Raw genomic sequence first — 55639 nt, 5'->3', positions numbered from 1 at the left:
GTTTCGGTGGTCTGGATGTTGCGCTTCTGGATGTCGAAGATCGCCAGCGTCGCGGTCAGGTTTTCCGTTTCCAGCTTGGAGCCGATTTCATATCCCTTGGCCAGTTCCGGCGGCAGTTCGCCGATCGGCGTGGCGATCGAGGTATTCGGCTTGAACGATTCGCTGTAGCTGGCATACATCGACCAGTCCGGCGCCAGTTTGTAGACCACGCCGGCGCGCGGCGTCGCCCGTCCGGCGGCGACCTTGCTGCCGACGATGAAGGGACGGCCTTTGCCGGTCAGTTCGTTGAAATATTCGTAGCGGGCGCCGGCCAGCAGGATCCAGCGCTCATCCAGGTGGATGGAATCCTGCAGGAACACGCCGCGCGAGATCAGCTTGTCGGTCTGATCGCTGTCGGCCGGGCTGATCTTGCTGCCGGCCGGCGTCAGCTGGCCGTATGCCGGATCGTAGATGTTGAACTGGGTATTGCTCGGACCGCGGTAAAGATCGCCCAGCACCCGGTAGTTGCGCATGTAGTCGACGCCGCCGACGATATCGTGGCGCACCTCGCCCCAATTGAATTTGCCTTCCAGGTTCAAGGTCAGCGTATGGGCCGACTGCACGCCGTTCTGGGTGGCGTCGACGCGCCGGGTAGCGATGCCGGTGGCATAGTTGACCGACAATACGCGCGCCTGCCAGTCGTTGTAGTAGCTGCGGCTGAAACCGTAGCCGCCGTGCAGGGTCCAGTCAGCATTGAGTTTGTGGTCGAAGCGCAGGTTGGCGGCGTCCGAGCGGCCGGCCGAGACATTGTAGGCTTCGTCGAAACGGCGTTCCTTCGGGACCGCAACCGGATTGCCGCTGCGCGGATCGATGATGGTGCCGCGGTCGATCGGCACCGAGTAATTCATGTGTTCGTAGGCGAACGACAGGGTAGTATCGCGGCCATACCAGGCCAGCGACGGCGCCACCACCGATTGCGTGGTCTCGCCGAAGTTGCGCCAGTAATTGTTGCGCTGGTGATCCGCGATCAGGCGGTAAGCCAGCCCGGAATCGCCGATTGGTCCGGTCAGGTCGATCTGTTCGCTGATGCCGCCGTAGCTGGAGCCGCTGAGCGTGACGGAGCGCTGGTTTTCCAGCAAAGGCTTCTTGCTGATGACGTTGATTACGCCGCCCGGATCCATGCTGCCGTAGAGCATGGACGACGGTCCTTTCAGCACTTCGATGCGCTCCGTCGTCGGCGTGAAATTGCGCGGCTGCACCGACAGCATGCCGTCGCGCAGCATCGAATTGTCGCGGTTGTCGCCGAAGCCGCGCTTGATGATGGCGTCCAGCGTGCCGCCCAGCGTATTGCCCATGCGGATGCCGGAGACCGTATCCAGCGATTCCGCCAGGCTGCTCGGCTGGCGGTCCTGCAGGAACTGGGAGGTGACAACACTGACTGCTTGCGGCACGTCGATCAGGGTGGCGTCGCTGCGGCTGCCGACGGCAGCACGTTTCGCCTGGTAGCCGTTTTCGGCAGGATTGCCGCCATCCCGGCTGGCCTTGACGGAGACCGTGGGCAGCACGTTTTCGGCTGCCGCGGCGCTGTTGTTTGACTGTGTTGGCAGATCCGCTGCGATCGCGCCATGCGTCAGCATGAGCGAACATATCCCTACTAGTTGCTTTTTCAAAATTTCATCCTCACCGAGTTGTTTATATCTGGCTGTATTTTTTATAATTGGCGCCATTATATATAAATGAGAATCATTCGTAATAAATGATGTGGATTTCTTTGTGTTCCGCGCTTGAAACGGATGCTGGCGGGGTGCTCTCAGCAAGGCAGGAAATAGCTCTGTAGAATCGTCCTGCCGGCAAAACAGGATTTTTAAAGAGACTTTCGTTTAAAGGAACTATCAGTCATGAGTTATCACGCATCAAGCAAGCGCTACGACAACATGCAGTACCGTTTCTGTGGCCGTAGCGGCCTCAAGCTGCCGTTGTTGTCGATGGGACTCTGGCACAACTTCGGCGACACCACGTCGCTGGCGCGCCAGCGCGAGATGGTGCATACCGCCTTCGACCTCGGCATCACCCATTTCGACCTGGCCAATAACTACGGGCCGCCGTACGGCAGCGCCGAAACCAATTTTGGCCGCATCCTCAAGGAAGACTTGCGGCCTTACCGCGACGAGCTGATCATTTCGAGCAAGGCGGGCTGGGACATGTGGCCGGGGCCTTACGGACAGGGCGGCGGTTCGCGCAAATATGTGCTGGCCAGCCTGGATCAGAGCCTGCAGCGGCTGGGACTGGACTATGTCGATATTTTCTACTCGCACCGCTTCGATCCGGAGACGCCGCTGGAAGAAACCATGGGCGCGCTGGCCACTGCCGTACAGCAGGGCAAGGCACTGTATGTCGGCGTCTCCTCCTATTCGCCGGCCAAGACTGCGGAAGCGGCACAGCTGCTGCGCGACTGGAAAGTGCCATGTCTGATCCACCAGCCGTCTTACAACATGTTCAATCGCTGGATCGAAGATGGCTTGCTGGATACGCTGGAACAGGAGGGCATGGGTTGCATTACTTTCACCGCCCTGGCGCAAGGGCTGCTGAGCGACAAGTACCTGAACGGCGTGCCGCAGGATTCGCGCATCAACCGCGAGGGTGGCGGTTCGCTGCAGCAAGCCCACCTGAGCCCGGAAAACCTGGCGCGGGTGCGGGCGCTTAACGAGATTGCCAAGACCCGTGGCCAGAGCCTGGCGCAGATGGCGTTGGCTTGGGTATTGCGTGATCCGCGCGTGACCACTACGCTGATCGGCGCTAGCAGCCCGGCCCAGATCCGGGAAAACGTCGCCGCCTTGCAGTGCCTGGATTTTACCAAGGAAGAGCTGGCGGCGATCGATGAGCAGGCCAAAGAAGGCGGCATCAACCTGTGGGAACGTTCCATAAAAGAGCTGGCGCCTTGATGTCAGGCGTTTGAGAATTGCCATCTTGCAGATATAAAAACGGGCGCCTGAGGCGCCCGTTTTTTCTTCTCTCCCTGATACTTCGCCGCTAAACAGGTCTTGCTGAAATGGCAGGCTGACTAATGTCGCAAGCCATGGTAATGCTGCAAATTAGGGTCAGAGTCGAATTTTTGAAAAGGAATAATTCGACTCTGACCCCAATTTAATTTTTCATGCGAATGCAGCCGGGTGCTGGTTCTGCGCTGCGAGAAGCGCTGCCGGTACTGGTGCTTGCTGGCGGCGTTCGGTGCTGGGGGCGACGCTGAAGATTTCGCGGTAGGTTTTGCTGAAGTGGCAGGCGGACTGGAAGCCGCAGGCGACGGTGATGCTGAGGATCGACATGTCGGTCTGGCGCAGCAGTTCCCTGGCCTTGCGCAGGCGCAGGGTCAGGTAGTAGTGGGTGGGCGACATGCCCATGTGTTCCTTGAACATGCGCTGCAGCTGGCGCGGCGAAGAGTTCGACAGCTGCGCCAGTTCGTCCAGCGACAGGGGTTCTTCAATATTGGCTTCCATCAGCGACACCACTTCCACCATGGCCGGCCGGGCGGAGGTCATGCGCACTGTCAGCGGCACGCGTTGCTGGTCCTTGTGGTCGCGTACATGTTCCAGTATGAACTGGTCGGCGATCGCGGCAATCGTGGTTTTTCCGACCTGTCCGGAAATCAGGTTCAGCATCATGTCCAGCGGTGCAATGCCGCCGGTGCAGGTGATACGGTCGCGGTCGACCACAAACAGGTCGGGGGCGAAGGCAATCGCGGGATAGGAGCGCTTCATCGACGACAGGTTTTCCCAGTGCGTGGCGCAGGTGTAGCCATCCAGCAGTCCGGCTTCGGCCAGCGCGAAAGCGCCGGTGCACAGGCTGCCCAGCGTCATCCCTTGTTTTGCCAGGTCTCTCAGCAAGTCCAGCGTGGCGCTGTTGATGGCGCTGGCGATGTGGGTGCCGCCGCAGACGAAGACTGCATCGGCAGCCGCGCACTGGTCGGCGCGCATGGTGGTGACGGCGAGGCCGTTGCTGGCGCTGACGGCGCCGCCTTCGGGACTGATGATGGACCAGCGGTAGAGCGGTTTTCCTTCCAGATAATTTGCCATTCTCAGTACTTCGATGGCATTCGAAAATGCCAGCATCGTAAAGTTATTGAGCGGCATGAAAGCAAAGTGGGTGAAGGAAGTGGAAGTGCTTTTTGACATGACCTGCTCCGTTGGCAAACATCAGCGATGGACAATGTAACGTTGAATTGGCTGAACTAACAAACGCTTTCGGTTGTGCGTCGCAATAAGCATGCCAAGCCGACCAGACGCCGTCTTGCCATCTTCCGTGGGATCAATTAACGCCTGGATTCGCGCCGTATAGGACTATGGCGCCGAGTGTTCCTGGCAGCAGGCGATACAGTTGTTATCTGCCTGCAATCGACAGCAATAATTGTATAAACCACTACATCGGCGATCCCGCTTTTTGTGCACGCGATCCATTTCGGCGCAGGCGGCGTGAAATAGCGTCAAAACCGGCGCCAAAAGAGGCGCTTGGCTAAAAGTGACAGCAATGTCGCAAATTGAAAGGTTCCCGTCAGATCAAGTCAATAGCGGGCAAGGCCTTGGGAGAAGAATGATGTCAAGAGTTAGCCCCCTAGACGAATTTCATTTTCCAGGACCCCACCATGACACTTCCCGCATTTTCCCAATCGCTGGCGGAGCGCGACGCCCCGATCAAGCGCGCCATAGATCTTGAGCTGCAGCGCCAGCAAAACCAGATCGAAATGATCGCCTCGGAAAACATCGTGTCGCGTGCGGTGCTGGAAGCGCAGGGTTCGGTGCTGACCAACAAGTACGCCGAAGGCTATCCGGGCAAGCGCTACTATGGCGGCTGCGAATTCGCTGACCAGGTGGAAACGCTGGCGCTGGAGCGTGTCAAGCAACTGTTCGGCGCCAAATTCGCCAACGTGCAGCCGCATTCCGGCGCCCAGGCCAACGGCGCCGTCATGCTGGCGCTGGTCAAGCCGGGTGAAACGGTGCTGGGCATGTCGCTCGACGCCGGCGGCCACCTGACGCACGGCGCGCGGCCGGCCATGTCGGGCAAATGGTTCAACGCGGTGCAGTACGGCGTCAACCGCGATACTTATCTGATCGACTATGACGAAGTCGAAGCGCTGGCCAAGCAGCACAAGCCGCGCCTGATCATCGCCGGCTATTCGGCCTATCCGCGCCAACTCGACTTCGCCCGCTTCCGCGCCATCGCCGACAGCGTCGACGCGCTGCTGATGGTCGACATGGCGCATATCGCCGGCCTGGTGGCGACCGGTCATCATCCGAGCCCGGTGCCGCATGCGCACGTGGTCACCTCAACCACCCACAAGACCCTGCGCGGTCCGCGCGGCGGCTTTGTGCTGACCAATGATGAAGACATTGCCAAGAAAATCAATTCCGCCGTATTCCCGGGCTTGCAGGGCGGCCCGCTGATGCACGTGATCGCAGGCAAGGCAGTGGCCTTCGGCGAGGCGCTGGAGCCGGAGTTCAAGGAATACATCGGCAAGGTGGTCGCCAACGCCAAGGCGCTGGGCGAAGTGTTGCTGGCCGGCGGCGTCGATCTGGTCACCGGCGGCACCGAAAACCATCTGCTGCTGGTCGATCTGCGCCCCAAGGGCTTGAAGGGCACGCAAGTGGAACATGCGCTGGAACGCGCCGGCATCACCTGCAACAAGAACGGCATTCCCTTCGATACCGAAAAGCCTACCGTTACGTCCGGCATCCGCCTCGGCACGCCGGCCGGCACGGCGCGCGGCTTCGGCGTCGACGAGTTCCACACCATCGGCCGCCTGACGGTGGAGATCTTCGACGCCCTGGCGCGCAAGCCGGAGGGCGATGCCGAGGTCGAACAAAAGGTGCTGGCCGAAGTACAAGCGCTGTGCAAGCGTTTCCCTATCTATTGAGGACAGCGCCATGAGCAACTTGCATCAGCAAAGCCTGGTCATCGATGGCCTGAATATCTCCAGGTGGGAGCGGCCGGTATTCGAAGACATGAAGAAGGGCGGCCTGAGCGCCGTCAACTGCACCATTTCGGTGTGGGAGAATTTCCAGGGCACGGTCGGCAACGTGGTCGACATGAAGAACCTGATCCGCGACAACGCCGACCTGCTGACCCTGGTGCGTGGCGTCGACGACATCAAGCGGGCAAAAAAGGAAGGCCGTACCGGCGTCATTCTCGGTTTCCAGAACGCCCATGCGTTTGAAGACAACCTCGGCTATATCGAAGTGTTCGCCGAACTGGGCGTGCGGGTGGTGCAGCTCTGCTACAACACGCAGAACCTGATAGGCACCGGCTGCTACGAGCGTGACGGCGGTCTGTCCGGTTTCGGCCGCGAAGTGATCGCCGAGATGAACCGGGTCGGCATCATGGTCGATCTATCGCATGTCGGCGGCAATACTTCCACCGAAGCGATCCTGGCTTCCAACAAGCCGGTGTGCTATTCGCACTGCCTGCCGTCCGGCCTCAAGCAGCACCCGCGCAACAAGAGCGACGAGCAACTGAAATTCATCGCCGACCACGGCGGCTTCATCGGCGTCACCATGTTCCCGCCTTTCCTCAAGCGCGGCAGCAGCGCCAATGTCGACGACTACGTGGAAGCCTTCGATTACATCATCAACCTGGTCGGCGACGACTGCGTCGGCATCGGCACCGATTTCACGCAGGGTTACGGCAAGCCCTTCTTCGAATGGCTGACGCACGACAAGGGGCGCCATCGCCGCCTGACGGATTTCGGCACGGTGATCAATCCGGAAGGCTTCCGCACCATCGGCGATTTCCCCAACCTGACCACGGCCATGGAACGCGCCGGTTGGAAGGAAAGCCGCATCCGCAAGGTGCTGGGAGAGAACTGGCTGCGAGTGTTCGGCGAAGTCTGGACGGCTTGATAGCTTTACCTAAATACTAAGGAGTAGTGATGCAACCCCAATTGCCGATTGAAGTCGACGCCGAGACCGGCGTCTGGACTACCGACAAGCTGCCGATGCTGTATGTGCCACGCCATTTTTTCACCAATAACCACACCGCGGTGGAGGCAGCGCTCGGTCGCGACAAGTATGCGCAGATCCTGTATGACGCCGGCCACAAGTCTGCCTACTACTGGTGCGAGAAGGAAGCTCGCCAGCACGACATGTCAGGCCTCGACGTCTACAAACATTATCTGAAACGGCTGTCGCAACGCGGCTGGGGCTTGTTCTCCTTTACCGAGGTCGACGCCGCCAACGCCAGCGCCAGCATCAAGCTGGTCAACTCGTCATTCGTACTGCAGCAGCCTGAAGCGCAAGGCAAGCTGTGCTACATGTTCGCCGGCTGGTTCGCCGGCGCCATGGACTGGGTTTCCGACACCACCGGCAATCCGCGCCGCTCGGTGTGCAGCGAAACCCAGTGCGGCGGCGAGGGCCACGCACATTGCGTATTCACGGTGACACCGCTTTCCGTCTAGGGCCAGATACCGACCATGCGCTATCCCACTTTGTTTTCGCCGTTGACCCTGAACCAGGTAACCCTGCGCAACCGCGTGGTCAGCACCGCACATGCCGAAGTCTATGCCGACGCGGGCGGCTTGCCGGGTGAGCGTTATATCCGCTATTACGAAGAAAAGGCCAAGGGCGGCCTCGGCCTGGCGATTTGCGGCGGTTCCAGCACGGTTTCCATCGACAGCCCGCAAGGCTGGTGGAAATCGGTCAACCTGACCACCGACAAAGTCATCGAACCGCTGGCGCGCCTGGCGGAAGCCATGCACCGGCATGGCGCCAAGATCATGATCCAGGCCACCCACATGGGACGCCGTACGGCCTGGCATGGCGAGAACTGGCCGCATCTGGTCAGTCCCTCGGGGATACGCGAGCCGGTCCATCGCGGCAACGCCAAGATCATCGAGATCGAAGAGATCTGCCGCATCGTCGCCGACTTTGCCGCCGCTGCCAAAAGAGTCCAGCAAGCCGGCATGGACGGCATCGAAATTTCTGCCGCCCACCAGCAGCTGATCGACCAGTTCTGGAGCCCGCGCGTCAACCAGCGCAGTGATGGATACGGCGGCAGCCTGGAAAACCGCATGCGTTTCGGCATTGAGGTGCTGACTGCGGTGCGGGAAGCAGTCGGCAAGGATTTCTGCGTCGGCCTGCGCATGTGCGGCGATGAATTCCATGAAGACGGCGTCGATCACGAAACCGCCAAGCAGATTGCGCAGGCGATGTCGGCCAGCGGCCTGATCGATTTCCTGAGCGTGGTCGGCTCCGGCGCCGATACGCATAACACGCTGGCCAACTGCATGCCGCCTATGGCTTTGCCGCCGGAACCGTTCGTGCATCTGGCGGCCGGCATCAAGGCGGTGTCCAGCGTGCCGGTGATGCATGCGCAAAGCATACGCGACGCCGGCCAGGCGGAACGCATACTGGCGTCCGGCATGGTCGACCTGGTCGGCATGACGCGCGCGCAGATCGCCGATCCGCATATGGTGATCAAGATTCGCGACGGCCGTGAAGACGAGATCAAGCAATGCGTCGGCGCCAACTATTGCATCGACCGCCAGTACAACGGCCTGGACGTGCTATGCGTGCAGAATGCCGCCACCTCACGCGAGCAAAGCATGCCGCACCAGATCGCCAGGAGCCGCGGACCCAAGCGCAAGGTGGTGGTGGTCGGCGCCGGCCCGGCCGGGCTGGAAGCGGCGCGGGTGGTGCGCGAACGTGGCCATGAAGTGGTGCTGTTCGAACGTAGCGAAGCGGTCGGCGGCCAGATCAACCTGGCTGCCAAGGCGCCGCAACGCGAGCAGATGGCTGGCATCGTGCGCTGGTTTGACATGGAAACCAAGCGCCTCGGCGTCGACCGACGGCTGGGCGTGAATGCCGACGAAGCCATGATCATGGCGGAGCGGCCGGATATCGTGGTGCTGGCGACCGGCGGCAGCAATTACACCAGCCAGGTGGCAGCCTGGGGCATCGCCGAGGGTTTGTCGGTCAGTTCCTGGGACATCCTGCAAGGGCGGGTGGCGCCGGGCAAGAACGTGCTGGTGTATGACGGCATCAGCACCCACGCCGGCTTCGGCGTCGCCGATTTCCTGGCCAGCCGCGGCAGCCTGGTGGAAATCGTCACGCCCGACGTCAAGATCGCCGACGATACCGGCGGCACCACCTTCCCGATTTTCTATCGCCGCCTGTATGCCCAAGGCGTGATCCCGACGCCGAATTACTGGCTGGACCGGGTCTATGCCGAAGGCGACAAGAAAGTGGCGGTGCTGCGCAACGAATACACCGAGGTGCAGGAAGAGCGGGTGGTCGATCAGGTGGTGATTGAAAACGGCATCCTGCCCAACGACCAGCTGTACTGGTCGCTCAAGCCGCAATCGCTCAACCGCGGCCAGATCGACGTCAACAAGCTGTTCGCCGCCGAGCCGCAGCCGGCCTTGTCGGAACCGCTGGGTGACGGCCGCTTCCTGCTGTTCCGGGTCGGCGACTGCATCTCCATGCATAACATCCACGCCGCGATCTACGACTCGCTGCGCCTGTGCAAAGACTTCTGACTATGAGCGCGGCAGCTTCTTCCCTTAATCTGTTGATCACGATTTTGTTCTGGCTTTCGGTGGCCGGGCTGACGGTGGGCATGACGCGGCGGGCAGCGCTGTGGCGCGCCGGCCGTGAAGCACCGGTGGCCTGGCTGGGGCTGCTGGCCATTCCCAAGCGCTATTTTGTCGATCTGCACCATGTGGTGGCACGCGATCCGTATATCGCCCGCACCCACGTGGCCACCGCCGGCGGCGCGATTGCCGCCATGGCGCTGGTGGCGCTCAACTATGGCTTGATGCTGTATGCCGCGGCGCTGAATACCGCAATCGGCTTGTGCGCGCTGCTGATGCTGGTTGGCGTGCTGTTTGTCTGGCACCGCCGCCGTACGCCGCCGGCGCGCCTGTCGCGCGGCGCCTGGATGCGGCTGCCGTGGATGCTCGCAGCATTTGCGCTGGGCTTGCTGGCGCTGGGCTTGATTCCGCTGCAGCTCGTTTCCGGTGCGAGCGCGCTGGCGACCGTGTTTTTGCTGGGTCTTGGCGCCTGGACCCTGACCGTCGGCGCCACCCGCGGCGGGCCGATGAAGCATGCGCTGGCTGGCTTGCTGCACCTGGCTTTTCATCCGCGCCCTGAGCGTTTCAAGCAGGCTGCCGGCGGCACTCCGACCACGGCGCTCAAACCTCTGCAGCTGGCGCAAGGTGAGCTGGGGGTGGGCAAACCGATCGAGTTTCGCTGGAATCAATTGCTGAGCTTCGATGCCTGCGTCCAGTGCGGCAAGTGCGAAGCGGCCTGCCCGGCGTTTGCCGCCGGCCAGCCCTTGAATCCGAAGAAACTGATCCAGGACATGGTGACCGGCATGGCGGGCGGCAGCGACGCCGCATTTGCCGGCAGTCCCTATCCTGGCATTCCGCTCGGCGGCCATCAGGGCAGCCCACTGGATGCGATCGTACCGGGCCTGATTTCCAGCGACACGCTCTGGTCCTGCACCACCTGCCGCGCCTGCGTGCAGGAATGCCCGATGCTGATCGAACACGTGGATGCCATCGTCGATCTGCGCCGTCATCAAACCTTGCAGTTCGGTGCGGTGCCGGGCAAAGGACCGGAAGTACTGGCCAATTTGCGCGAAACCGGCAGCGCCGGCGGCTTCGATCTCGGTGTGCGTTACAACTGGGCGCTGGACCTGAATGTCCGCCAGATCAGCGCCGGCCAGGCGGTAGATGTGCTGCTGCTGGTGGGCGAAGGCGGCTTCGACATGCGTTACCAGCGCAGCCTGCGCGCGCTGGTCAAGGTGCTGCAGGCCGCGGATGTCGATTTCGCCGTGCTCGGTTCTCTGGAAAGCGATTGCGGCGATGTCGCCCGCCGCCTTGGCGATGAAGCGACCTTCCAGAACCTGGCGCAGCACATGATTGCGCAGCTGTCGGCATTTACCTTCAAGCACATCGTCACTGCGGATCCGCATGTCATGCATTGCTTGCGCAACGAATATCCGGCGCTCGGGGGCCACTATGAAGTGCTGCATCACACCGGCTTCATGGCGTCGCTGGTCAACCAAGGAAAACTCAAGCCGCGCGCGGCCGTCGATAACGAGCAGCGCTTTACCTATCACGACCCATGTTACCTGGGCCGCTATAACGGCGAAACCGAGGCGCCGCGCGAGTTGTTCAAGCTGCTGGGCCTGCCGCTGCATGAAATGGAACGCCATGGCATGCGCGGCCGCTGCTGCGGCGGTGGCGGCGGCGCGCCGCTGACCGATATCCCCGGTAAGCAGCGCATTCCCGATATCCGTATTCATGATGCTCGCACGGTGCGTGCCGATACCGTGGTGGTGGCCTGTCCGAACTGCACCGCGATGCTGGAAGGCGTAGTGGGGCCGCGTCCCGAGATACGCGATATCGCCGAACTGCTTGCCGCTGCATTGGAGGAATGAATATGGACATGGCGATGGCAATGGCAACAGCGGGCGGCATCAGGCGGATAGATCCGCGCCGCCCGTTCACGCTCAATGCCGAAGGCTTGAAGCGCATTGTGCTGGGACAGGCTGGTAGCACAGGACTTGAACAGCATGCATTGTCGCTTGCGCAGGCGCACCAGTCGATCAAGCCGCAGCGCCTGGCGGTCAACGCTCGGCTGACAAAATGCTTGCTGGCGGTGGCGCACAGCGACCGCGGCGGCCTCGATGAACATACCCGCCAGGCGGTGGCTGCCGCAGCACTGCTGGCGGACGGCGCCACCGAAGTGGTGTTGCTGGTGTTCGGCGAACTGAACGACGATGCCGCTGCCCTTGGCGCCGATCGCTGCATCGTCTTGCCTCAATACGGCAGTCATCTGTTTGCACCGGAAGCGGAGCTGGCGGCCCTGATCGCCTTGCTCGAAGAATTGCTGCCGGCGCATGTCTTCATGGCCGACAGCGGCGTCGCCGACAGCGACCTGGGACGACGCCTGGGCGCGGCCATGAGCGCGGCCAGCATCGCCACGCATGTAGTGGAGATCAAACAGGAAGGGCTGGCGGTCTATCGGCAGCAGGGCAGCCTGATGGCGCGCCGCGAGCTGACGGCAATCGTGTTGCTGGAAGCTGACGCAGTGGATGCGCGCTTGCCATTTCTGGGACGCGGGCAGCGCGACGGGCAAACGGCCGCCGCGCTCGCCGTTGCTGCGGGTGGCGCTTCGGCCGCCGCCTTTGTCGATCTTGGCGTGAAAACCATGGCAGCGTCCCAAGTTGCGCTGGATGAAGCCGATTTCATCGTTTCGGCAGGCAATGGCGTCGGCGATGTCGCCCTGTTCAATGCGCTGGCGCAGGTGCTGGACGCCGCCGTCGGCGCCAGCCGGGTTGCGGTCGACGACGGCAAGTTCGAACGCGACAAGCAGATCGGCGCCACCGGCAAGACAGTCAGCGCCAGCGCCTACCTGGCTTTTGGCATTTCCGGTGCGGTCCAGCATCTGCAGGGCATCAAGGATTGCCGTCATGTGATCGCAGTCAACCTGGATGCCAGCGCGCCCATGATCAAACGCGCCGATCTCAGCATCATCGGCGACGCGCAAGAACTGATGTCAGCCTTGCTGGAACAGGTCCGGCAGGCGCGGGCGGTGGAGGTCACGCCATGAAACAGCCGGCTATCAGGCGGATTGCGGTACTGGTATCGATAGGCCGGCACCCGGTAAGCGGCGTGCCACGCTATAGCCGTAACGACGCTGCTGCTTTAGGCCTGGCCCGCGATCTGGCCCAGGGTAGAAACGTCGCGGCTGACATCAGTATCGATGTCATCCATGCCGGCCACGCAGACAATCCGGCGCTGTCCGAGTATCTGGCGCTGGGCGCAGCCAGGATCAGCGTGATCGAAGCGGCTGCGGAGCAGGACGTGTTGCCAGCCTTGCAGGAACAACTGCAAGGCTACGACCTGGTGCTGTGCGGCAGCCGCGCCGAGAGCGGCGAGGCCAGCGGCATGCTGCCTTATCAACTGGCGGCGCGCCTGCAATTGCCGCTGCTGGCCGGAGCGATTGCGATAACAGCAAGCAGCGGAGCCATCGTCGCCGAGCAATTCTTGCCGAAAGGACGGCGGCGTGAAGTCGCCTTGTCGCTACCGGCCTTGCTGACGGTGCATCCATTGACGCCGTCTCGCTTGCGTTATGCCTACGCCCGCTTGCGCGCCGGCCGGATCAGCAGCCAGGTTTTTCCGGCGGGGATAGAACAAGCCGGCACCGAATGGCGGATCGAAAACGTTAAAGCTCTGCCACGCAAACTGGCGGCGCCGGAAAAGCGTTCCGGCCATGCACGCATGCAGGCCGCCACCGTGGCCGAGAGCCGCGGCGGCAAGGTGCTGCAGGAAGGCAGCGCAGCTGACAAGGCGCAGGCAGTGCTGGCTTATTTGCGCGAGCATCACCTGGTCGACTATTGATTTGCAACTGAATTTGTAAAGCGGCGGTTCCATAAATGCGTCACATGGAGAGTAAATTGAAAGTATCCAAAGAGATTCAAGCACTGATCGCCGAACGCCTGTCAGGCCATAGCCTGGATGCACCGTTTTACCTGAGCCCGGAAATTTTCGAGATGGATATCCGGGAAATTTTCGGCAAGCACTGGATCCATGTCGCGATCGATCCGGATATTCCCGAGCCGGGCGACTATGTCACGGTCGAGATCGGCCTCAATTCCATCGTGGTGGTGCGCGACGACGACATGGCGGTGCGCGCCTATCATAACGTGTGCCGCCACCGCGGTGCGCGCCTGTGCTCTGAGCACAAGGGATCGGTCGGCAACCTGGTCTGCCCCTATCATCAATGGACTTATAACCTGAACGGCGAATTGATCTATGCCGAGCACATGGGTGAAAAATTCGATCGCTGCAAGCACAACCTCAAATCGGTGCATGTGGAAAATCTGGCCGGACTGATCTTCATCTGCCTGGCAGAGCATCCGCCCGAGGATTTTGCGGTGATGCGTGCAGCCATGGCGCCCTATCTGCTGCCGCACGGCCTGCAGGATTGCAAGATCGCCAAACAGGTCGACCTGATCGAAGAGGGCAACTGGAAGCTGACCATGGAAAACAATCGCGAGTGCTATCACTGCGCGACCAACCATCCAGAGCTGACGGCGTCATTGTTCGAATTTGGCTTCGGCTACCAGAGCGCGCCCGGCAACGCCGAACAGATTGGTGAATTCAATCGTCTGGCGGCAGAGCGTTGCGCCGAATGGGAACGCGGCGGCCTGCCGTCGGCTGAGATCGAGCGGCTGGACGAGCTGGTGAGCGGCTTCCGCACGCAGCGCCTGCCGCTGGACCGCGCCGGCGAATCGCAGACACTGGATGGCAAGGTCGCTTGCGGCATGCTGCTGGGACAGTTCGAACGGGCCGACCTGGGCGGCCTGTCGTTCTGGACCCAGCCGAATTCCTGGCATCACTTCATGAGCGACCATATCGTCAGTTTTTCGGTACTGCCCCTGTCGGCGGAACGCACGCTGGTGCGCACCAAATGGCTGGTGCACAAGGATGCGCGCGAAGGCATCGACTATCAGCTGGATAACCTGACGGCGGTATGGAACGCTACCAACGACCAGGACAAGCGGCTGGTCGAGCTGTCGCAGCAGGGTGCGCGCAGCAGCGCCTACCAGCCTGGTCCGTATTCGCCGTTTACCGAAGGGCTGGTGGAAAAATTCTGCACCTGGTACATCGGGCGCCTGCAGGCTGGGCTGGCCGCGCCTGAGACTGCCTCAGTGAGCGTGCTGCGGAGAATGGATTGAAAGCAGAAATATTGCCGGGACCGGACATGGATACGCATAAATTGAATCGCCCGAGTTTCTGGGACGCCATGCCGCCGCTGTGGGACAGCGATCGCGAGGATAGCCTGATGTGTTGCCAGGTGCGGGCAGAGACGCATGACGTGAAGAGTTTTTTCTTCGCTGCACCTGACGGCAGCGGCTTCATCTTCCAGCCCGGCCAGTTCATCACGCTGGAGCTGGAAATCAACGGTGAAGCCGTCAACCGCTGCTACACCGTTTCCTCGTCGCCGGCGCGGCCGCATGCCATTTCGATCACGGTCAAGCGGGTGCCGGGAGGACCGGTGTCCAACTGGCTGCACGACAATCTGAAAGCGGGCGACAAGGTCAAAGTGCTGCAGCCAGCCGGTGAATTCACGTGCGCCATTCATCCGGCGGAAAAATATCTGTTCCTGTCGGCAGGCTCGGGCATCACGCCATTGATGTCGATGACGCGCGCCCATCACGACCTGTGCGACGACCGCGACATCGTTTTCATCCACAGTGCACGGACGCCGGACGACATCATCTTCGAACGCGAGCTGGGCCTGATTGCCGCCAGCCAGCAGAATTTCAAGACGCGTTTCATCTGCGAACGGCTGGGGCAGCGGCGCGACTGGCCGGGGCCTACCGGCATGCTGTCGCTGGCGGCGCTGAAGCTGATGGCGCCCGATTTCATGGAGCGCGAAATCTTCGTCTGCGGCCCCGCGCCCTATATGAAAGCGGTGCGCGGCATGCTGGATGAAGCAGGTTTCGAGCGCACGCACTATCACGAAGAAAGTTTTTCCTTTGAGACTTTGCAGCAAGAGGCCGGGCAGGCAAGCGCGGCAAATGGAGCAGAAAGCGGCGCAACACCGGCAAGTAGCGAAACGACGGCGCTGACCGGCTTTGAAATCAACTTCCAGAAAAGCAACCGCCAGATCGTCTGCGGCCCGCAGCAACATGTACTGGAAGCCGCCCGCAGCGCCGGTGTGCGCCTGGCCTCATCCTGCGCGCAAGGCATGTGCGGCACCTGCAAGGTCAAGCTGATTTCCGGCAGCGTCGACATGCAGCACAAAGGCGGTATCCGCCAGCGCGAAATAGATCAAGGCATGGTGCTCCTGTGCTGCAGCAAACCATTAAGCAACCTGGTAGTAGACAAATAAGGCCGCGCACCAGAAACCCAGTCAATCGGGGTCAGAGTTTTTTTACGACAGTTTCATCGTCGTAAATTACTCTGACCCCGATTGACGGACCAAGGAGTACAAACAGTAGTGCATCGAATTAATTTAATTCGACTTTGACCCCAATTGACGAATTACGGAGCAGCAGTCGTAGCAAACCGATGTAAATAAATTCGACTCCGACCCCAATTAATTTCAACTAGCTTGCTACGGAGCACGAACAGCAGCAAGTCGAAAAAAATCAATTCGACTCTGACCCCAATTGTTTGAAAACGCCGAAAGAGTCAAGCCATGAACCCATTACGAAAACTATGTTGCCTTGTCCTCACACTGACATGCCTCGCAAGCATGGGCGCGGCAAGTGCTGAATCTAAGCCGGTCATCAAGATCGGTTACGTGGAAGGCTGGTCCGACAGCGTGGCTACGACTTATGTCGCGGCGCAAATCATCAGGCAGGATCTCGGCTATGAGGTCAAGCTGATTCCGGTATCGGCCGGCCTGATGTGGCAGGGCGTGGCGCGCGGGGATCTGGATGCGACCATGTCGGCCTGGCTGCCGACTACGCAGGGCGCTTATTATGAAAAACTGAAAGACAAGGTGGTCAATCTCGGCGTCAATTACCCTGGCGCCAGGATAGGGTTGATTGTGCCTGCCTATGTCAACGTCGGCAGCATCGCTGACTTGGCGGCACAGAAAGCCGCTTTTGAGGGACGCATCGTCGGCATCGATGCCGGCGCCGGCGTCATGACCAAGACTGAACTGGCGATCAAGGAATACGGACTCGACTACAAACTGCTGCCAAGCTCGGGCAGCGGCATGGTGGCCGAACTGGAGCGGTCGATCAGGAACAATAAGGCGATTGCAGTGACGGGATGGGTGCCGCACTGGATGTTCGCCAAGTGGAAACTCAAGTTTCTCGACGATCCGAAGAAGGTCTATGGCGAAGCCGAACATGTCGACAATATCGCCAATCCCGGCCTGGCGGCGAAGGCCAGACCGGTGAATGACTTGCTGACGCATTTTTCATGGAAACCGGGTGAAATCGACAGCGTCATGCTGGCGATAGAAAACGGCGCCAAGCCGGAAGCCGCGGCCAGGCAATGGCTGGATGCGCATCCGCAGCGCGTCGGTGAATGGCTGCAGAAATAGGCGGTTCAGCTTTTAAGCAAGGCAACCGCGGCGGCTTCCGCTTCGCCTAGCAGCCAAGCGCTGTAGGGTGAACACACGTGCCCACGCGGAATTGGCAGGAGGATGGGTATTTCAGCGTGGGCAATGAAACCTGCCCACCTTGCATTCCTTTGTCAGAGCGCGGGCGGCCGCTCCGCGCTGGCCGGGCTTGCGGCGGTTACCTTCATGTCGCCGCCAAGGGCCTGGTACAGCTTGACCTGGCTGTTGAGCAGGTTGAGATCGTTGTCCGCCACGGCGCTCTCGGCGCTACGCAGGGTTTCCTGTGCATCGAGCCAGATCTTCAGCGCCACCGAGCCGGCGCGGTAACGCTCCTGGTACAGGCTTTCGATGCGCCGGGCTGCTGCCAGCGACTGCGCCAGCCTGACACCCTGATCCTGGAACTGGCTGCGTGCGGACAGCGCGATTTCGACATCGCGCAAAGCCTTGTAGAAAGTCTGGCGGAAGTCGATCGAAGCCTTTTCATAATCGACCTTGGAGACTGCGATATTCAGCTGCATCTGGTTCCATTGCAGGAATGGAAAAGTCAGGCCGGAGGCCAGCGTGCCTACAGGATTTTGCAGCAGGTTTTGCAGGCTGGTGCTGCTGCTGCCGAGGGTGCCGGTCAGGCTGAAGGTCGGATAGTAGCCGCTGCGTATGGCGTCGGCGCTGGACAGCGTCTTGCGCAGGCGCAGTTCTGCTGCGCGCAAATCCGGCCGTCGCGCCAGCAGCTCGGCAGGCAGGCCGGCATCGACCGCAGGCAGGGTGTCGGCCGTGAGGCGGTAGTGCCCGCTGTCCTTGGTTTCAGGCGGCCCGTCAAACAGGATCGCCAGCGCACTGCGGGTTTCCACCATGTCTTGCAGCAGCAGCGTATGGCTGGCTTGCTGCGACGCCAGCGAGCGCTCGGCTTCCAGCACTTCCAGCGCGGAGACGGCGCCGGCCTCGTATTGCACGCGCACCAGCTGCAGGATCCTGGCGACATAGGCGATGCTTTGTTCGCTGAGGACGATCCTTTGTTCCAGATTGGCGATCTTCCAGTACAGGCCGGCGGTGGTGCCGATCAGCGACAGGGCCGCGCTGTCGCGGTCTTCCGCGGTCGCCAGCGCTTCCCATTGGGCAGCGTCGCGCTGGCTGGCCAGCTTGCCCCACAGGTCCACTTCGTAGGCGACGCTTGCCGTCAGCGACTGACTGCGGCTGCTGACCGGCGCGCCGGGCAAGCCCGGGATGGCGCCCGACGAGCCGTTCAGGTTGCGGCTGTTGCTGGTGTTCAGGCCTAGCGAGACGGTCGGATTGGTGGTCGCCAGGCCGGCTTGCAGCTGCGCCCGCCGCACCAGGATGGCCGCCGCCGCCAGGTCGTTATTGCGCGCCAGCGCCAGTTCGATCAGCTGGTCCAGCTGCGGATCGTTGAAGTTGCGCCACCAGCGATCATGCAAGACGGTGTCGCCGGCCACTAGCAGCGGCTGATTCTGCCAGCTTGTTGGCGTGCTCAGCGCTGCGGGCTGGTAGGGCGTATGCATGGCGCTGCAGCCAGCCAGCAAACTGGCGGCAAGCAGGCCGAGGATAGTGTTGAAATTGCGCATGGGGATAGGTTTCATTCTCGTGCCAGGGCTTCGACCGGATCCAGGCGGGCCGCGTTGCGGGCTGGTAAAAATCCGAAGATGATGCCGATCAGGGTGGAGCAGGTGCAAGCCACTACGATGGAAGTGAGCGAATAGTGCATCTGGAAACTGCCGCCGAAGCTGGCGAACAGCACGCCGATGCCGAGCGCCAGCCCGATGCCGAGCACGCCGCCGAGCAGGCAGACCAGCACCGCTTCGATCAGGAACTGCCGCATGATGTCGCCCTGGCGCGCGCCGACCGCCATGCGCACGCCGATTTCCTGGATTCGCTCGGTGACCGAGACCAGCATGATGTTCATCACGCCGATGCCGCCCACCGCCAGCGAAATCAGGGCAATCATCGACACCAGCAAGGTCATGGTGCGGGTAGTCGATTCGATCGTCTTGCGGATGCTGTCGCTGTTCAGGATGAAGAAGTCCTTGCTGCCGTGGCGCTGGGTGAGCAGCTTGACGATGCTCTTTTCGGCGGCGGCGGGCGAGGCGGCGTCGTTGATGCGCACCGTGATCGACTGCAGGGAAGATTTGCCAATGATGCGCGTCTGCGCCGTGGTATAGGGAACCCATAGGGTCAGGTTGCTGCCACCTCCGCCAAAGGAGTTGCTTTCCTTCTTGGCGACGCCGATGATGCGGCTGGGGATGCTTCCCAGCATCAGTACCTGGCCGATCGGATCATCGCGGCTGCCGAACAGCTTCTGGCGCGTATTGTGATCGATCACCACTTCCTGCAGCTGGTGGCGGATGCTGTCCGGCGTGAACGAACGGCCTTCCGCCATCGTTATTCCGTAGACGCGGAAGTGCTGTTCGCCGACGCCTTGCAGCGAGGCGCTCACCGAAATATTTCGGTAACGCACGGTGGCTGCAGTGGTGACGCCGGGCGTGGCGCTGTCGGCATACGGCTGCCGCGCCAGCACGTCGGCGTCGGCCGACACCAGCGTGCGCACCGCGGCTGCCTTTTCATCGCCCCAGTCTTTGCCGGGATAGATCGTGATGTTGTTGGTGCCGAGGAAGTTGATGTCCTTCAGGATTTGCTGGCGCGAGCCTTCGCCCAGCGCCACCACCGACACCACCGAAGCGATGCCGATGATAATTCCCAGCATGGTGAGGAAGCTGCGCAGCCGGTGCGAGCGCATGGCCAGCAGCGCCATGCGGCAGGCTTCGATCAGGCTGGCGCCGGTGGCGCGCCAGGACGATTCTTGCTGCAGGTCGATCAGCGGCCGCTGCGCGCCGGCCGCCGCAGGCTGCGCCGCCGTGCTGCTGCCGCCGCTCTTGCTGGGGCGGTCGGCGACGATCTCGCCGTCGCTGATTTCAATGATGCGTTGCGCATACTCGGCCACATGCATGTCATGCGTGACGATGATCACGGTATGGCCTTCGGCATGCAGCTCCTGCAGGATCTTGATGACTTCCTGGCCGCTGTGGCTATCCAGGGCGCCGGTCGGTTCGTCGGCCAGTATCACCTGGCCGCCGTTCATCAGCGAACGGGCGATGCTGACGCGCTGCTGCTGGCCGCCGGACAGCTGGCTGGGCCGGTGGTGGCTGCGGTTGGCCAGGCCGAGGCGCGCCAGCAGTTCCTGCGCGCGCTGCTTGCGCGCCGCCGCCGGCTTGCCGGCATAGATCGCCGGGATTTCGACATTGCTGGCGGCGTCCAGGTCCGGCAGCAAGTGATAGCGCTGGAAGATGAAGCCGAAATGTTCGCGCCGCAGCTGCGCCAGCGCATCCGCCTGCATCTCGCCGGTGGCCTGGCCGGCGACATGATAGCTGCCGCTGCTGGGACGGTCGAGGCAGCCGAGGATATTCATCAGCGTCGACTTGCCCGAGCCGGAGGGGCCGACCAGCGCCACCATTTCACCGGCGGCAATCGTCAGGTTGATGTTGTTGAGGACGGTGACGGTTTCTTCGCCGGACGGAAAGCGCCGATACAGTCCGTTCAGTTCTAGCAAGGCTGGCTTCATGGTCAGCCCATGATCATGGCGGCTTGTTCCTCAGCCGGCTTGTCGCCGCCGTCGCCGACGATCACTTTTTCTCCCGCTTTCAGGCCGTCCAGCACCTGCGCCTGGATATTGTTGATGCCGATCCGCACTTGGCGCATGGCCACGGTGTGCTTGCCGTCCTTGGTTTGCAGCACCCGGACCTGATAGCGGCCGTCCTTGCCGCGTTCGCCCAGCGCGGTCGAGGGAATCGTCAGCGCGCCCTTGGCTTCGTTGAGGACGATGGAGACTTGCGCCGTCATCGAAATGCGCAGCTTGTTGTCCGGATTGGGGATATCGAACAGGGCGTTGTAATACACCGGCGCCGCGGTCGCAGCAGTCTTGCTTTTGTCGCTGCCGTCGCTGCTGATCGAATCCGGCGCCGGCTCGACGCTGCGCAGGATGCCGTTGAAGCGATGGTCGGGATCGCCCAGGATGGTGAAGAACACCGGCTGCTGCGGCTTGACGCGGATGACGTCGGCTTCCGACACCAGCGCTTTCACGGTCATGGTGTTCAGTTCCGCCAGGATGATGATGGTCGGCGTCAGCTGGGCGGAATTGACGGTTTGTCCTTCCTTGGTGACGATCGACACGACCTTGCCATCCATCGGCGCGGTGATCTTGGTATAGCCGAGATTGAGCATGGCGGTGCTGACGGTGATCTTGGCCTGTTCGATCTGCGCATTGAGCGAATCGATATCCGCCAAGGTCGATTGCAGCGTGGCTTCTGCGGTTTCGTAGTTTTCACGCGAGCCGGCGTCGCCCGCCAGCAAGCGCTGCTGGCGCGCAAAACCCGAGCGCGCCTGCACCAGGCTGGCTTGCTTGGAGCGCAGCTGGGCGCGCACCTGGTTCAGCGCCGCCTGGGCGTTTTGCAGCGCATTCTGCTGCGTCAGCGAGTCGATCTCGGCGACCAGCTGGCCTTTCTTTACTTCCTGTCCCAGCGCTACCTTCAGCGATTTCAGCTGGCCTGATACCTGGGCGCCGACATTCACCTGCTGCAAGGCTTCCAGCGAGCCGTTGGCCAGCACCGTGTCCTGGATGTCGCCGACAGTGACCGGCGCGGTCAGATATTGCGGTTCTTTGCTGGCGGAAAAGAAATAATGGTAGAGACCAAAGGCCAGCAGTAAAAGTAGCCCTACGGAAATAATGTAGGCCAAGGGATTTTTTTTCAATAAACGCATGATGGGAGCCCACGGATTGCCGGATCGCCAGGTTCTTCTGCTCAAGAGGAGATGATGAAATAAAGAGTAGAGAAAATGGCACTATGTTGCATCTTAGCATCCGGGGTCCAGCCATGGTCCAAATGCGGCTAGCGCATTGCGCATGGCTGTGCCATCAGAAATCGCGGCAGCGCAAAAGTTCCCTTGCGATAAGCATGCGCTGCGGTTGTCAGCGCGTTTCCTTTGCCGTTACTATGGGTTCACGCCGCGCTGGCAACGTACCGGCAATCGGCCTTGTATCACATGAAGAGGATGCTTATGGATCTGCTTATACGGAATGCCTCGCTGCCGAACGGCAGGACCGGGGTTGATATTGCTATTGCCGGCGGCCGCATCAACGCTGTCGGCGTGGCGCTGGCAGTCATTGCCGAGCAAGAGATCGATGCCGGCGGCAACCTGGTGACGCCGCCGTTTGTGGATGCGCATTTCCACATGGATGCCACGCTCAGCTACGGCCTGCCGCGCGTCAACAGTTCAGGCACGTTGCTGGAGGGAATAGCGCTATGGGGCGAGCTGAAGCCGATGCTGACCCAGGAAGCGCTGGTGGCGCGCGCCATGCAGTATTGCGACTGGGCAGTGGCGCGCGGCTTGCTGGCGATCCGCTCGCATGTGGATATTTGCGACGACCGCTTGCTGGCGGTGGAGGCGCTGCTGCATGTCAAGCGCCGTGTCGCGCCTTATCTGGATCTGCAGCTGGTGGCGTTTCCGCAGGACGGCTTGCTGCGCAGTCCGACTGCATTCGCCAATCTCAAGCGCGCCATCGCCATGGGTGTCGACGTGGTCGGCGGCATTCCGCATTTCGAACGCACCATGGCCGAGGGCGCCGAGTCGATCAAGCTGTTGTGCCAGTTCGCTGCGGAGAAAGGCTTGCGGGTCGACATGCATTGCGACGAATCGGACGATCCCATGTCGCGCCATATCGAAACCCTGGCTTTTCATACGCGGCGGCTGGGCATGCACGGCCTGGTGGCGGGGTCGCACCTGACGTCGATGCATTCGATGGACAACTATTATGTCAGCAAGCTGCTGCCGCTGATCCGCGAAGCGGGCGTGGCGGCGATCGCCAATCCGCTCATCAACATCACCTTGCAAGGGCGCCACGACAGCTACCCGAAACGGCGCGGCATGACGCGCGTGCCGGAACTGCTGGAAGCAGGCATCGACGTCGCCTTCGGCCATGACTGCGTGATGGATCCCTGGTACAGCCTGGGGTCTGGCGACATGCTGGAAGTGGCGCACATGGGTTTGCATGTGGCGCAGATGACAGGACAGGAAGCAATGCACGCCTGTTTCATGGCGGTGACGGAAACGCCGGCGCGCATCCTCGGCCTCGGCGGCTATGGCTTGACGCCAGGCTGCAATGCCGACCTGGTGGTGCTGGACGCCGGCAGCACGGTGGAAGCCATCAGGCTGCGCGCCGGCAGACGCTATGTGATCCGGCGCGGCAAGGTGATCAGCCAGTCGCCCGCGGCGCAGGCGACCTTGAACTTACCGGGACGGCCGGCGGCGCAGGATTTCCGCCTGAATTCCGCTTGAGTGGAGCACGCGCCGGGCGGCCTCGATCTGTCAGAAGGGTAGGGTGGGCACCTGTGCCCACGCAGTCTCGCAGACATTCATGTACCGGACGTGTGTGCTCCGCTTCATCCGCGTGGGCACAGGTGCCCACCCTACGTGTCTGATCGGAAATGCGCAGGGCGGCTCCGATCTGTCAGAAGGTTTTGGTCAGGGACAGCACTAGCGTAGTGGCTAGCGGATTGGAGACTTCGGCGACGCCGGCCGAGTTCAGGACGCCGGTGGTGTAGCGGTCGTACACGCCGTTCTTGCCCCAGCCCTTGGTGACTGCGCCGGTCACGGACCAGCCGCCGTCGAAGGCCTTGGTCAGCGCTACTTTGCCATCCTGGAAGCTATAGGCGGAAAAATTCCTTACCCGCTCGTTACCGTAATGCAGCAGCAAGCTGTAGCCGCTGCCGAGGTCGAAAGTGCCGTTCAGGTCCAGATAGCCGGAGCCGCGGCTGTGCTGGCCGTTGCCGATGCCGAGCGTGGCGCTGTTGTAGCCGAAATAGTCCGGCGTGTAGGTTAGCCAGTATTTGACGTTGAACCATTTATAGGTGAGCGAGGCGACCGCTTCGCCATAGTTGTACTTGGTGTGGGCGAACGATGCTTCGGCGCCCGGGTAGACGTAGTAGTAGATCTGTCCGGTATAGGTCAGGTCGCCGGCGCTGCCGGTATAGCCGCCATACAGGTCCCATTCGACCGAACCGTTCTCGATGAAATGATCGCTCACGCTCGACATCCAGGTGCCGGCAAACAGGCCGCTCGGATGAGCATAGTCGACGCCGCCCTGTATCGCCGGCTTGCCCCAGGTCTGGCGGAAACCGCGCGAGACGTATTGCGAGGCGATGGTAACGTTGGCGGTAAATGGCGATGCCGGGGCGACGGCTGCTGCTGCCGGCGCCGCGGCAGTTGCGCTGTCGACAGTCTGGGCCAGCGCCGGCAGGTGCAGGGCGCAGGCCATCAGCGCCGCCAGCCATGGAGTGATCCTGATGCTGTTGAATTTCTGAAACATGTCTACTGCTCCCATTTGAATGCGTTTCCATTTTGATATCAATCGCATTTTATGACGATTGCCGGCGATTGCTGCAAACAGAAAACGAGACTGCATGAATGCGGCGGCAGTCGAACCGCTGCCGTGCCGTTGCGGTAATGCGCGCCAGGCTGCGCTACCTGGCGATAATTATTGTCCCGGTGTCGAAACACAACTCCCTGCAATTGCGACTAAAAATGATGGAATTGCGACATGCCGCCAGCACGCCGGCCGCCACCAGTCATGGCACGACACGTGCTTCGTCGTTTTTGAATAAGTGCTTGTCGTAAATCGTCATTCGGCCAAAGACCTTTGTCGCGACTATGTGATTAACGCTGAACGAAGTTTCCCTTGAATTTCCGCGATCGCGACGGTCGGGCCGAAGCCGCTGCTGCTTGTCTTTCCTGCTGTGCTGCACATACACTCTGCAGCAGTGGATTTCAAACAAGCGGGCAATGACCGTCAGGCTAGACCCGCACGCGAGCGATAGGTTGTTGCAAGGAATTGTCCGGACAGCAACTGATCGCATGCACTATCAGGAGACAGGTAATGAAGTCTGCAAAAGTGGTAGTCGACCGTTTGTACAAGGTCTTCGGCAACAATCCGCAACTGGCTTTGAACATGCTCGAAAAAGGGCATTCCAAGGACAAGATTTTCGCCGAGACCGGGCAGGTGGTTGGCGTCCAGAACGTTTCCTTCGAGGTGCAGGAGGGCGAGATCTTTGTCTTGATGGGGTTGTCAGGTTCCGGCAAGTCGACCCTGATCCGCCTGATCAACCGGCTGGTCGATCCCAGCGCCGGCAATGTCCTGGTGGATGGCCAGAACGTGGCGCAGATGACGAATTCGCAATTGATCAAGCTGCGCCGGCGCGACATGAGCATGGTGTTCCAGTCGTTTGCGCTGATGCCGCACCGCACCGTGCTGTCGAATGCCGCTTTCGGCCTGGAAGTGGCCGGCACCGGCAGGAAGGAGCGCGAACGGCGCACCATGACGGTACTGGAGCAGGTCGGCCTGGCGCCGTTCGCCAACAAGCTGCCGTGCGAACTGTCGGGCGGCATGCAGCAGAGGGTAGGGCTGGCGCGGGCGCTGGCGGTCAATCCGTCGCTGATGATCATGGACGAGGCCTTCTCCGCCCTCGATCCGCTCAAGCGCAAGGAAATGCAGGACGTGTTGCTGGATCTGCAAAAGGAACAGCGCCGCACCATCATCTTTGTCTCGCACGACCTGGAAGAAGCGCTGCGCATCGGCAGCCGCATCGCCATCATGGAGGGCGGCCGCCTGGTGCAGGTCGGCAGTGCCCAGGAAATCATCGACAACCCGGCGGAAGAATATGTGCGCGCCTTCTTCGACGGTGTCGACACCAACCGCTACCTGACCGCCGGCGACCTGATGCAAGCCAACGCCGTGCCGCTAGTGGCCTCCGCCAATGAAGTGCATGCCAGTGGCGAGCTGTATCACCGTAGCCGCTCCGATTACGCCTTCGTGGTGGATGGCGCGCGCAAGGTGCAGGGCATCGTCGCCACCCGCCGCCATGCCGACGCCAGCGGTAATCTCCAGGCCAGCGGCATGGAGCGGATCGAGGTGATCCATCACCGCAGCAACCTGGAGGACGTGATGGACAAGCTGATAGTCAGCCGCTCGCCCTTGCCGGTGGTGGACGGCGACGGCTGCTATTGCGGCGCGATCAGCCAGGCCATGGTATTGAAAGCTTTGTCAACATCCCGAGGTTCGCATGTCTGAGCATCTTCCGCTGGGACGCTGGGTCGACCAGTTCGTCCATTACATCCTCGATAAGCACGGCAACAGTTTCGACAGCTTCGGCAACGCCATCAGCTGGTTTGCCGAGTCCATAGAGCACGGCCTGCAAGTATTGCCGCTGTGGCTGCTGATGGGCTTCTTCATTGCGCTCGGCGTCTGGCGCGTCGGCTTCAAGTTTGCGCTGTTCACCGTGGTGTCTTTTTTCGTGATCTACAACACCGGCTTCTGGGACCAGACCATCGTCACCCTGGGACTGACCATCTCTTCCACCCTGATCAGCCTGGCGCTGGGCATCCCGGTCGGCGTCTGGGCAGCCAAGAGCAAGCGGGTGGCGATGATCGTGCGGCCTATCCTCGACCTGATGCAGACCATGCCAGCCTTCGTCTATCTGATCCCGGCCGCCATGATGTTCGGCCTGGGCCGGGTGCCGGGCATCATCTCCACCGTGATCTTCGCGATGCCGCCGGCGGTGCGCCTGACCGCGCTCGGCATCCGCCAGGTCAACAATGAAATCGTCGAAGCCGGCCAGGCCTTCGGCTGCACCAGCTGGCAGCTGCTGTACAAGGTGCAGTTCCCGAACGCCTTGCCTTCCATCATGGCGGGCATCAACCAGACCATCATGATGGCCTTGTCGATGGTGATCATCGCCTCGATGGTGGGCGCCGGCGGCCTCGGCAACGACGTGCTGGCCAGCATCCAGCGGCTGGATATCGGACTCGGCTTTGAAAGCGGACTGAGCGTGGTGCTGCTGGCGATCATCCTGGACCGCATCACCGAGAGTTTCGGCCGCACGCCGGAAGCCGGCAAGGTGCAGCGCTTTTTCCGGCTGCGCAAATGGTTCCGCAAGAGTCCGGCGCTGGCCGCCGGCTAACCAGGGCATGGGTAGTGCAAGCAAGATTGCAGCAACGTGATCCGCGCGCTGGAACGCCAGCGCCGGTAGCCAAAGATGGAGGCAGGATGTCTTCGCAGCAACTAGCTTCAAAACCGGCATCGCCGCACAGCGCGGCGCCAGCGCCGGTGGTGCATTTCGGCTTTCTCACCTTGCCGAATTTTTCGATGATCGCCTTCGCCAGCGCCATCGAAGTCCTGCGCATGGCCAACTACATCAGCCGCCAGACCTTGTACCGCTGGTCGGTGATCAGCATCGACGGCTTGCCGGCGCTGGCCAGCAACGGTTTGCCGATCTCGCCGACCTTGACGCTTGAGCAGGCCGGTACGCCCGACATCCTGTTCGTCTGCGGTGGGGTCAAGATCCACGAGGCGGTCGACGACAAGCTCAACGCCATGCTGACCCAGCTGGCGCGGCGCAACGTCATGCTGGGCGGAATCTGCACCGGCAGTTATGCGCTGGTCAAGGCGGGGCTGATGAATGGCTATCAGTGCGCCATCCATTGGGAAAACATTTCTGCCCTGCGCGAAGACTTTCCGCGCGTGTTGTTTACCGAGGGACTGTTTGCAGTGGACCGCGACCGCCTCACCTGTTCCGGCGGCACCGCGCCGATCGACCTGATGCTGAACCTGACCGCCAACCGCTACGGCAAGACGCTGGCGGCGGAAATTTCCGAGCAATTCATCCTGGAGCGGATTCGCGACGGCGCCTATCAGCAGCATATTCCGATTGCAGCCCGGCTCGGCTTCAGCCGCAAGGAACTGATCGAAGTGGCGCGGCTGATGGAAACCCATATCGAAGAAACCCTGTCGTTTGAAGAGATCGCCAGGCTGGTGGGCTTGTCGCAGCGGCAGCTGCAGCGCATGTTCAAGTACTACCTGGATGTCACGCCGACCCATTACTACCTGCAGCTGCGCTTGCGGCGTGCCCGTGAGCTGCTGTTGCAGACCACCATGTCGATCATGAGCGTGACGGTGGCTTGCGGCTTCCAGTCGTCCTGCCATTTCAGCAAGGCGTATCGCAATCAGTTTGGCCGTTCGCCGAGCAGCGAACGGCATTTGCGTCATCCGTTCCTGTCAGCGGTGGATGAACTGCCGCAGTTGCCATCCTTGCCGTCTTTACCGCCGACACCGGATGAGCTGTTTGACGCTGGCAGGCAATAGCATGTCGCAATCGGTCTAAGCCACCGCGCGCATGCGAGTAATTTCTGGTTTGTACCAAGACGCCTGGTTTTACACGCTGGCTGCGGCCTGGCGTTGAAGTGCAAGCCTAAGCGTTCAATTTATGCCGATGCAATGCAAACGGGGAGCGTCGGACTTTCGTCTTTGCCACAGGAGAAAATGTAATGAAATCATTCAAGCTGGCGCTGGCCGGCATGGGCATCGCCTCTGCCTGTTTTATATTAGTGTTGGGAGCCGCGCAGGCGCAGGAACCGCAATCGTGCAAGAACGTGCGCTTCGCCGATGTCGGCTGGACCGATATCGCTGCCACTACCGGCCTCGCATCCGCCGTCTATGAAGGGCTGGGCTATCACACCACCAAGACCATCGCCTCGGTGCCGATCACGTTCGCCGGCGTCAAGAATAAGCAGATCGACCTGTTCCTCGGCTACTGGGCGCCGACCATGGATCCCATCATCGGGCCTTTCGTCAAGGAAAATTCGCTGAAAGTGCTGGCCACGCCCAACCTGACCGGCGCCAAATATACGCTGGCGGTGCCGACCTATGCCTACGACGCCGGCCTCAAGACTTTTGCCGACATCGCCAAGTTCTCCAAGGAGCTGGACGGCAAGATCTACGGCATCGAGCCCGGCAACGACGGCAATGCCCTGATCCAGGGCATGATCAGCAAAAACCAGTTCAACCTCAAGAACTTCAAGATGGTGGAATCCAGCGAGGCTGGCATGCTGATCGAGCTGGGCCGCGCGGTCAAGCAAAAGAAATGGATCGTGATCCTGGGCTGGGAACCGCATCCGATGAATGTGCAGCAAAAGATCAGCTACCTGAGCGGCGGCGACGAAGTGTTCGGTCCAAACTATGGCGAAGCCAAGGTCTACACCGTGACCGCCACCGATTATGCGACGCGCTGCCCGAACGCCGACAAGCTGGCGGCCAACCTGCAATTTTCCACCGGCATCGAAAACCAGCTGATGGGCCGCATCATGGACAAGCAAGATCCAAAAGACGCGGCCAAGGACTGGCTGAAGAAAAATCCGCAGGTGCTTGACAAGCTGCTGGCTGGCGTCAAGACCTTCGACGGCAAGGATGGCTTGCCGGCAGTGAAGGCTGCGCTCGGCATCTGATCCGCAAAATAAAGAAGTGGGTGCAAGGCGCTCCGTCCCGGCGGAGCGTGGCTGCACTCGACTATCGCAGGCAATTCCCCATAATAATCTGACGCAAGGAGACAGCATGTCTGAAAATCGTGGCGTGGTTTATATCGAACAGGGCAAGGTAGAAATACAGTCCATCCCGTTCCCCAAGCTGGATAATCCGCAAGGCCGGAAAATCGAGCATGGCGTGATCCTGAAAGTGATCTCCACCAATATCTGCGGTTCCGACCAGCACATGGTGCGCGGCCGCACCACGGCGCAAGCCGGACTGGTGCTGGGCCATGAAATCACCGGCGAAGTGATCGAATGCGGCTCGGATGTGGAAACCATCAAGAAGGGCGATCTGGTATCGGTGCCGTTCAACGTCGCCTGCGGCCGCTGCCGGACCTGCAAGGAACAGCACACCGGCGTCTGCGAAACCGTCAATCCGGCGCGTGCCGGCGGCGCCTACGGCTATGTCGACATGGGCGGCTGGATCGGCGGCCAGGCCGAGTACGTGATGGTACCGTATGCCGATTTCAACCTGCTGCGTTTCCCGGATAAAGAACAGGCAATGGCCAAGATCCGCGACCTGACCTGCTTGTCGGATATCCTGCCGACCGGTTACCACGGCGCAGTCACTGCCGGCGTCGGTCCCGGTACCACGGTGTATGTCGCCGGCGCCGGTCCGGTTGGCCTGGCAGCCGCTGCCTCCGCGCGCTTGCTGGGGGCGGCGGTGGTGATTGTCGGCGATGTCAATCCTTTGCGCCTGATCCATGCGCGCAGCGTCGGCTTTGAAACGGTGGATCTGTCCACCGATGCGTCGCTGAGCGACCAGATTGCCAAGATACTGGGCGTGCCTGAAGTCGATTGCGCGATCGACTGCGTCGGCTTTGAAGCGCGCGGCCATGGCCACGCCGGGGCGCAGGCGGAAGCGCCGGCCACCGTGCTGAATTCGCTGATGGAAGTGACGCGGGTGGCGGGCAAGATCGGCATCCCGGGCTTGTATGTGACGGACGATCCGGGGGCGGTCGATAGCGCCGCCAAGCGCGGCAGCCTGAGCATCCGCCTCGGCCTCGGCTGGGCCAAGTCGCACAGCTTCCATACGGGCCAGACACCGGTGATGAAGTACAACCGCCAGCTGATGCAGGCCATCCTGTGGGACCGGATCAAGATTGCCGACATCGTCGGCGTCGAAGTGATCACCCTGGACCAGGCGCCGGCCGGTTACCAGCAGTTCGATGCCGGGGCGCCGAAGAAGTTTGTCATCGATCCGCATCATTTGCTGAAAAAAGCGGCTTGATGCAGTGCTGCTGCCGGCTGTGTTTTGCCGACAGCAGTATTTATCCGGCTGCGCTCAGCAGCGCCTGGAACTGATCCAGCGCCGTCACGACCTGCTGGTCGGACAACGACAGTAGCGCCTCTCCCACATACCATTCGATGTAACTCTGCTGCGGCAAGGCGGCGTCGCTGGCGCGGCCGAACAGCCAGACGCCATGCTCCCTGGCTAGCTGGTCGCGCGCCGTATTCGCTGCTTCGCGATCAACAGGCAGGTAGAGATGCAGCATATTGCAATGCGGCTGCCGTGGATTGACTTGCCAGTGCGGATAGCGGGCCAGCAGCTGATACAGTTCGCGGGTGCGTTGCAGGTAGGCCGGCATGCGCGCCAGCTTTTCGTCAAACTGCATGGCCGCCGCCACCACGTAAGGCGAGCGCTGATAAACATTCCCGCCCATGCGCTTCATCCATTCGGTGGCGCGGTCGATGAACTCCTGTGTGCCCAGCAGCATCGCGCCACCCAGGCCGCCGATGCCTTTGTAGAGCGAGACATAGGCGCTGTCGAAGCCGGCCGCCACGCTGGCCAGCGGCTGGCCGTAGCCCGCAGCGGCTTCCCACAGGCGCGCGCCGTCCATGTGCAAATGAATATTCTTTTCGCGGCAGTATTGCTTGACCGCTTCCAGCTGTTCCCAGGCCGGCAGCTGGCCGCCGATTTCACGCATGGGCAGCTCATATAGCGCGGCCCCCAGCCGATCCGGCACGGCTTTCAGGTCATCCGCGGTCCAAGGTCGGAACGGGCTGCCGACGTTGAGTACTTTGAAATGGTCGAGCAACTGGTAATTGCTGCTTTCGTGGCGCAAGATGTGCGCCGTCGGATGCAGCGCCACCAGCCGGCTGTTCTTGTCCTGGCAAGCGATGCGCAGCGCGATGGTCTGCGCCATGGTGCCGGTGATGAGGAAGCGGGCCGCCTCGAAACCCAGTAACCCGGCCACCTTGTTTTCAAAATCCTGGATCAGCGCACCTTCGCCATAGCTGTCATGCTGGATGTCGTTTGTCTCGCACCAGGCGGCCATCGCGGCAAAATCCTGGGCGGCGGAGCGCGGCGCCGATGAAGAAAAGAAGGTATGGCATTGCTTGCGAAGATCGGCGTTAGACATGTCGGGTGGCTGAGGCGTTTTTGGCCAGGTCAAGGAAAGGAAGCTTGCTATGCTACCCCGATTTGGCGTTTTCGCTATATGGGGCATTTCTCGGTTATGAGGAAAACGCGCAATGGCGAAGCAGAAAGTGCAATAGCGCCTGCTGCTTTATCTGAAAAATGCCTAATTAACAATAATAATGCATTTAACTTATCCCCTACAAGGAAATGTCATCGCTTTGGGATGCACACTTGGTCGTAAAATTAAAATTTGTCGTGCTTGTCGGAAAAGGACAAACACTTGTCAGCTACGGAAAATAGAGCGGCCGCTGCAAGGACAAAATGATGCCAAGGAATAGCACTGCAGTTATCGCTGATGGCGGCATTGATCAGCACTGTTGCACTGTACTCTGGCGTTGTGGTGTCTCGCGCGGCCGGTGTTGTTTGCCGAGAATAATGCTTCAACCCACCCAGGAGTTGTCATGAACGGATGCACTATGTTTTGCCAGCGTATTTGCAAGCGCGTTTGCCCAAATATGCAATCGGGTTCTCTATGAACATCAGCACATTTGATTTATTCAAGGTCGGTATCGGTCCATCCAGCTCGCATACGGTGGGACCGATGATTGCCGCCAATCGCTTTGCTGCTTATTTGCACGAGGTTAATTTGCTCGATGCGGTGCACGCAGTTCGCGTCGAACTGTACGGTTCGCTCGGCGCCACTGGTAAAGGCCATGGCAGCGACAAGGCGGTGCTGCTGGGACTGGAAGGCAACCTGCCGGACAACATCGATCCGGATCACGTCGAGCCGCGGCTGGCGGAAATCCGCAGCACCAAGAAGCTGCTGCTGAACGGTACGCATCCGATCGGCTGTGTAGAAAAGGAACACGTATTGTTTTTCCGGCGCGAGGCTTTGCCGCAGCATCCGAACGGCATGCGCTTCGTCGCCCTGGATGCGGCTGGCAACGTGATTGCAGAGAAAGAATACTACTCGGTCGGCGGCGGCTTCGTGGTCAGCAAGGAAGGCCAGCGCGTCAACCTGGTGCAGGCCGGCAGCGTGCAGCAGGAAGGCGAGCTGCCTTATCCCTTCCATTCCGGCGACGACTTGCTGCGCATGTCGGCGGAAAGCGGCTTGACCATCGCCGCCCTGATGATGGAAAACGAGAAACACTGGCGCTCGGCGGAAGAGGTCCGCACCAAGCTGCTGGGTATCTGGGATGTGATGGCGGCGGCGGTCAAGCGCGGCTGCTCCATCGACGGCGAATTGCCGGGACCGATGAAGGTCAAGCGGCGCGCCGCGGAACTGTACCGGCAACTGAAGGACCGTTCCGAGGAATCGTTTACCGATCCTTTATCGATGCTGGACTGGGTCAATCTGTACGCGATGGCGGTGAATGAAGAAAATGCCGCCGGCGGCCGCATCGTCACGGCGCCGACCAACGGCGCGGCAGGGGTGCTGCCGGCGGTGCTGCATTACTACACCAAGTTCATTCCCGGTTCGAACAAGGATGGCGTCATGACCTTCATGCTGACGGCAGCGGCAATCGGCCTGATCTACAAGGAAAACGCATCGATCTCCGGCGCCGAAGTCGGCTGCCAGGGCGAAGTCGGCGTGGCTTGCTCGATGGCGGCAGGGGCCTTGGCCGCTGTGCTGGGCGGCAGCACCGAGCAGATCGAGAACGCCGCCGAAATCGGCATGGAGCACAACCTTGGCATGACTTGCGATCCGGTCGGCGGCCTGGTGCAGATTCCCTGCATCGAACGCAATGCGATGGGCGCGGTGAAAGCAATCAACGCCGCCCGCATGGCCTTGCGCGGCAACGGCAAGCACTATGTCTCGCTGGACAAGGTCATCAAGACCATGATGCAGACCGGCGCCGACATGAAGACCAAGTACAAGGAAACATCACGTGGCGGTTTAGCGGTAAATGTCATTGAGTGCTGAGTAGCTTTCAGCGATAACTAGGATAGCTCTAAAACCGTAGCCTCAGCTACGCTGACCTGGCTCTCTGCCTGGTCGAGAAGCGCAGCTGTACGAAAGTACAGTGAGCATCGCAGAGCGGGCAGAGAGTCGCGCAGTAGGTTTTAGAACTATCCGTAACGGTTCCGGAAATTTGAGGGGTTTATGAGCAATTATTCGATATTCAGCTTGATCCGCAACAGCCTCTCTTACCATGAAAACTGGCAGCGGGCCTGGAAAAGCCCGGAACCGAAAAAGGAATACGACATCGTCATCGTCGGCGGCGGCGGCCATGGCCTGGCCACTGCCTACTATCTGGCCAAGGTGCACGGCTTGCGCAATATCGCCGTCATCGAAAAGGGCTGGATAGGCGGCGGCAACACTGCCCGCAACACTACCATCGTACGTTCCAACTATCTGTGGGACGAATCCGCCATGCTGTATGAAAAGGCGATGCAGCTGTGGGAAGGCCTGTCGCAGGACCTCAACTACAACGTCATGTTCAGTCAGCGCGGCGTGATGAACCTGGCGCATACCTTGCAGGATGTGCGCGACACTGAGCGCCGCATCAATGCCAACCGCCTCAACGGCGTCGATGCCGAATGGCTGACGCCGGCGCAGGTCAAGGAAATCGTCCCCATCATCAATCTCAACAGCCACTATCCGGTGCTCGGGGCTTCGTTCCAGCGCCGCGGCGGGGTGGCGCGGCACGATGCGGTGGCCTGGGGCTTTGCCCGCGGCGCCGACGAGCGCGGCGTCGATATCCTGCAGAACTGCGGCGTCACCGGCATCCGTCGCGAGAATGGCGCGGTGACCGGGGTCGATACCGTCAAGGGTTTCATCAAGGCCAAGAAAGTGGCCGTGGTCGCCGCCGGCCATTCCAGCGTGCTGGCGGAAATGGCGGGCATCCGCCTGCCGCTGGAAAGCCATCCGCTGCAGGCGCTGGTGTCGGAACCGATCAAGCCGGTCCTCGATACGGTAGTGATGTCGAACGCAGTGCACGCCTACATCAGCCAGTCCGACAAGGGCGACCTGGTGATCGGCGCCGGCGTCGACCAGTACACCGGCTATGGCCAGCGCGGCAGCTATCACGTGATCGAAGGCACTTTGCAGGCAATCGTTGAAATGTTCCCGCTGTTCAGCCGGGTCCGCATGAACCGCCAGTGGGGCGGGATCGTCGATGTTTCTCCAGATGCCTGTCCGATCATTTCCAAGACGCCGGTCAAGGGCCTGTATTTCAATTGCGGCTGGGGCACCGGCGGCTTCAAGGCCACGCCTGGTTCTGGCTGGGTGTTCGCCCACACCATCGCCAACGACCATCCGCATCCGCTGAACGCGCCGTTTGCGCTGGACCGTTTCTACAACGGCCACCTGATCGACGAACACGGCGCCGCCGCCGTCGCTCACTGATCCTGCTCCTCGATCCTTGATTCAATCCGCCATCTGTCTGGAGAACCACCATGTTACTGATCACCTGCCCTTGGTGCGGGCCGCGCGCCGAGAGTGAGTTCCATTGCGGCGGCGAAGCCGATATCGCCCGTCCGCTGGAAACCGAAAATCTGAGCGATCAAGCTTGGGGCGACTACCTGTTCATGCGCAAGAATCCGCGCGGCGTGCATCGCGAGCAGTGGGTGCATAACCAGGGTTGCCGGCGCTGGTTCATGGCCGAGCGCGATACCGTGACTTACGAATTCCTCAGCTACAGCAAGTTCGAAGCCAAGCCTGCCGCCGACGGCACGGGAGCCTAAGATGAGTCAATTGACCAAGCAGACACACAGACTGGCAAGCGGTGGCCGCGTCGACCGCGCAACGCCTCTGACTTTCACTTTCAACGGCAAAAGCTACCACGGTTATCAAGGCGATACCCTGGCCTCGGCACTGCTCGCCAACGGCGTGCATTTCGTTGCGCGCAGCTGGAAATACCACCGCCCGCGCGGCATCGTCACCGCCGGAGTGGAAGAACCGAATGCACTGGTGCAGCTGGAAAGCGGCGGGTTTACCGTGCCGAACGCCCGCGCCACGGAAATCGAGCTATACCAGGGATTGAGCGCGACCAGCGTCAACGCCAGCCCCAGTATCGAAAACGACCGCATGGCGATCAACCAGCTGTTTGCCCGTTTCATCCCGGCCGGCTTCTACTACAAGACCTTCAAGTGGCCGCGCAGCTGGTGGGGCAAGTATGAAGAAGTGATACGCGAAGCGGCCGGCTTCGGCAAGGCGCCGACCGAACTCGATCCGGACCGCTATGAAAAGACCTATGCCCATTGCGACGTGCTGGTGGCTGGCGCCGGCCCAGCCGGCCTGGCTGCCGCCTGGGTGGCGGCGCAATCCGGCGCACGCGTGATGCTGGTCGACGATCAGCCGGAACCGGGCGGCAGCTTGCTGTCCGGTCCGGCGCAGATCGACGGCTTGCCTGCGGCGGCGTGGATTGCGAAAATCAGCGCCGAATTGCAAGTCTTGCCGGAAGTGACCATTTTGTCGCGCAGCACGGCCTTCGGCTACCAAGACCACAACCTGGTGACCGTGACCCAGCGCCTGAGCGAGCATCTGCCACTGGCGCAACGCAGCGGCAAGGTGCGCGAGCGCCTGTGGAAAGTACGCGCCAAGCATGTGATACTGGCGACCGGCGCCCACGAGCGGCCCATCGTGTTCGGCAATAATGATCTGCCTGGCATCATGCTGGCTTCGGCGGTATCGACCTATATCCACCGCTACGGCGTGCTGCCCGGACGCCAGGCGGTGGTCTTCGCCAACAACGACGATGCCTACCAGACCGCTCTCGATCTGAAGGGCAACGGCGCCCAGGTAACCGTGGTCGATCCGCGTCCAGCTGGCAACAGCAGCCTACCGGCCGCCGCCAAGCGGCAGGGCGTGAACATCATCAACGACGCTGTGGTAGTGACTGCGCATGGCAGCCGCCACGTCAGCAAAGTGGAAGTCGCCGCTCATCGCGATGGCGTGCCGGGACAGTTCATCACTTCGCTTGCCTGCGATCTGCTGTGCGTTTCGGGCGGCTGGAATCCGGTCATCCATCTGTTCGCCCAGTCCGGCGGCAAGGCACACTGGAACAACGACAAAGCTTGCTTTGTTCCAGGTTCGGCGATGCAAAAGGAAACCAGCGCCGGTGCCGCCAACGGCGATTTCAGCCTGGCAGGGGCCTTGCGCGATGGCGCCCTGGCTGCGCAGCAGGCGGTCGAGTCGGCTGGCTTGAAAGCGGCAGCGCTGCCCAACTGGAAAGTGGCGGAACTGTCGGAAGCGCCGCTCATGCCGCTGTGGCTGGTGGGTGACCGCAAACAGGTCGGACGCGGCCCCAAGCAATTCGTCGATTACCAGAACGATGTGTCGGCCGCGGATATCTACTTGGCCGCGCGCGAGGGCTATCATTCGGTTGAGCACGTCAAACGTTACACTGCGCTCGGTTTCGGCACCGACCAGGGCAAGCTCGGCAATATCAACGGCATGGCGATCCTGGCCGAAGTGCTGGGCAAGAGCATCCCGCAAACCGGCACCACGACTTTCCGTCCGAACTACACACCGGTGACCTTCGGCACGGTGGCGGGACGCGAGCTGGGCGAGTTCCTGACGCCCATCCGCAAAACCTGCATCCATCCCTGGCATATCGAGCAGGGCGCCTTGTTTGAAGATGTCGGCAACTGGAAACGGCCCTGGTATTACCCGCGCGGCAAAGAAGACCTGCACGCTGCGGTGGCGCGTGAGTGCCTGGCGGCGCGCAACAGCGTCGGCATTCTCGATGCTTCGACCCTGGGCAAGATCGATGTGCAAGGACCGGATGCGGTCACCTTGCTGAACTGGATGTATACCAATCCCTGGAACAAACTGGAAGTCGGCAAGTGCCGCTACGGCCTGATGCTGGACGAGAACGGCATGGTGTTCGACGACGGCGTCACGGTGCGTCTCGGCGAGCAGCATTTCCTGATGAGCACCACCACCGGCGGCGCGGCGCGTGTGCTGGACTGGATGGAGCGCTGGCTGCAGACCGAGTGGCCGCACCTGAAAGTCAACCTGACTTCAGTGACCGATCACTTCGCGACGTTTGCGGTGGTAGGGCCGAACGCGCGCCGTGTATTGCAAAAAGTCTGCAAGGACATCGATTTCTCCAACGAGAAATTTCCCTTCATGTCTTTCCGCGAAGGCAGCATCAACAGCGTCTTCACCCGCATCATGCGCATCAGCTTTTCCGGCGAACTGTCGTACGAGGTGAATGTGCCGGCCAACATGGGACGGGCGATCTGGGACGCCATCATCGAAGCCGGCAAGGAGTTCGATATCACGCCGTACGGCACTGAAACCATGCACGTGCTGCGCGCCGAAAAAGGCTACATCATCGTGGGCCAGGATACCGACGGCTCGGTCACGCCGTTCGACCTGGGCATGGGCGGCCTGGTCGCCAAATCCAAGGATTTCCTCGGCAAGCGTTCGCTCTCGCGTTCGGATACCGCCGGCGAGAACCGCAAGCAGCTGGTGGGTTTGCTCAGTGAGGACAAGGATTTCGTGCTGCCCGAGGGTAGCCAGATCCTGGCCGAGCCAAGCAATGAGCCGACTGGCAGCATGATAGGCCATGTCACGTCGAGCTATTTCAGCCCGATCCTGCAACGTTCGATTGCCTTCGCGCTGATCAAGGGCGGGCTCGGCAAGATGGGGCAGGAAGTCAGCATATCGCTGGAGAATGGCCGCAATATTGCTGCCAAGATCAGCAGCCTGGTGTTCTACGATGCAGAAGGAGTCCGTCAACATGTTGAATGAAATCCAGCTTTTTCAGGTACAGCAGGAATCGCCGTTGGCGGAACTGGGACAGTTGCTGGCGCCGCTCACGGCAGGCGCTGACCAGCCGGTCCGGCTGGAAGAGAAGCCTTTCCTGGAGCTGATCAATATCAAGGGTGATGCCGGCTCAGCGAACTTCCTGCGGGCAATCAAGAATCTTACTGGCGCCGCATTGCCGCTGCAGCCGAACACCATTGCCGAAAGCGAGCAGTTCGTCATTTACTGGCTGGCGCCGAATGAATGGCTGATCCAGTCCCGGCAGCCGCGCCAGCCCGCACTGTGCGTCGGCCTCGCCGATGCGCTGGCAGGGGAATTTGCTGCGGTGGTGGATGTCAGCAGCGGCAACACCAGCCTGAGGCTGAGTGGCGTACAGGCGCGCGCAGTTTTGCAGAAGGGCTGCCCGCTGGATTTCCATGGCAGCGTATTCAAGCCCGGCCAGTGTGCACAGAGTCATTATTTCAAGGCCGGGATTTTGCTGCGGCCTTTGGCGGACGGCGCCTATGAGCTAATCGTCCGCCGCAGTTTCGCCGACTATTTCGGCCGGATCCTGTTCGACGCCTGCCAGGAGTATTTCTGATGAAAAGCGAGAACATCGCCAGCGGCGTACGCTGGCAGATCTTTGTTGAGGGTTTGGCGGCGATGACCAGTGTCGGGCTGCATCCGCACGAGCATGAAAAGCCGCAGGCGGTCGAACTGGACATCGAATTGTCGTACAAGACCGGCGGCGTCAGGGACCATGACGAAGCCGCTGCTGTGATCGACTACGATTATTACTGCGGCGTGGTCACCGCCTTTCTGCAAGCCAAGCCGCATACCCGTCTGCTGGAGACGCTGGCCTCGGAAGTCGCCAGCCTGTCCTTTCGCGAATTCCCCATGCTCGATGAAATACGGGTGGCGATCCACAAGCCGAAGATTCGTCCCAATACCGCGCGCCTGGGCGTAGCCTCGAGCTGGACGCGCTGGAGCTATGAAACCTTGCTGCTGGCGCAGGCGTTGGAAAGCGGGGCGACAGCATGAGCGGAGCGGGAAAATTTGTGTTGATATAAAGCAATAATTTATCTATGGCGCGTATTTGCCGATAAAAAGCCCGCATAAGCGGGCTTTTTGTTTTAAGTGCGATTTGCACTCGGAACCGGCTTGCGATTTTTTTAACGGAAGGCTGCAAGTTGCGCTAGTTTCGTCTACCATTTGCTATCGGCAGTACTATTCCAACGACAACTTCACAGAGCCTATTTCCTTTCCATTAAGCATCTTCATTGGCAGAAAACAGAACTGACGGGCGCCGCCGGGCGGACCGTTAAATCGTCTGCCAGGGCGTTGCCACATCATTCATCATCGTATCCAGGAGACCATCAATGAGCACCCCCACCACTCTTTCGGCGGCCGAGCAGGCCCTGCGCGACGCCGCGCTGGAATACCATCGCAGTCCGACGCGCGGCAAGATCGCCGTGGTGCCGACCAAACCTTTGTCGAACCAGCGTGACCTCTCGCTGGCTTATTCACCCGGCGTGGCCTATGCCTGCCTGGCGATCCATGAAAACCCGGACCTGGCGGTGGAATATACCTCGCGCGCCAATCTGGTCGGCGTCATCACCAACGGCACCGCCGTGCTGGGCCTGGGCGATATCGGCCCGCTGGCCGGCAAGCCGGTGATGGAAGGCAAGGGCTGTTTGTTCCATAATTTCGCCGGTATCGATGTCTTCGATATCGAGCTGGCCGAGCGCGACCCGGACAAGCTGGTCGAGATCATCGCGGCGCTGGAGCCGACCCTGGGCGGCATCAACCTGGAAGACATCAAGGCGCCGGAATGCTTCTACATCGAGAAGAAACTGCGCGAGCGCATGAAGATCCCAGTCTTCCATGACGACCAGCACGGCACCGCGATCATTTCCTCCGCCGCGCTGCTCAATGGCCTGGAACTGGTCAACAAGAAGATCGGTGAAGTCAAGCTGGTAGCGTCCGGCGCGGGCGCGGCGGCGATTGCCTGCCTCGACCTGATGGTTGAGCTGGGCGTCAAGCGCGAAAACATTTTCGTCTGCGATTCGCGCGGCGTGATCCATGACAAGCGCGAAGACAAGCTGGACGTGTCGAAACAGCGTTACCAGCAACACACTGACGCCCGTACGCTGGCGGATGCGATTGTCGGCGCCGACGTTTTTCTCGGCTGCTCGGCGCCTGGCGTACTGTCGCAGGAGATGGTCAGGGCCATGGGTACGCAGCCTATCATCCTGGCGCTGGCTAATCCGGAACCGGAAATCCGTCCTGAACTGGCGCTGGAAGCGCGCCCGGACTGCATCATCGCCACCGGCCGTTCGGATTATCCGAACCAGGTCAACAACGTGCTGTGCTTCCCTTACATTTTCCGCGGCGCGCTGGATTGCGGCGCCACCAGCATCACCGAGGCGATGAAGGTGGCTTGCGTGCGCGAGATCGCCGACCTGACCAAGGCCGAGATCAGCGAAGAAGTGGCGTCGGCCTATGCCGGCCAGGAACTGCAGTTCGGCCCTGAGTACATCATTCCGAAACCTTTCGATTCGCGCCTGATCTTGCGCATCGCGCCTGCGGTGGCGCGCGCCGCCGAAGAATCGGGCGTAGCGACGCGTCCGATCAAGGACATGGATGCTTATCGCCAGTCGCTGATGCGTTTCGTCAGCCACACCGGCATGTTCATGCGTCCGGTGTTCCTGGCTGCGCGCGGCGAACCGCAGCGCATCGTCTATGCCGAAGGCGAAGATGAGCGGGTATTGCGCGCGGTGCAGATCGCGCTGGAAGAAAAGCTGGTGCGGCCTATCCTGATCGGCCGCCCAGCCGTGATCGAGGCACGCATCAAGCGCGCCGGCCTGCGCTTGCAGGCGGGACGCGATTTCGAGCTGATCAATCCGGAAGACGACGCCCGTTTCCGCCAGTACTGGGAGGCCTATCACGAGATCAAGGCGCGCGACGGCGTGACGCCGGAGATGGCGAAGTCGACCTTGCGGCGCTCCAACACCACCATCGCTTCGATGCTGGTCAAGCTGGGCGATGCCGACGGCATGCTGTGCGGCCTGGTGGGCCGTTTCGACAGTCACCTGGAACACGTCAGCGATATCATCGGCTTGCGCCCGGGCGCTAAGGGCTTTGCTGCCATGAACGGCCTGGTGCTCGACAAGCATACCTTGTTCATCGCCGACACCTTCGTCAATGACGATCCGGATGCGGAGCAGCTGGCCGATATCGCCGCCATGGCGGTGGAGGAAGTGCGGCGCTTCGGCGTGCCGCCCAAGGTGGCTTTCCTGTCGCACTCGATGTTCGGTTCCAGCAACCGGCCGTCGGCCAAGAAAATGCGCGCTGCACGCGATCTGTTCGTCAAGCGCATGCCGGATGTCGAAGCCGATGGCGAGATGCACGGCGACGCCGCCTTGAGCGCAGAGTTGCGTGCGCAATTTCTGCCGAAATCGACCCTGTCGGGCGACGCCAATGTACTGATCACGCCGAACCTGGATGCCGCCAACATCCTCTTCAATGTGCTGAAGATGACCGGCGGCCAGGGCGTGACGGTAGGGCCGGTGCTGCTGGGCGCCGCCGCGCCTGTGCATATCCTGAACCCGTCGGCGACCGTGCGCCGTGTCGTCAACATGACGGCGCTGGTGGTGGCAAACGCGATTTCGGCTAAGCAGAAAGTTTGACCGGCCGGTAGTACTTGCCAGTAGTGTCCGCCAATAGAAAATCCCCGTGCCTGCATCCGCAGTGACGGGGATTTTTTTGCCTGTCCGCTTATTCTTTATCCGCTGGCGCCAGCGCATCTGCGTGGCGATGCATCAGCTTCCATGCGCCATCTTCCAGGCGAAATATTTCGCTGATGCGCAAACTCATCGACACGGCTGCAGCCCTGCCTTTCATCCGGACTTCGGCGTGCTGGATGCCGACCCAATATGCCAGGTCGCCGCTCATCGCCATGTGAAAAATTTCAAAACGGCTGTTGCTGGCCTTTTGGAACTGAGCCGCTGCCTGTTCATTGATCGCCAGGACCTTTCTGGCGCCTTGCTCGTAGCTGCCAGCCGGGCCAAAGAAAGTGGCAGGATTGAGGAGAGTGGAAATCCTTGCCAGCGGCTCTGCATCGCCGTTCACATAGGATTGCGCGACTTCTTCGCGCAGCTTCATGAATTGCTCGAATTGCTTGGATGCGTGGTCCATGATTTTCCTTAGATTGAAGGATTAGATGCCAGGGCATGAGGATGGATAAAGTTTAGTAACGATTTTTGCTTTGCCTAGGGTGAACGTAGCCGTTTATCGACGTAGGTGGATTCCTACAGTCCTTTGCGGCCAGCGCCGATATGTTTCTGCTGTGGGGCGCGCTAAAGTCTGAACTTGCCCAAGGTGGAACTTTCGCCTGAGCCCAAGGCTGCGCTTGCCGATGGCCGTTCCGGCCAGCAGCGCGACCGCAACGCTATCAAGGATTGCTGACATGAGCTTCGCTATTGCCCCCCGCATTTACTGCGTCAATCCCGTTCTGGTATCGCCCCAGAGCTGGCCCGCCTTGCTCGACCATTGCGCCACGCTCGGTTTTGATCATGTATTGCTGGCCAATACACTCAATCTCGGCCAGCGCGGCGGGGCCGAAGACGGGCCGCAGCTGGAGCAGCTGTCGGCAGCTTGCGCCGAACGCGGTTTGCGTTTGTTGCTCGACATCGTGCTCGACCGAGTCACGCCGGAAGATTCCCTGGTCGAGACCTGCCCCCACTGGTTCGACAGCAAATCCTTATCGGATGACAGCGTGTCTGCCGGCGGCCTGCCTTTGCGCATGGCGGACAGCGCTGTGCAGCACGGCGTATCGGCGCTTTGGCGCAGGCGTTTGCAGGCCTTGCTGGATGCCGGCGTGGCAGGCTTCGTCTGCAGTGTGCCTGCCGCGGTGCCGGTCACGCTGTGGCAGTCTTTGATGGCGGCTACCCGCGATTATTGCAGCTCGGTCAGTTTCCTGGCCTGGACTCCCGGCACTGCGGCGCCGCAACTTGATTCTCTGGCCGGCGCTGGTTTCGACGTCGTTTTCTGTCCCGGAGCATGGTGGGACTACCAGGCCACGCGCTACGTGCGCGAGCAGGATAATCTGATCGGCGACGCCACCATCATTGCCTTCCCGGAAACGCCTTTCGGTCCACGCCTGGCGGGCCAGCTTAGCTTGACCGATGCCCCTTCGCGGCGACGCGCCAGCCTGCGCGCACTGCGTTTTGCGGCTGCCAGCGGCAATGGCATATTGATACCGATGGGCTTTGAATTCGGTTTGACCGTGCCGCTCGATACTGCGCTCACACCGCTACAGTACGATAGCCTGTGCAAGGAAGCGGAGATCGATTTATGCGATGAAATTCAGCAAGCCAATCGTTTCATGGTCGACATCGGGCGCTATTTTTTAGGCGCACCGGTTGCATTGCTGCACAGCCCCGGAGGCGGACTGGCCTTGCTCCAGCGCAGTACGCGCGCGGGCCTCGGCGGTCCGCGCGACGACAGCGCGCGCTTGTCCTTGCTGATCGTGGTGAATCAAGACCTGTACCAGTCCTGGCAAGGCGATGTCGAGGATATTTTTAGCCACGTTGACGGCTACGTCGGCCAGGCCGACCTATCGGACTGGACCGAGGGCAGGCCGGAAGCGCAGGCGCTGCCGCAAGGCCCGTTGCTGTTCGAGGCCGCCGAAATCAAGATATGGCTGGCGCGGGCCGTATCGTCGAATGCCGGCAGCGGCGACAGCCGGCAAGCGGCATAAGTAGCATAGGTGGCTCAAGCAATCACGCAGCGCTCAGTATTCTGATTAAGAAGTGCAATCAGCTGGTCAGCATTCAGGCGTCCTTTGCCAGCCAGCTTTTGCAGCGTTTCAAAGGCGCGCACCATGCGCCGGTAGATCGAAATCGATGGCTGGTGCGAATGGATATCGCGTCCGGCGAACTTGGGAAAACGCTGCATGTCCTTGATCAGGAACGAGGCCACGTTAGCGTGCTCGAATTCGGTATCGCTGTCGAAACCCATGAATTTCACTTCCACCTGCTGCGGCGAAATGCTGGCGGCGACCCGGTCCTGGTCCTGCGAGCGCAGTGCGGCGTAGCCATCTTCGATGGCCGACCACATGTCCAGGATCGCCGCCACTTCCTTCACGATAGGCGGATCGGAGCGGCTATTGCCGTCATACAGGGCGCCGTATTTCCAGCGCAAGCCCCAGGTATTGCCGCTATCCAGGGCTGAGCGGACAAAGCCGGGATCGAGTTCGCCGGCGATGCCCAGGTGCGCGTGCACCTCGCACAGCATGGTCAGGATCAGTTTTTCTGCATCGCTCAATTCCATCGCTACTCCTGTTCAGTCGATTGCCAGAGTTGCGGACCCGGCAACAGATATCCCCGGCGCATCCCTCGCTGGCGCCAGCCGTTCCGCATTCCTATATACTACAGAATAACTGTACGTTTATACAGTGTTAAAATACTTAAAAATGACGCTTGTCGCGCCATTGAGCCTGCGCGCCCGGAACATGAACAAAACGCTGGAAAACCGTTTCTACTACCTGGACAACTTCGTCACCGTCGTGGCGTCGGTGCGCGCGCGCTATCGTCATATGCTGGATCCTGGCGAGCAAGCCTTCGTCGACGGCTTCGGCAACCTGCCGCAAGCGTCGGCGGCTTTGCTGGTGCGGATGGTGATGCGCAAGGGCGAGCTGTTCCGGCTCAGCAAGCTGCGTTACGACGAAATCGGCTGTGCCGGCAGCGCTGCAGCGCCGCTGATAGCGGCCGGCTGGGTCGAACCGCAGCCCTTGCTGGACATGGCGCAGCTGTTCCGGCTGCTGACCAAAGCTGAAATCGCCCTAGCTTTCCCGCAAGTGCGGCAGGTGGCGCGCAAGAGCGAGCAGCTGGATTTCCTGCTGCAGGCGGAGAGCGCTACGGCTGGGGTGCGCAGCCTGCAGCAGTGGTGGCCTGGCGCCGGCGATAGCCTGTTGCAGCTGTGCCAGCCGGTGGCCGCTCTGTGCGATCGCCTGCGTCTGATGTTCTTCGGTAACCTGTACCAGGACTGGTCGGAATTCGTGCTGTCCGAGCTCGGTGTCTTCAAATATGAACAGGTCGATTTGTCGCCTGCCGCGCAAGGCTTCAGCTGCCGCCAGGATATCGACGACTACCTGCACCTGTTTGCTTGCCGCGAACGCTTTCTCGGCGGCGAAGAAGCGCAGGCCGTAGTGGCCGATATCGCTGCCGTCGCTTATCCGAATCCATGGCTGGAAGAACGGCGTGGCAAGTTGCTGTTCCAGATCGCCCAGCATTACGAGCGGATGGGCGATCTGGCGCCGGCGCTGAAGCTGTATGCTGACAGCGACCGGCCCGGCGCCAGGCTGCGGGCAATCCGGGTGCTGGAACGCTGCGGCCAGCCGCAAGCCGCGTTTGCATTGGCGCGGCAGGCTGAGCAGCAGGCAGAGAGCGAAGCCGAACAACAGCAGCTGCTGCGCGTCATGCCGCGGCTGCGGCGCGCGCTTGGCCATCCGAAACTGGCGCCACTCGCTGCTGCCGCCATTGCTCAGCACGAAGTCGCCTTGCCGCGGCCCGCTGCTGGAATGTCAGTCGAGAGCGCGCTTGGCCTGCACCTGGCGCGCTCGGATGCGCCAGCGCTGTATGTCGAAAACGCCCTGGTTAACTCACTGTTTGGCCTGTTATTCTGGGATGCTGTGTTCGCGCCGGTGCCGGGAGCTTTTTTCCATCCGTTCCAGAGCGGACCGGCCGACCTGCACCGTCCCGATTTCCGCGCCCGCCGGGCGCCGCAGTTCGAAGCCGGCTTTGCGTTGCTGCACAACGGCGGCTACCGGCAAACCATCCTGCACAATTTCCGCATCAAGGAAAATACCCAGTCGCCGTTCGTTTTCTGGGGCGTGATCGACAAGGCATTGCTAGCCATGGCGCTGGATTGCCTGCCGCCTCGCCACCTGGAAATATGTTTCGAACGCATCCTGCAAGACATCAAGAGCAACCGTTCCGGCCTGCCTGACCTGATCCAGTTCTGGCCGGCGGAGAAGCGCTACCAGATGATTGAAGTCAAGGGGCCGGGCGACCGCCTGCAAGACAACCAGATCCGCTGGCTGGATTACTTCGCCCGGCATGAGATCCCGGTCGCGGTGTACTACGTGCAGTGGGCCGGGGAGGGCGCGTAATGGCTGCGGGTGCTGCGCAATATGTGGTCGCCGTGCGCGCGCTGTGCGAATTCACGGCCAAGCAGGGCGATCTCGACCTGCGCTTCACGCCTTCGCCCACGGCGCAGGAAGGCATCACCGGCCATGCCGTGGTGGCGGCGCGCCGCTCTCCTGGCTATGAGGCCGAAGTGAGCCTGAGCGGCAGCTTCGGCCCCTTGCTGGTGCGCGGCCGCGCCGACGGCTACGATCCGCGCCTCAACCGGCTGGAAGAGGTCAAGACCTATCGCGGCGACCTCGGCCGCATGCCGGACAACCATCGCCACCTGCACTGGGCGCAGGTCCGGATCTACGGCCATCTGCTGTGCCAGAGCCGTGGCCTGGACGAGCTGCAGCTGGCGCTGGTTTACTACGATATCGGCAGCCAGAAAGAAACCCTGCTGACCGAACACCTGACTGCCGAGCTGCTGCGGCAATTCTTCGAAGACCATTGCCAGCGCTTCCTGGCCTGGGCCGGACAGGAAATGGCGCATCGCGCGGCGCGCGACCTGCAGCTGACGGCGCTGCAGTTCCCGCATGCCGATTTCCGTCCGGGCCAGCGCGTCATGGCGGAAGCTGTCTACAAAAGCGCGGTCAGCGGCCGCTGCCTGCTGGTGCAAGCGCCGACCGGCATCGGCAAGACCATCGGCAGCCTGTTCCCGATGCTGAAGGCGAGCCCGGGGCAGGCGCTGGACAAGATTTTTTTTCTGGCCGCCAAGACCTCGGGCCGGGCGCTGGCGCTGGAGGCCGTGGAGCGCATCAAGCACAGCGCGCCGGCCTTGCCCTTGCGCGTACTGGAACTGGTGGCGCGCGACAAGGCTTGTGAACATCCGGACAAAGCCTGCCATGGCGAATCCTGTCCGCTGGCGCAAGGCTTCTACGACCGCCTGCCGCAAGCGCGCAGCGCGGCGATCGAGGCCGGCGCGCTGGACCGCGAGAGCCTGCGCCGGGTGGCTGCCGAACACCGGATCTGTCCCTATTACCTGAGCCAGGAAATGGCCAGCTGGTCGGACGTCATCGTCGGCGATTACAACTACTATTTCGACATCAGCGCCATGCTGTACGGCATGGCCAGCGTCAATCAGTGGCGGGTCGGGGTGCTGGTGGATGAGGCGCACAACATGATAGATCGTGCGCGCAAGATGTATTCCGCGGAAATGGAATACGGCCAGCTGAAAGCACTGCGCCGCAACGCGCCGCCGGCGCTCAAGCGCGGGCTGGACCGGGTCAGCAAGCAATGGAACAGCCTGGGCAAGGAACAGGAAGGCGATTACCTGCATTATGCGGAAATCCCGGACGCCTTCGTCGGTGCGCTGCTGCAGGCCGTGGCCGATATCACCGAGTATATGGTGGAGCATCCGGCCGCCATGGACAGCCATTTGCAGCAATTCTATTTCGACGCCTTGCACTTCACCCGCATGGCGGAATTGTTCGGCCCGCATTCGCTGTTCGACATCACGCGCCAAAGCGTGCAGGGCAGCACGCTCTGCATCCGCAATATCGTCCCTGCGCCTTTCCTGGCGCCGCGCTTTGCCGCTGCGCGCAGCACAGTGATGTTTTCCGCCACCTTGAGCCCTTGGCATTTCTATAGCGATACGCTGGGCATGCCGGCCGACACCGCCTGGATCGACGTCCCTTCGCCGTTCACCGCGGACCAGCTGCGAGTGCAACTGGCGACCGGCATCTCGACCCGCTTCCAGCACCGCGAGCGTTCGCTGGCGCCCATCGTCGAGCTGATCGCGCGCCAGTACCGGCAGCAGGCCGGCAACTACCTGATGTTTTTCAGCAGTTACGATTATCTGGAAAAAGTCGCCGCGCTGTGCGCCGCGCAGCATCCGGAGATTCCGCTATGGCTGCAGGCGCGCCGCATGGACGAGCGGGAGAGGGAAGAGTTCCTGGCGCGCTTTACCGATAGCTCGCAGGGAGTCGGCTTTGCCGTGCTGGGCGGCGCCTTTGCCGAAGGCATTGACCTGCCGGGCGCGCGCCTGATCGGCGCTTTCATCGCTACACTGGGGCTGCCACAGATTAATCCGGTCAATGAACAGATCATGCGCCGCATGGGTGAAACCTTCGGCAACGGTTACGACTACACCTATCTCTATCCCGGCATGCAGAAAGTGGTGCAAGCTGCCGGCCGCGTGATCCGCACCCAGCAGGACCGTGGCGTGGTGTACCTGATCGACGACCGCTTTGCGCGGCCGGAAGTCAGGCAGCTGCTGCCGGCGTGGTGGCATGTCGCATGAACCGTTGCCGCCGTCTCTGCTGATGCGTCAGTCGAACAGCTCTTGCCAGAAACTTTCCTTTTTCTTGGGACGGCGATAGTCGTTGTAATGCGAGCCATGCTGCGGCGCGCGGTATTCCGGTTGCCGGTGCGCTTGCTGTTGCGGTGGCGGTTGTGACTGCACACTGGCCAGCTCCTGCGTCGATTGCTGGATGATCTTGTCCAGTTCGCCGCGGTCCAGCCAGACCCCACGGCAGCCGGGGCAATAGTCGATTTCGATACTCTGGCGCTCGCTCATCACGAGTTCCTTGTCTTTACAAACCGGGCAATACATAAACGTTCTCCATTCTCTTGAAAGTTGATCCGGCCGGACGGCGTACGCCCGGCCCTGGGTTTACTCTTTGTTGACGAAGCCCAGCAACTGCAGCAGGCTGGTGAACAGGCTGAAAATCGAAACGAACAGGCTGACGGTCGCCATCACGTAATTGGTTTCGCCGCCGCGCACGATATTGTTGGTTTCAAACAAAATCATGCCGGACATCAGCAGTACGAATACGGCCGAGACAGTCAGCGACAAGGCCGGAATGCTGAAGAACAGCGCCGCCAGTCCCGCCACGAAAGCCACCAGCACGCCCACCGTCAGCATGCTGCCCATGAAGGACAAGTCACGCTTGGTGACCAAGGCATAGGCCGACATGCCCAGGAAAATGATGGCGGTACCGGCCAGCGCCATCGTCACCGTCAGGCCGCCGTTGGCCATGCTCAGATACTTGCTGAGGATCGGTCCCAGGGTGTAGCCCATGAAGCCGGTCAGCGCGAACACCAGACCGACGCCGAGCCCGCGGTCACGGTACTTGGTGACCAGGAACAGCAGGCCGAAGTAGCCGCCCAGGGTGATGATGATGCCGGGGCCGGGCAAGTTCAGCGCCAGCGCAGCGGCGGCGACGATGGCGCTGAAGCCCAGGCACAGCGACAGCAGCAGATAGGTATTGCGCAAGACCTGGCGTGCGGCGCCGTCCATCACCGTGGTGGCGGCATAAGCGGCGCTGCGGTTGCGCAGGGTGTTGTAGCGGTTGTTCATGATGTTCTTTCGTAAGTTAAATGACTGCCGGCTCAAGCGCCGGCGCCAGGTATTTAGTGTGGGCAATCGATCTGCTGCGCGCCAGCAGGCGCTCGATCGCCTGGGCGGCGCGATGCGCTGCGTGGTCGACCATGGCGGCGATATCGCTGCCTTTTTCCGTGATCACCACGGTCGGCAGGCCGTTCAGGGTCAGCTGGATCTGGCATTGCTTGTCGATGCCGCCGCGCGGGCCGTTCTGGTCGCTGATGCGTACCTTCAATGCCTGGATGCTGTAGTGCTTTCTGTCCAGCGCAAGACTCAGACGGCTGCTTACATACTCGCGCAGCCGGCGGCTGAGTTTTACACCCTTGGTAGCAACGATCGCGATGGTAGGTTTCATCAAAGACTCCAGTTGGTTTCAGGAGTAATCATCATATAGTCGCGACATGAATTAAAAAAGCGAAGATAATCGAAGAATTACTTCGGAAAAACAGAACAATGAAAACATCCGCGCTGAACTTTCGGCATCTGCATTACTTCTGGGTGGTGGCCAAGGAGGGCAGCGTCACGCGCGCTGCCGAACGGCTGGGGCTGGCGGTGCAAACCGTCAGCGCCCAGCTCTCGCTGCTGGAGCAGGAAGTCGGCAAGGCGCTGCTGGCGCCGCAAGGTCGGCGCCTGGTGCTGACCGAGGCCGGACGTCTGGCGCTCGGCTACGCCGACCAGATTTTTCTGCTGGGCGAGCAGATGCAAGAGGCGCTGGCGGCGGCTGACGACGAACCCACCATGCGGCTGGCGGTGGGGATTTCCGATTCCTTGCCGAAACTGATCTCTGCGCGCCTGCTGGAAGCCGCTTTGCGTTTGCCGCAGCGGGTCAAGCTGGTGTGTTTCGAAGACAAGTTCGAAGCGCTGCTCGGCGACCTCACCCTGCACAAGCTGGACGTGGTGCTGACCGACCGCCCGGCGCCGTCCGGCACGGCGCTGCGGGTGTTCAGCCATCTGCTGGGCGAAAGCGATATCGCGCTGTTTGGCAGCAAGGAGCTGGCCAGGCGCTATAAGCCCAAGTTTCCGGCCAGCCTGCGCGGCGCACCGCTGCTGCTGCCGACCCGCAACAACGTCATTCGCGGCCGCATCGATCACTGGTTTGAAACGCGCGAGCTGCGGCCGGATGTGGTGGGGGAATTCGATGACAATGCCTTGCTGAACACTTTCGGCCGCAGCGGCCTCGGCCTGTTCCCGGCGCCGTCGGCGCTGGCGGCGGATGTCGAGGAACAGTTCGGAGCGGTGCTGATCGGCCAGCTGGAGCAGGTGCATGAACAGTTTTATGCGGTCTCGAATGAGCGCAAGATCAAGCATCCGGCGGTGGAGGCGATCTTGTCGGCCATCCATGGCCGGGTGTTTACCCAGGCCAAGCGCAGGTGACAGCCAGGCTTGCTATGAGGTCGACAGGGCGCGCCGATGTTCGCCCGGACTGCTGCCAGTCCATTTCTTGAAGGCGCGATGGAAGGCGCTGGGGTCGGCAAAGCCGAGGCTGATGGCGATCTCTTCGATGCTGCGGGCAGAGCCGCTCAGGTAGTTGATCGCCAGGTCGCGCCGCAGATTGTCCTTGATCGCCTGGTACGATTGGCCCTCCTGGCTGAGCTTGCGGCGCAGCGTCGAAGCCGGCGTCTGCAGCTGGCTGGCAAGGCTGCCGAAATCCGACCATTCATTCACCGGCAGCTGGCGCAGATGGCGGCGGATGGTGGCCGCCAGGCTGTCGTGGTTGCTGTACTTCACCAGCAGGTTGCCGGGCGCTTCGCGCAGGAAGGCGGGCAGCGTGCGCTGGTTCTGCACGATCGGCAGCGCCAGGCAGGCGACGTCGAAAGTGATGCTGGTGCGCGCCTGGCCAAAGCGCGCCTGGTCGCAGAAGCGGACCTTGTAGTCGAGGCTGGAGAGCGGTTCGTCGCAGCGGAAATCGGCCGACAGCAGCTGGATGCGGCGGCCGATCAGCCAGCTGCCGACGCCATGCACGAACATCAGGAAGGTGGCGTAGGTGAACATGCGGCGCGGACTGCCGCCTTCATTGATGACGATGCAGGCCAGCCCATTCTGTTGCGACAGGCTGGCCGAGATATCGTCCAGCACCAGCCGCAGGAAATCCAGCATGCGCGCCAGCGCTTTGCCTAGGTTGGCACTGTGCAGGGCGCTGCGGCACAGCAGGTTGAAGCTGCCGACTCGCATCGGATGGCTGTCCATGCCGAAAAATTCGTCGTCGGTGGCTTGCGAGATCAGGTACCACAAGCGGCCGTAACTGGCCGCCGCCACCCGCGCGTGCGGCGCCGTCAGCAGGCGCGGTGCGATCCCGGCCTGCAGCAGCAGCGCGTCGGTATCCATGCCGCGTTGACGCATGCAGTGCAGCGCTTCGCCGACGAGGCCGATGGCGATAGTCCCTTTCTCCCAGTCTTCCATATGATTACCTATAAAACCTACTGCGCGGCTCAATCTCGGGGCGGCGATGCTCACCGTACTTTCGTACGGCTGCGCTTCTCCCCCCGACCTTGAGTCGCTCGCTACGGTTTTATAGGTAATCATAAAACCATTCGACATAGGTGTTGCAATTCCGCTCAGGCGTAATGATCGCTTTTAACATGGCCTCAAGTCACTAAATATCCTAGACTTAGCCGCAGCAAGCCGATTTCTCATAACAACAAAACAAGAACTGGCTAAGCCAGTCATTTTAGGTTAGAGGAGAACATTCATGTCATCTGGTTTCCCAGCCGCGGCTCATGCCGTGCCCGACTATGCGCAGTTCTATGCCGATTTCAAGCTCGGCAGCGTGGTTGCCGAACTGGCCGGCAACCTGGAGACGGGCGTCAATGCCTGCGTCGAATGCTGCGATCGTCACGCTACTCCTGGACGCATCGCCCTGAACTGGGAAGGCAAGGATGGCCGCAGCGCCAGCTATACCTTTGCCCAGTTGCAGGAATTATCTGGCCGTTTTGCCAATTTCCTGAAGGCGCAAGGAGTGCGGCCGGGCGACCGCGTCGCCGGCCTGTTGCCGCGCACGCCGGAACTGCTGGTGGCGATCCTCGGCACCTGGCGCGCCGGGGCGGTGTACCAGCCGCTGTTCACGGCCTTCGGTTCGAAATCGATCGAATACCGGGTCGCCGCCAGCGAGGCCAAGCTGATCGTCACCGATGCCGACAATCGCCATAAGCTGGATGAAGTGCCGCAATGCCCGCCAGTCATGACGGTCCACGGCGCCAGCACGCTGGCTGCCGGCGACCTTGGCTTCTGGGACGAGATGGGCAAGCATGCGACTGAATTCGCACCGGTGATGCGCAAGGCCGACGACGCCTTCATCATGCTGTTCACCTCCGGCACCACCGGTCCGGCCAAGGGCGTATCGGTGCCGCTGAAGGCGCTGCTGTCGTTCTACGTTTACACCCGTTATGCGGTCGACTTGCGGCCCGAGGACGCCTTCTGGAATATCGCCGATCCGGGCTGGGCCTACGGCCTGTATTACTGCGTGACCGGACCGTTGACGATGGGTCACGCGATTACTTTTTACGAAGGCTCGTTTACCGTAGAGAGCACCTACCGCATCATCAAGAAATACGGCATCACCAACCTGACCGGTTCGCCTACCGCCTACCGCATGCTGATCGCCGCCGGCGCCGAGGCCGCGGCGCCGGTCAAAGGCCAGCTGCGCGCGGTCAGCAGCGCCGGCGAGCCCTTGAACCCGGAAGTGATACGCTGGTTCCGCGAACATCTGGACACGCTGATCAACGATCACTACGGTCAGACCGAAACCGGCATGGTGCTATGCAATCATCATGGCTTGCAGCATGCGGTGCACATGGGCTCGGCTGGCCTTGCCATGCCGGGTTACCGGCTGGCGGTGATTGACGACGATGAAAAGGAACTGGGTGTCGGCCAACCGGGTGTGCTGGCGGTGGACCGTCCGCGTTCGCCCATCTACTGGTTCCAGGGCTACTGGCAGCAGGACAACAGCCGCGACACCAGCGACTATTACGTCACCGGCGATACGGTGGAGCTGAACCAGGACGGCAGCATCAGTTTTATCGGCCGCGGCGACGATATCATTACCTCGTCCGGCTACCGCATCGGCCCGTTCGATGTCGAGAGCGCGCTGCTGGAACACCCGGCGGTGGTCGAAGCGGCGGTGGTCGGCAAGCCGGATCCTGAGCGCACGGAACTGGTGAAAGCCTTCGTTGTCCTTAATCAGGATTACGCGCCGAGCGCCGCGCTGACGGAAGAGTTGCAGCAATACGTCAAGCGCCGCCTGGCCGCGCATTCCTATCCGCGTGAAATCGAATTTTTGACAGAATTACCCAAAACCCCTAGCGGCAAACTGCAGCGCTTTATTTTGCGCAATCAGGAAATCGCTAAAGCCAGGGCCTGTTGACACATGATTTGGGAGATGCGTTCCAACCAAAACGTGTGCTGGCAAGGCGCGTGGCGTAGCTGGGGCTGGTGCCCCAGCAAGCCATGCAACGCCGCCAGCGCACGTTTTGGTTGGAACCCTCCGGGAACGGCTGCAGGCGTCACATGCCGTCGTTGCAGCTCCTTGCCGTAGCACCGCTACGGCGCGTCGCTGCGCCTAGGCCTGTAACGCCTGCCGCGCGTTCGCACTCCCAAATCATGTGTCAACAGGCCCTTAATGTAAAGAAGAGAAGATATGCAAATCGAAAACAATGTATTCCTGATTTCCGGCGGCGGCTCCGGCCTTGGCGCGGCTACTGCCGCCATGCTGGTGCAGGGCGGCGCCAAGGTAGTGATCGCCGATATCAATCAGGAAGCCGGCGCCGCGCTGGCGACCCACCTGGGCAGCAATGCGCGCTTTGTCGCCACCGACGTCTGCAGCGAAAGCAGCGCGCAGGAAGCGGTGGACACGGCAGTCAAGGTGTTCGGCGGCCTGCATGGCCTGATCAGCTGTGCCGGCGTGGCGCCGGCCAAGCGCATCGTCGGCAAGGAAGGTCCGCACGGACTGGAAGATTTTGCGCGCGTAGTGCAGATCAACCTGATCGGCACCTTCAACATGATGCGCCTGGCGGCCGACGCTATGAGCAAGGGCGAGCCGAATGCAGACGGCGAACGCGGCGTGGTCATCAATACCGCTTCGGTGGCGGCTTTCGACGGCCAGATCGGCCAGGCGGCCTACGCTTCCTCCAAGGGCGGCGTGGTGGCGCTGACCTTGCCGGCGGCGCGCGAGCTGTCGCGCCATGGCATCCGCGTGATGACGATTGCGCCGGGCATCATGGAAACGCCGATGCTGCTGGGCATGCCGGCGGAAGTACAGGAAGCGCTGGGGAAAATGGTGCCGTTCCCGCCACGGCTGGGCAAGCCGGCGGAATTCTCGGCGCTGGTGAAGACCATCCTGGAAACGGTTTACCTGAACGGCGAAGTGATTCGACTGGACGGCGGTATCCGGCTGGCGCCGAAGTGATTGCCTGAAGCGGGCCGGATCATGCTGATCCGGCCCGTGATTCCTAGTGTCGTGTCATGCCTCATCTGTCGGCATCTCGCTGGTCCTTGACCCGTATCGCGTCGTTGCGCCTCGTCGCCATAGCCCCGCTATGTCTCCTCGGCACGCCTAGCGCTACGGGCCAAGGCCGGCGCGATATACCGACAGATGAGGCA

43 protein-coding genes are annotated in these 55639 nt (G+C 61.2%); 30 read left to right on the top strand and 13 right to left on the bottom strand.

Annotated features, from left to right (window positions below; genetic code table 11):
• Nucleotides 1-1649, bottom strand: a 1649-nt coding sequence (locus VNZ65_RS02815) for a TonB-dependent receptor (RefSeq protein ID WP_325665862.1), incomplete at its 3' end; no start/stop codon positions are given.
• Between the two features lie 228 nt (nt 1650-1877).
• Between VNZ65_RS02815 and mgrA the strand changes: the two genes are divergently transcribed.
• The gene (gene mgrA, locus VNZ65_RS02810; protein ID WP_325665860.1) at nt 1878-2921 is read left to right on the top strand and encodes an L-glyceraldehyde 3-phosphate reductase; all 1044 of its coding nucleotides are present in this window, start codon (nt 1878-1880) and stop codon (nt 2919-2921) included.
• A gap of 210 nt (nt 2922-3131) precedes the next feature.
• Here the strand turns inward: mgrA and VNZ65_RS02805 are convergent, their stop codons facing one another.
• Nucleotides 3132-4148, bottom strand: coding sequence for a GlxA family transcriptional regulator (locus tag VNZ65_RS02805; protein ID WP_325665858.1), 1017 nt, complete (start codon nt 4146-4148; stop codon nt 3132-3134).
• 467 nt (nt 4149-4615) lie between these two features.
• On the opposite strand from VNZ65_RS02805, the gene VNZ65_RS02800 reads away from it, so the two are divergent.
• The 10 genes from VNZ65_RS02800 to VNZ65_RS02755 all read left to right on the top strand — a co-directional run bounded on the left by VNZ65_RS02800 (nt 4616) and on the right by VNZ65_RS02755 (nt 17039).
• Complete coding sequence (locus tag VNZ65_RS02800) at nt 4616-5884, top strand: serine hydroxymethyltransferase (RefSeq protein ID WP_325665856.1); 1269 nt, start codon at nt 4616-4618, stop codon at nt 5882-5884.
• A gap of 10 nt (nt 5885-5894) precedes the next feature.
• Nucleotides 5895-6866: a dipeptidase gene (locus VNZ65_RS02795; RefSeq protein ID WP_325665854.1), complete on the top strand. Its 972-nt coding sequence runs from the start codon at nt 5895-5897 to the stop codon at nt 6864-6866.
• A 29-nt stretch (nt 6867-6895) separates the two neighbouring features.
• Complete coding sequence (locus VNZ65_RS02790) at nt 6896-7420, top strand: DUF5943 domain-containing protein (protein ID WP_325665852.1); 525 nt, start codon at nt 6896-6898, stop codon at nt 7418-7420.
• Between the two features lie 15 nt (nt 7421-7435).
• A complete protein-coding gene (locus VNZ65_RS02785) occupies nt 7436-9499 on the top strand; it encodes an NADH:flavin oxidoreductase (RefSeq protein WP_325665850.1) in 2064 nt (687 codons plus the stop codon).
• A 2-nt stretch (nt 9500-9501) separates the two neighbouring features.
• A complete protein-coding gene (locus VNZ65_RS02780; protein ID WP_325665848.1) occupies nt 9502-11406 on the top strand; it encodes a (Fe-S)-binding protein in 1905 nt (634 codons plus the stop codon).
• 14 nt (nt 11407-11420) lie between these two features.
• Nucleotides 11421-12581, top strand: coding sequence for an electron transfer flavoprotein subunit alpha/FixB family protein (locus VNZ65_RS02775; RefSeq protein ID WP_325665846.1), 1161 nt, complete (start codon nt 11421-11423; stop codon nt 12579-12581).
• A complete protein-coding gene (locus VNZ65_RS02770; protein WP_325665844.1) occupies nt 12578-13372 on the top strand; it encodes an electron transfer flavoprotein subunit beta/FixA family protein in 795 nt (264 codons plus the stop codon). Before VNZ65_RS02775 ends, VNZ65_RS02770 begins: the two co-directional genes overlap by 4 nt.
• A 35-nt stretch (nt 13373-13407) precedes the next feature.
• The gene (locus tag VNZ65_RS02765; protein ID WP_325665842.1) at nt 13408-14712 is read left to right on the top strand and encodes an aromatic ring-hydroxylating dioxygenase subunit alpha; all 1305 of its coding nucleotides are present in this window, start codon (nt 13408-13410) and stop codon (nt 14710-14712) included.
• 26 nt (nt 14713-14738) lie between these two features.
• The gene (locus tag VNZ65_RS02760) at nt 14739-15872 is read left to right on the top strand and encodes a hybrid-cluster NAD(P)-dependent oxidoreductase (RefSeq protein WP_325665864.1); all 1134 of its coding nucleotides are present in this window, start codon (nt 14739-14741) and stop codon (nt 15870-15872) included.
• Between the two features lie 309 nt (nt 15873-16181).
• Nucleotides 16182-17039: a glycine betaine ABC transporter substrate-binding protein gene (locus VNZ65_RS02755; protein ID WP_325665840.1), complete on the top strand. Its 858-nt coding sequence runs from the start codon at nt 16182-16184 to the stop codon at nt 17037-17039.
• 152 nt (nt 17040-17191) lie between these two features.
• Here VNZ65_RS02755 and VNZ65_RS02750 read toward each other — a convergent pair whose 3' ends face one another.
• From VNZ65_RS02750 to VNZ65_RS02740, 3 genes are read right to left on the bottom strand one after another with little or no spacing between them, the layout of a single operon-like run.
• Nucleotides 17192-18649, bottom strand: a complete 1458-nt coding sequence (locus VNZ65_RS02750; protein WP_325665838.1) for an efflux transporter outer membrane subunit — start codon at nt 18647-18649, stop codon at nt 17192-17194.
• Entirely contained in the window at nt 18646-20625 is a 1980-nt protein-coding gene (locus VNZ65_RS02745) for a MacB family efflux pump subunit (protein WP_325665836.1), read from the bottom strand. Before VNZ65_RS02745 ends, VNZ65_RS02750 begins: the two co-directional genes overlap by 4 nt.
• Nucleotides 20626-20627: 2 nt before the next feature.
• Nucleotides 20628-21821, bottom strand: a complete 1194-nt coding sequence (locus VNZ65_RS02740; protein ID WP_325665834.1) for an efflux RND transporter periplasmic adaptor subunit — start codon at nt 21819-21821, stop codon at nt 20628-20630.
• Nucleotides 21822-22118: 297 nt separating this feature from the next.
• On the opposite strand from VNZ65_RS02740, the gene VNZ65_RS02735 reads away from it, so the two are divergent.
• Nucleotides 22119-23396 (top strand): amidohydrolase family protein, encoded by a 1278-nt coding sequence (locus VNZ65_RS02735; RefSeq protein WP_325665832.1) that lies wholly within the window; start codon nt 22119-22121, stop codon nt 23394-23396.
• Between the two features lie 172 nt (nt 23397-23568).
• On the opposite strand, the gene VNZ65_RS02730 is transcribed toward VNZ65_RS02735, so the two are convergent.
• The gene (locus VNZ65_RS02730) at nt 23569-24426 is read right to left on the bottom strand and encodes a TorF family putative porin (RefSeq protein WP_325665830.1); all 858 of its coding nucleotides are present in this window, start codon (nt 24424-24426) and stop codon (nt 23569-23571) included.
• 567 nt (nt 24427-24993) lie between these two features.
• On the opposite strand from VNZ65_RS02730, the gene VNZ65_RS02725 reads away from it, so the two are divergent.
• The 5 genes from VNZ65_RS02725 (at nt 24994) to fdhA (ending at nt 30702) form a co-directional block, all read left to right on the top strand.
• A complete protein-coding gene (locus VNZ65_RS02725) occupies nt 24994-26184 on the top strand; it encodes a glycine betaine/L-proline ABC transporter ATP-binding protein (protein WP_325665828.1) in 1191 nt (396 codons plus the stop codon).
• Nucleotides 26177-27073, top strand: coding sequence for a choline ABC transporter permease subunit (gene choW, locus VNZ65_RS02720; RefSeq protein WP_414649026.1), 897 nt, complete (start codon nt 26177-26179; stop codon nt 27071-27073). The genes VNZ65_RS02725 and choW overlap by 8 nt, the downstream gene beginning before the upstream one ends.
• Nucleotides 27074-27159: 86 nt before the next feature.
• Entirely contained in the window at nt 27160-28254 is a 1095-nt protein-coding gene (locus VNZ65_RS02715; protein WP_325665826.1) for a GlxA family transcriptional regulator, read from the top strand.
• A 182-nt stretch (nt 28255-28436) separates the two neighbouring features.
• A complete protein-coding gene (locus tag VNZ65_RS02710; protein ID WP_325665824.1) occupies nt 28437-29393 on the top strand; it encodes a choline ABC transporter substrate-binding protein in 957 nt (318 codons plus the stop codon).
• Between the two features lie 106 nt (nt 29394-29499).
• Complete coding sequence (fdhA, locus tag VNZ65_RS02705) at nt 29500-30702, top strand: formaldehyde dehydrogenase, glutathione-independent (RefSeq protein ID WP_325665822.1); 1203 nt, start codon at nt 29500-29502, stop codon at nt 30700-30702.
• A 40-nt stretch (nt 30703-30742) separates the two neighbouring features.
• Here fdhA and VNZ65_RS02700 read toward each other — a convergent pair whose 3' ends face one another.
• A complete protein-coding gene (locus tag VNZ65_RS02700) occupies nt 30743-31834 on the bottom strand; it encodes a threonine aldolase family protein (protein WP_325665820.1) in 1092 nt (363 codons plus the stop codon).
• A gap of 531 nt (nt 31835-32365) precedes the next feature.
• Between VNZ65_RS02700 and VNZ65_RS02695 the strand changes: the two genes are divergently transcribed.
• The 7 genes from VNZ65_RS02695 to VNZ65_RS02665 all read left to right on the top strand — a co-directional run bounded on the left by VNZ65_RS02695 (nt 32366) and on the right by VNZ65_RS02665 (nt 42219).
• Nucleotides 32366-33757 (top strand): L-serine ammonia-lyase, encoded by a 1392-nt coding sequence (locus tag VNZ65_RS02695; RefSeq protein ID WP_325665818.1) that lies wholly within the window; start codon nt 32366-32368, stop codon nt 33755-33757.
• Between the two features lie 180 nt (nt 33758-33937).
• Nucleotides 33938-35182: a sarcosine oxidase subunit beta family protein gene (locus VNZ65_RS02690; protein WP_061938636.1), complete on the top strand. Its 1245-nt coding sequence runs from the start codon at nt 33938-33940 to the stop codon at nt 35180-35182.
• 50 nt (nt 35183-35232) lie between these two features.
• On the top strand, nt 35233-35520 hold the full coding sequence (locus tag VNZ65_RS02685) for a sarcosine oxidase subunit delta (RefSeq protein WP_325665815.1): 288 nt from the start codon (nt 35233-35235) through the stop codon (nt 35518-35520).
• Nucleotide 35521: 1 nt separating this feature from the next.
• Nucleotides 35522-38536, top strand: a complete 3015-nt coding sequence (locus VNZ65_RS02680) for a sarcosine oxidase subunit alpha family protein (protein WP_325665813.1) — start codon at nt 35522-35524, stop codon at nt 38534-38536.
• Nucleotides 38526-39131: a sarcosine oxidase subunit gamma gene (locus VNZ65_RS02675; protein WP_325665811.1), complete on the top strand. Its 606-nt coding sequence runs from the start codon at nt 38526-38528 to the stop codon at nt 39129-39131. Before VNZ65_RS02680 ends, VNZ65_RS02675 begins: the two co-directional genes overlap by 11 nt.
• On the top strand, nt 39131-39571 hold the full coding sequence (locus VNZ65_RS02670) for a dihydroneopterin aldolase (RefSeq protein WP_325665809.1): 441 nt from the start codon (nt 39131-39133) through the stop codon (nt 39569-39571). Before VNZ65_RS02675 ends, VNZ65_RS02670 begins: the two co-directional genes overlap by 1 nt.
• A 338-nt stretch (nt 39572-39909) precedes the next feature.
• Nucleotides 39910-42219: an NADP-dependent malic enzyme gene (locus tag VNZ65_RS02665; RefSeq protein ID WP_325665807.1), complete on the top strand. Its 2310-nt coding sequence runs from the start codon at nt 39910-39912 to the stop codon at nt 42217-42219.
• An 88-nt stretch (nt 42220-42307) separates the two neighbouring features.
• Here the strand turns inward: VNZ65_RS02665 and VNZ65_RS02660 are convergent, their stop codons facing one another.
• The gene (locus tag VNZ65_RS02660; protein ID WP_325665805.1) at nt 42308-42727 is read right to left on the bottom strand and encodes a nuclear transport factor 2 family protein; all 420 of its coding nucleotides are present in this window, start codon (nt 42725-42727) and stop codon (nt 42308-42310) included.
• A 271-nt stretch (nt 42728-42998) separates the two neighbouring features.
• On the opposite strand from VNZ65_RS02660, the gene VNZ65_RS02655 reads away from it, so the two are divergent.
• On the top strand, nt 42999-44291 hold the full coding sequence (locus tag VNZ65_RS02655) for a hypothetical protein (RefSeq protein ID WP_325665803.1): 1293 nt from the start codon (nt 42999-43001) through the stop codon (nt 44289-44291).
• A 14-nt stretch (nt 44292-44305) separates the two neighbouring features.
• Here the strand turns inward: VNZ65_RS02655 and VNZ65_RS02650 are convergent, their stop codons facing one another.
• Nucleotides 44306-44863 carry a YfbU family protein gene (locus VNZ65_RS02650; RefSeq protein ID WP_325665801.1) on the bottom strand — a complete coding sequence of 186 codons (558 nt, stop codon included), beginning with the start codon at nt 44861-44863 and terminating at the stop codon, nt 44306-44308.
• Between the two features lie 181 nt (nt 44864-45044).
• Here VNZ65_RS02650 and VNZ65_RS02645 point away from each other — a divergent pair, with 181 nt between their 5' ends.
• Both VNZ65_RS02645 and VNZ65_RS02640 read left to right on the top strand, forming a co-directional pair.
• On the top strand, nt 45045-46703 hold the full coding sequence (locus tag VNZ65_RS02645; RefSeq protein WP_325665799.1) for a VRR-NUC domain-containing protein: 1659 nt from the start codon (nt 45045-45047) through the stop codon (nt 46701-46703).
• Complete coding sequence (locus VNZ65_RS02640; protein ID WP_325665797.1) at nt 46703-48961, top strand: ATP-dependent DNA helicase; 2259 nt, start codon at nt 46703-46705, stop codon at nt 48959-48961. The genes VNZ65_RS02645 and VNZ65_RS02640 overlap by 1 nt, the downstream gene beginning before the upstream one ends.
• Nucleotides 48962-48988: 27 nt before the next feature.
• Here VNZ65_RS02640 and VNZ65_RS02635 read toward each other — a convergent pair whose 3' ends face one another.
• The 3 genes from VNZ65_RS02635 to VNZ65_RS02625 form a co-directional block, all read right to left on the bottom strand.
• Nucleotides 48989-49273 (bottom strand): zf-TFIIB domain-containing protein, encoded by a 285-nt coding sequence (locus VNZ65_RS02635; protein ID WP_325665795.1) that lies wholly within the window; start codon nt 49271-49273, stop codon nt 48989-48991.
• 60 nt (nt 49274-49333) lie between these two features.
• The gene (locus tag VNZ65_RS02630; RefSeq protein ID WP_349255966.1) at nt 49334-49960 is read right to left on the bottom strand and encodes a Bax inhibitor-1/YccA family protein; all 627 of its coding nucleotides are present in this window, start codon (nt 49958-49960) and stop codon (nt 49334-49336) included.
• 76 nt (nt 49961-50036) lie between these two features.
• Entirely contained in the window at nt 50037-50399 is a 363-nt protein-coding gene (locus VNZ65_RS02625) for an HPF/RaiA family ribosome-associated protein (RefSeq protein WP_325665791.1), read from the bottom strand.
• A gap of 98 nt (nt 50400-50497) precedes the next feature.
• Here VNZ65_RS02625 and nhaR point away from each other — a divergent pair, with 98 nt between their 5' ends.
• On the top strand, nt 50498-51418 hold the full coding sequence (nhaR, locus tag VNZ65_RS02620) for a transcriptional activator NhaR (protein WP_325665790.1): 921 nt from the start codon (nt 50498-50500) through the stop codon (nt 51416-51418).
• 12 nt (nt 51419-51430) lie between these two features.
• On the opposite strand, the gene VNZ65_RS02615 is transcribed toward nhaR, so the two are convergent.
• Nucleotides 51431-52444, bottom strand: a complete 1014-nt coding sequence (locus VNZ65_RS02615; RefSeq protein WP_325665788.1) for an AraC family transcriptional regulator — start codon at nt 52442-52444, stop codon at nt 51431-51433.
• A gap of 289 nt (nt 52445-52733) precedes the next feature.
• Between VNZ65_RS02615 and VNZ65_RS02610 the strand changes: the two genes are divergently transcribed.
• Both VNZ65_RS02610 and VNZ65_RS02605 read left to right on the top strand, forming a co-directional pair.
• Entirely contained in the window at nt 52734-54404 is a 1671-nt protein-coding gene (locus tag VNZ65_RS02610) for an AMP-binding protein (protein ID WP_325665786.1), read from the top strand.
• A 273-nt stretch (nt 54405-54677) separates the two neighbouring features.
• Nucleotides 54678-55445 carry an SDR family NAD(P)-dependent oxidoreductase gene (locus VNZ65_RS02605; protein ID WP_325665784.1) on the top strand — a complete coding sequence of 256 codons (768 nt, stop codon included), beginning with the start codon at nt 54678-54680 and terminating at the stop codon, nt 55443-55445.
• Nucleotides 55446-55639 lie beyond the last annotated feature (194 nt).

The sequence above is a fragment of the Collimonas sp. genome (assembly GCF_035566555.1).
Taxonomy (GTDB): Bacteria; Pseudomonadota; Gammaproteobacteria; order Burkholderiales; family Burkholderiaceae_D; genus Collimonas.
Note: the sequence above shows the minus strand (reverse complement) of the source record. Positions and strands in the feature narration are given on the sequence as shown.

Bases quoted from the DNA above. Each gene is read 5' to 3' on its own strand.
- mgrA (WP_325665860.1), top strand. From the start codon at position 1,878: ATGAGTTATCACGCATCAAGCAAGCGCTACGACAACATGCAGTACCGT.
- VNZ65_RS02805 (WP_325665858.1), bottom strand. From the start codon at position 4,148: ATGTCAAAAAGCACTTCCACTTCCTTCACCCACTTTGCTTTCATGCCG.
- VNZ65_RS02800 (WP_325665856.1), top strand. From the start codon at position 4,616: ATGACACTTCCCGCATTTTCCCAATCGCTGGCGGAGCGCGACGCCCCG.
- VNZ65_RS02795 (WP_325665854.1), top strand. From the start codon at position 5,895: ATGAGCAACTTGCATCAGCAAAGCCTGGTCATCGATGGCCTGAATATC.
- VNZ65_RS02790 (WP_325665852.1), top strand. From the start codon at position 6,896: ATGCAACCCCAATTGCCGATTGAAGTCGACGCCGAGACCGGCGTCTGG.
- VNZ65_RS02785 (WP_325665850.1), top strand. From the start codon at position 7,436: ATGCGCTATCCCACTTTGTTTTCGCCGTTGACCCTGAACCAGGTAACC.
- VNZ65_RS02780 (WP_325665848.1), top strand. From the start codon at position 9,502: ATGAGCGCGGCAGCTTCTTCCCTTAATCTGTTGATCACGATTTTGTTC.
- VNZ65_RS02775 (WP_325665846.1), top strand. From the start codon at position 11,421: ATGGCAATGGCAACAGCGGGCGGCATCAGGCGGATAGATCCGCGCCGC.
- VNZ65_RS02770 (WP_325665844.1), top strand. From the start codon at position 12,578: ATGAAACAGCCGGCTATCAGGCGGATTGCGGTACTGGTATCGATAGGC.
- VNZ65_RS02765 (WP_325665842.1), top strand. From the start codon at position 13,408: ATGCGTCACATGGAGAGTAAATTGAAAGTATCCAAAGAGATTCAAGCA.
- VNZ65_RS02760 (WP_325665864.1), top strand. From the start codon at position 14,739: ATGGATACGCATAAATTGAATCGCCCGAGTTTCTGGGACGCCATGCCG.
- VNZ65_RS02755 (WP_325665840.1), top strand. From the start codon at position 16,182: ATGAACCCATTACGAAAACTATGTTGCCTTGTCCTCACACTGACATGC.
- VNZ65_RS02750 (WP_325665838.1), bottom strand. From the start codon at position 18,649: ATGAAACCTATCCCCATGCGCAATTTCAACACTATCCTCGGCCTGCTT.
- VNZ65_RS02745 (WP_325665836.1), bottom strand. From the start codon at position 20,625: ATGAAGCCAGCCTTGCTAGAACTGAACGGACTGTATCGGCGCTTTCCG.
- VNZ65_RS02740 (WP_325665834.1), bottom strand. From the start codon at position 21,821: ATGCGTTTATTGAAAAAAAATCCCTTGGCCTACATTATTTCCGTAGGG.
- VNZ65_RS02735 (WP_325665832.1), top strand. From the start codon at position 22,119: ATGGATCTGCTTATACGGAATGCCTCGCTGCCGAACGGCAGGACCGGG.
- VNZ65_RS02730 (WP_325665830.1), bottom strand. From the start codon at position 24,426: ATGTTTCAGAAATTCAACAGCATCAGGATCACTCCATGGCTGGCGGCG.
- VNZ65_RS02725 (WP_325665828.1), top strand. From the start codon at position 24,994: ATGAAGTCTGCAAAAGTGGTAGTCGACCGTTTGTACAAGGTCTTCGGC.
- choW (WP_414649026.1), top strand. From the start codon at position 26,177: ATGTCTGAGCATCTTCCGCTGGGACGCTGGGTCGACCAGTTCGTCCAT.
- VNZ65_RS02715 (WP_325665826.1), top strand. From the start codon at position 27,160: ATGTCTTCGCAGCAACTAGCTTCAAAACCGGCATCGCCGCACAGCGCG.
- VNZ65_RS02710 (WP_325665824.1), top strand. From the start codon at position 28,437: ATGAAATCATTCAAGCTGGCGCTGGCCGGCATGGGCATCGCCTCTGCC.
- fdhA (WP_325665822.1), top strand. From the start codon at position 29,500: ATGTCTGAAAATCGTGGCGTGGTTTATATCGAACAGGGCAAGGTAGAA.
- VNZ65_RS02700 (WP_325665820.1), bottom strand. From the start codon at position 31,834: ATGTCTAACGCCGATCTTCGCAAGCAATGCCATACCTTCTTTTCTTCA.
- VNZ65_RS02695 (WP_325665818.1), top strand. From the start codon at position 32,366: ATGAACATCAGCACATTTGATTTATTCAAGGTCGGTATCGGTCCATCC.
- VNZ65_RS02690 (WP_061938636.1), top strand. From the start codon at position 33,938: ATGAGCAATTATTCGATATTCAGCTTGATCCGCAACAGCCTCTCTTAC.
- VNZ65_RS02685 (WP_325665815.1), top strand. From the start codon at position 35,233: ATGTTACTGATCACCTGCCCTTGGTGCGGGCCGCGCGCCGAGAGTGAG.
- VNZ65_RS02680 (WP_325665813.1), top strand. From the start codon at position 35,522: ATGAGTCAATTGACCAAGCAGACACACAGACTGGCAAGCGGTGGCCGC.
- VNZ65_RS02675 (WP_325665811.1), top strand. From the start codon at position 38,526: ATGTTGAATGAAATCCAGCTTTTTCAGGTACAGCAGGAATCGCCGTTG.
- VNZ65_RS02670 (WP_325665809.1), top strand. From the start codon at position 39,131: ATGAAAAGCGAGAACATCGCCAGCGGCGTACGCTGGCAGATCTTTGTT.
- VNZ65_RS02665 (WP_325665807.1), top strand. From the start codon at position 39,910: ATGAGCACCCCCACCACTCTTTCGGCGGCCGAGCAGGCCCTGCGCGAC.
- VNZ65_RS02660 (WP_325665805.1), bottom strand. From the start codon at position 42,727: ATGGACCACGCATCCAAGCAATTCGAGCAATTCATGAAGCTGCGCGAA.
- VNZ65_RS02655 (WP_325665803.1), top strand. From the start codon at position 42,999: ATGAGCTTCGCTATTGCCCCCCGCATTTACTGCGTCAATCCCGTTCTG.
- VNZ65_RS02650 (WP_325665801.1), bottom strand. From the start codon at position 44,863: ATGGAATTGAGCGATGCAGAAAAACTGATCCTGACCATGCTGTGCGAG.
- VNZ65_RS02645 (WP_325665799.1), top strand. From the start codon at position 45,045: ATGAACAAAACGCTGGAAAACCGTTTCTACTACCTGGACAACTTCGTC.
- VNZ65_RS02640 (WP_325665797.1), top strand. From the start codon at position 46,703: ATGGCTGCGGGTGCTGCGCAATATGTGGTCGCCGTGCGCGCGCTGTGC.
- VNZ65_RS02635 (WP_325665795.1), bottom strand. From the start codon at position 49,273: ATGTATTGCCCGGTTTGTAAAGACAAGGAACTCGTGATGAGCGAGCGC.
- VNZ65_RS02630 (WP_349255966.1), bottom strand. From the start codon at position 49,960: ATGGACGGCGCCGCACGCCAGGTCTTGCGCAATACCTATCTGCTGCTG.
- VNZ65_RS02625 (WP_325665791.1), bottom strand. From the start codon at position 50,399: ATGAAACCTACCATCGCGATCGTTGCTACCAAGGGTGTAAAACTCAGC.
- nhaR (WP_325665790.1), top strand. From the start codon at position 50,498: ATGAAAACATCCGCGCTGAACTTTCGGCATCTGCATTACTTCTGGGTG.
- VNZ65_RS02615 (WP_325665788.1), bottom strand. From the start codon at position 52,444: ATGGAAGACTGGGAGAAAGGGACTATCGCCATCGGCCTCGTCGGCGAA.
- VNZ65_RS02610 (WP_325665786.1), top strand. From the start codon at position 52,734: ATGTCATCTGGTTTCCCAGCCGCGGCTCATGCCGTGCCCGACTATGCG.
- VNZ65_RS02605 (WP_325665784.1), top strand. From the start codon at position 54,678: ATGCAAATCGAAAACAATGTATTCCTGATTTCCGGCGGCGGCTCCGGC.